This window comes from Rathayibacter sp. VKM Ac-2857 (assembly GCF_013205025.1).
GTDB lineage: Bacteria > Actinomycetota > Actinomycetes > Actinomycetales > Microbacteriaceae > Rathayibacter.
In genome coordinates this window covers 522,424-580,094 of the sequence record NZ_JABMLE010000004.1, presented here as the reverse complement: position 1 = coordinate 580,094, position 57,671 = coordinate 522,424, and the positions used below count along the sequence as shown (strand labels likewise).

Here is a 57,671-nt window from a genome sequence, read left to right as displayed (position 1 = left end):
GTGCTGGCCCCGCCTGCCGTCGCCGTGGGCACCGTCACGTCGGCGGCGGGCCGGGTCCCGGCTGCCGCGGTCGAGGTCGGTGCCGGTGTGGAGGTCGGTGCCGGGCTGGAGGTCGGTGCCGGCGTGGAGGTCGGGGCCGGGCTGGAGGTCGGTGCCGGCGTGGAGGTCGGCGTCACGATCGGCTGGGGGACGGGGACGACCGGGACGGGCACGACCGCCGGAATTTCGAGCGTGCCGAGGGTGTTCTTCGTGAAGGTCGTTCCGTCGGGTGTGGTGGCGGTGGCGGGCGACGCGACCCAGATGGAGTGGTTGAAGACGTCGCGCTCGGTGACGGTGCTCTCGAAGTCGACCGTGCCGGTCTCCCCGACGGGGAGCTCGGCGAGCTTCTCGCTGTCGGCGACCTGGACGTCGCGCAGGGCCACGTTGCCGGTGTTCGTGACCGCGGCGACCCACTTCACCTTCGTCCCGGCGACGACCGGCTCGCCCTCCTTCACCTGGAACGTTCCGGAGACCTTCACGTCCAGATCCGGCGCCTCCGCGGGGATCGGAGGCTTCTCGGGAATCGGCAGCTTGTACACGAACGGCTCGGAGACCGTGACGCGCGACCCGTTCGGAAGGGTTCCCCTCACCAGCTTCGACTCGGCCGGAACGAACCCGTCCTTGAGGTTCTGCGCGCTGACGACGGCCTCGGTCGTCGTGAGCAGGAACGACTCGCCGATCGCGAGCTTCTTGCGCCCGAGGACGTCCGTCAGATCCACCCCGCCGGTGTTCTTCACGTCGTAGGTAAACGCGACGCGAGTGCCTTCCTTGACGAGCTCACCGGGCTGCGTGTCGAACTTCCCGGTGATGGTCACCGTCACGGCCGGGGCCGCAGCGGTGGGCGCTGTGGTGGGGCCGGGGGCCGGCGCGCTGGTGCTAGGCGCAGGCGTCGGAGCGGGCTTCGGCAACTGCGCGCTCGGGATGGAGATATCGGTCTCGACGGACAATCGACTCTGCTCCTTCGACGGGGTCGTGGTCTCGAGCCAGATCTTCTGAGCCCAGACACCAGACTTCAGAGAATCCGGAGGGAGAGGCGCGGTCTCCGAGAAGCTCGTCCCCTTCCCGGGGGCAAGAGTGACAGGTTGAGTGCCAGGCCAGTCGACGAGGGACACGGTGATCGGTTCTGTGCCGGTATTGGTGACATCCAGGACGAAGTGAACCACTGAGTGGTCGTTCAAGATCTCGCCGAGGTGCGAACCGAAAAGCGCGCTCACGACCGTCTTCAGCGCTGATTTCACTTGCGGCGCGGGTCCTGCGTCGATCGATGTCGACGTGCTGCCGACCGCAGCGGCCGTGGCCGGTGCTTCCTCCGCCTGAGCTGCAGGCGCGGCGCAGCCGAGGAGGCCGACGGTGAGGACGACGGAGGCCGCGACGTCGAGTGGTCTGCTGCTCGATCGGCGCGGGCCGCGGGGTTGAGGTGAGGGTGTGTGCATCTGCGACTCCTGTAGGGGCTCGGCGGAGCAAGGTGGATGACCCGAGGAAGCTTCACAGGTCTCTGCGGTACTGAGGGGCTTCGCACGGTGATTGGCGCGGCGCGTCCGTCGCCGGGCGCGCAGAAGGGCCGCCGTCGTGCACGGCGGCCCTCCGAGGAGCGCGGGGCCGAGGCGGCGGACGACAGAGGCCACCCGCCGACTCGGCGCATCGTCACTCGGTGGCGGTGCGGCTCCTGCGGCGGCGGCCCAGGAAGACGCCGACGGCGCCGAGCAGGGCGAGGACACCGGCAGCGGGCAGCATCGCGGCGGCGTCGGAACCGGTGGAGGCGAGGTGACCGGCCGTGGACCGGGTCGCCCCCGAGGACGCCGAGGTGGCGACCTCACCGCGGCTGGACGATGTGGCGACCTCGGTCACCGACCGGGCTGCCGCTGCACTGGACGGCTGAGCGTCGGGTCCGGCTGGGGCGGGGGACACGGGTCCCGCCGACGCGGGGGTGTCGGGACCGGCCGGGGCAGGAGCGACCGCAGGGATGGCGAGGGTCCCGAGGGTCTGCTTCGAGTAGTCGTAGCCGTCCCTCGTGATCGCGGTGGCCGCGGCGGCGACGGAGATCGAGTGATCGAGCACGTCCCGCTCGCTGACGGTGCTCTCGAAGGAGACCTCGCCGCTCTTCCCGACCGGCAGCTCGGCGATCTTCTCGCTGTCGGCGACCTGGACGTCGCGGAGAGCGGTGTCCCCGGTGTTCGTGAGCGAGGCGACCCACTTCACCTTCGTGCCCGCCACGACGGGCTCACCCGCCTTCACCTGGAACGTGCCGGAGACCTTCACGTCCAGATCCGGCTTCTCCGTGGACACCGGAGCCTTGTCGGGAATCGGCAGCTTCGGCGCCGAGACGACGACTCGGGTTCCGCCCGGAACGGTCTCGCTCATGGACTCCGCGTCGGGCGCCACGAACCCGTCCTTGATGTTCTGCGCGGTCACGACGGCCTCGGTCGTGGTCAGCAGGAAGGACTCGCCGACCGCGAGCTTCTTCCGCCCGAGGACGTCCGTCAGATCGACCGTTCCCGTGTTCTTCACGTCGTACGAGAACTCGACCCGGGTGCCCTCCTTCACGAGCTCACCCGGCTGCGTGAGGAACTTCCCCGTGATGGTCACCGTCAGGGCCCGGCCGGCAACGGTCGGCACCGCAGTGGGACTGGGCGTCGGAGTGCTCGGCGTGGCGGGCTGCGACGGCGCCGGGGTCGGCGTGGAGGGCGGTGACGGGACAGGGGTCGGCTGAGCCGGCGGCGTCGCTCGAATGGCGATCGAGGCGCCGAGGTCGCCCTCGATGCGGATGCCTCGGGGGGTGTAGGCGTCTCCTGAGGTGTTGAAGGCCCAGTAGCCGCGCCGCAGATCCTTCTCGGAGACCAGAGCGGAGCCGGTGATGTCCCTCGATTCGCCGGCGGCCAGGGTCAGAGGGGGTTGGCCGGGGCCGGTGATCGCCTTGAGGACCACTTGCAGGGGGACGTCACCCGTGTTCTTGAGATGAACGGTGTAATCGGCCCTCGTGCCGGACCCTTCGGGTGCGAACACGGCGGTGACCGACCTCTCGAGGGAGGGGTGCTCCAGGCCCGGCAGCCCGGCCGGATACGGGACCGAGGCGCTGACCCCCGCGTCGATGCTGGCGCCGAGGGGGGTGGTGGCCTGTCCTTCGATGTCGAGCGGCACGAACCCGGTCGAGAACTCATACTCCGAAAACGAGTCTCGTCCCGCGACGTCCCTCGATTCACCGACGGCGATCGTGACCGGAGCGAAGTCTCCGCGGAGGGACACGATGAGCGGGACATCGCCGGTGTTCGTCAGCCGGATCGCGTAGTTGACCCTGACAGATCGATCCGGCTCCGCACCGGTGGGCACCTCGAAGTCGGCGACGATCGACCTCTCCAGCGCAGGGTGCTCGACGGCCGGAGTCGACGACGGCGACGGCGCGACCTGCGGCAGCGCGACAGGGATCGAGGTGCTTCCGGCGGCCGTCGGCGTCTCTTCGGAGGCCTGGGCGACGGGCGCGGCTGCGCCGAGCAGTCCGACGGTGAGGACGAGGGACGCCGCGACGTCGAGCGGTCTGCTGCTCGATCGGCGCTGTCCGTGGGATTGCGGTGGGCGTGTGTGCATCTGCGACTCCTGTAGGGGCTCGGCGGAGCAAGCGGGTGACCTGAGGAAGTGTCACACCCTTTTCTCAGTCGTGCAGTGCAGGAGGCGTGACTGGCGCGGGCCGTCGGGTCGCTCGGGCGCAGAACGAAGGGCCGCCGTGCGATCAGCACGGCGGCCCCTCCTCCTACGCGGACGCTACTGCAGCGTCACGGAGACAGGAGCGCTCTCGGTCACGTTGCCCGCCGCGTCCGTCGCCCGGGCGGTGAGCGCGAACGTGCCCTGCACGCCCGCGGTGTCGGAGGCGAGCGCCCAGGTGTCCTCGCCGGTCTGGACGCCGTCGCCGATGTCGATGCCCTCGACGGCGAACACGACTCCGCTCACGGCGACGTCGTCGGTCGCGGTGACGGTCGCGATCGCCGGGCCGCCGAGCACGTCGCCGGCCTCCGGTGCGGTGATCTCGACTTCGGGGGCGGTGGTGTCCTCCGCGGGGACCTCGGGCTCGCCGGGCTCATCGGGGGCGGACGGGGTCGTCGTCGGTGTCGGAGCGGGGGTGGTCGGCACCGGGGTGGCCGACGCGGTCGGCGCCGCGGTCGGCGTGGACGCCGGGCTGCCGCCGAGGGAGACGTCGTCCCAGATGCCGGCGAGATACGCGGTGGTGGGGCGGGGGCTCCGCGCGTCGAGGTCGGCGGCGGTCAGCGCGCCGAGGCTCTGGTCGACGGTGAAGCCGCCCGATCGCGCTGTCTTGCCGGGCAGGTTCGTGCGGGTGTTCGAGACGGCGTCCCAGGTGGGCTGCAGCGAGCCGACGAAGGTCGAGTCGGTCGCGTCGACGTTGCCGCCGCCGGAGCCCTGGATCGCGCTCAGGCTGCCGGGGCCGTTCTGCGCTCCGGCGGAACCGGCGCCGCCCCGGAGGAACGGGTAGCGCTGCGCCGCGACGCTGCCGCCGACGATGAAGGCGTCGTCGAAGGCGACGTTCCGGACTCCGCCGATGATGACGGCGCTGTTGTTGGAGGCGAACACGACGGTGTCGCGGACCGTGACCTGGCCGGTGATCCCGGAGCCCTCGATCTGCAGGGTGTCGGTGTGCGGGCGCGGCTCGCGGTTGCCGCCGTACTTCGCATCGACGTAGTAGGAGGGCGCGAGGTAGCCGCCCTCGACCAGCACGTCGGTCAGGAGGTCGGGCGCGTAGGCCTTGATCTGCGCGGAGTCGGCGTTCTTGACCGTCGAGTCGGGCTCGACGACCTCGATCAGCTCGACGTCCCGCACCGGGAGCCCCGCCGAGCCGGCGAGGCCGACCCAGTTGGCCGCGACGCGCAGCCACGCGAAGGAGGCGTGCGTCGCGCCCTTCACATCGAGCGAGTGGATGTCGAAGCGCATCAGCGTGATGCCGGTGACTCCGCGCAGGGCCCAGTCGCCGCCGGTCACCGAGCGGAAGCCGTCGCGCGCGGTGATCAGGACCTTGGACGCCCCGTTGTTGGTGTAGCCGTTGAGCGCCGAGAGGTCGGCGATGCGGCCGGGTGCCACGCGGAGGACGGCGCCGCCCGCGATCTGGCGCGCGGTGAGGGCGTCGAGCGCCGTGCGGATCGCCGGGCCGGAGGCGGCGACGTCGACCACGGTGGTGCCGCGGGGGAGTCCGGAGCGGATGTCGGGGGTGTCCGAGGGGTAGTGCGAGCCGTCGGGTCCGTAGGTCGCGGACGCGACGGCGGCGGAGGCGGCGGGTGCGTCCGAGACGACCGTCGCGGTGACGGCGATCCCGACGGCGGCCGTGATCGCGAGGAGGCGGGCGAGGACGGTCCTCGCTCGAGAGCGCGGGGACGACCTGGGGGGAGTGGCTCTGGCCATGAGGGTGTCTTCCGATCGGGTCGGGCAGCGGGGGAAGGGGTGCCCGGAGCGCGCGGCGGCGGGAGGGTCGACGCGCTGGAGGATCCGGGACCCGGGGGAGGGTTCTCGGAGGCCCGCGGCAGTGCGGTCCGGGCGGAGGGGGCGGGGAGAGCAGGGCGGGTGGAGCGCGGAAGGGGGGAGTGGGAGCCGCGGCGAAAGAGGATCGAGCACGGTGCTTCCCGGTGCAACCGTAGGCGATGCGTCCCTCTGACGGGGGTTCTGGCGCTGACGGAGCAAGGGAACGTACTATGCCGCGGCTCGGCGGGGTGCTCGCGGTCGCGGGGTCTCGATACGCCGCTGCGCGGCTACTCGACCAGCATGCAACGCCTAGCGCTGCTGGAAGCCGCGTGGCGGGGAGTCATGCTGGTCGGGTACTCCCGCAGGGACGTATCGAGACCCGGCGTCGTCAGCAGGGCGGGTCGGCAGACTCCTGTTCGGGCGGTGGTGGATCTCGATACGCCCGCTGCGCGGGCTACTCGATCAGCATGGATCGATTCCCAGCGACGGCTGGAGTCATGCTGGTCGGGTAGTCCCGCAGGGGCGTATCGAGACCCGGCGTCGACAGCAGGGCGGGTCGGCAGACTCCTGTTCGGGCGGTGGTGGATCTCGATGCGCCCGCTGCGCGGGCTACTCGATCAGCATGGATGGGCCGCGCTGCGGCGTATCGGCATGGGCGGGCCGCGCTGCGGCGGTCCGGCATGAAGCAGGCCGCTGCGGCGGTCCGGCGTGAGGCGGGCTGGGCTGCGGCGGGGACGCGGAAGGGCCGGCTCCTCATGTTCGAGGGGCCGGCCCGTTCTGGCGCGGGGGCTAGCGCAGGGTGACCGTCACGGGGGCGCTCGCGGCGACGTTGCCCGCTGCGTCCGTCGCGCGGGCGGTGAGCGGGAAGGTCCCGCGCATGCCCGCCGTGCTGGTGGTCAGCGACCAGGTGCTCGCTCCGGTCTTCGTGCCGTCACCGACCTTGAGGTTGCCGATGTAGAACGCCACGCCGGTGACGGCGGTGTCGTCGGTGGCGGAGACCGTCGCGGTCGTCGTCCCGCTGATCACGGCGCCGGCCTGCGGCGAGGTGATCGCGACCGTCGGCGCGGTGGTGTCGGCGACGGGGCCGCTGCCTCCGTCGTCGTCGTCGGGCGTCTGCGACGGGAGGTCAGGGGTCTTGGTCGGCGTGGGAGTGGGCGTGGCGGTGGGCTCCGGGGTGGCGGTCGGCTCGGGAGTCGCGGTCGGCTCCGGGGTCGCGGTCGGCGTCGGAGTCGCGGTGGGCGTCGCTGTGGGAGTGGCGGTCGGGGTCGGCGTGGGCTCGGGCGTCGAGGTCTCGACGTCGTCCCAGATGTCGACGAGGCGAGCCGTGGTCGGGCGGGGGCTCCGCTCGTCGAGCTCGTCGACGCTCATCGAGCTCAGCGTGGTGTCGAGGGTGAAGGCGCCGCGGGTCGCGGTCTTGCCCGCGATGTTCGTGACGGTGTCCGTGACGGTGTCCCACCTGGGCTGGAGGGAGCCGGCGAGGATCGAGTCGGAGGCGTCGATGTTGCCGCCGCCCGTGCCCTGGATGGCGCTGACGCTGCCCGCGCCGTTGATCGCGTCGGCGTAGCCGGCACCGCCGCGCAGGAACGGGTAGCGCTTCATCGCGAGCGGGCCGCCGACGATGAAGGAGTCCTCGAACGCCACGTTCCGCACGCCGCCGAGGATGACCGCGCTGTTGTTCGAGGTGAAGACGACGGTGTCGCGGAGGGTGATCTGCCCGGTGACGCCGCTGCCCTCGATCTGGAGGGTGTCCGTGTGCGGACGGGCCGGGTTCGAGCCGCCGTAGACGGCGTCGACGTAGTAGGACGGCGCCATGTAGCTGCCCTCGACCAGGACGTCGCCCATCACGTCCGGCGCGAACGCCTTGATCTGCGCCGAGTCCGCGCTCTTCACCGTCGAGTCGGGCTCGACGACCTCGATGAGCTCGACGTCGCGGACCGGGATGCCGGCCGACGCGGCGAGTCCGAGCCAGTTCTTCTTGATCCGGAGCCAGGCGAACGACGCGTGGGTCGCGCCCTTGACGTCCAGGGAGTCGATGTCGAAGCGCATCAGCGTGATGCCGGTGACCGAGCGCAGTGCCCAGTTGCCGCCCGTGACCGACTGGAAGCCGTCGCGCGCCGTGATCAGCACCTTCGTGCTGCCGGCGTTGCGGTAGCCGCTCAGCGCGGACAGGTCGCTGATGTGACCGGGGAGGACGCGGATGACGGCTCCGGCCGCGATCTGCGCGGGCTTGAGCGCGTCGAGCGCCTTCCGGATCGCGGGGCCGGACGCCGCGGCGTCGACCACGGTGTAGCCGGCGGTCCCGGAGCGGATGTCGGGGGTGTCGGAGGGGTAGTGCGTGCCGTCGGGACCGTGGCTGGCGCTGCTCTCGGCGGCCGACGCGGCCTGGGCGCCCGGGATCGACACTCCGGTCACGGCGATCGCCACGGCGGCGGCGACGGCCAGGATCCGGACCACGTCCTTCACCGGACGAATGCGGGGCGGTGCCGTTCTGGAGCGGGTGGTCCGGGCCATGTGGTGTCGTCCGATCGACTCGTGCTGTGCGGGGAGGGGTCGCCCGGAGCACGTCGACGAGGGAGCCTCGAAGCGGGCGGCGGATCGGCGCCGTCCCGGGAAGGGAGCGGCACCGAAGGACGCGTCGCTGCGTTCCGGGCAGGAGGGTGCGGCGATGCCGCGATGACCTCGCCGCCGCGCGAGAGCCAGGGAGCAGTCGTGCAACGGATGGTCGGGTAGGCGCTTCCCACTGCTCCCGAGGGGTGGTGGATCGCGTGCTCGCGGACCTCCGACGGACGATCCTCCGGAGCGGTAGCCGAGCCTGTGGAAGGTTTCAGGGACTTTCCAGCTTCGTCAGGATAGGGACAGGCGGGTCCGGGACGTACCACTCCCCTGGGGGCCAGATCGGCAGAGAAGAGTTCATCCGCCGTCTCGGTGCGCCCTGTGTCACCCGGGCGGGGACGTACCGCTACTCCAGGGCCCCCAGAACGATAGCGGCGGCGCGCGCGACCAGGGCGTCGTCGTCGTCCGTGTCGGGATCGTTGCGCGCGGTGAGGACGGACAGCACGATCGGAGCGCGACCCGGCGGTGTGACGACGGCGACGTCGTTGCGGAGGCCGCCGGCCCCGCCCGACTTGTCCGCGACGCTCCATCCCTCGGGGGCTCCGGCGCGGATCAGCGCGTCGCCGGTGGCGTTGCCGCTCATCCAGTCCAGGAGCAGCGCGCGGTCCTCCGGCGGCAGCACCTCGCCCAGGGTGAACGCCGTGAGATCGGCGGTGAAGGCGGCCGGGGTGGTGGTGTTCGCGGTGCCGCCCGCGGTGATCGTGTTGAGTCGCGGCTCGTCGTCGACCACGTCGGTGGTCGTGTCGCCGAGCTCCTCCAGGGCGCGGTCGAGCGCCGCCGGGCCGCCGAGGCGGTCGAGCACCAGGTTGAGCGCCGTGTTGTCGCTCTGCCGGACGGCTGCCTCGGCGAGCCGGGCGAGCGGCAGCCCGGTGGCGATGCTCTCGCTCGTGACGGGGGAGTAGCCGGCGGCCTCGACATCGGCAGCGGTCCAGGTGACGACCTCGTCCCGCTCGGCGGCAGGGACGGCGCGGAGGAACTCGGCGGCGGCGAGGGCCTTGATGCTGGACGCGTAGCCGAAGCGCTCGTCTCGCCGGTGCGCGACCTCGCGGCCGGTGTCGGTGTCGATCGCGCTGACGCCGATGCGGGCGTCGAACTCGGCCTCGAGCGCGGCGAGGTCGGCGGAGACGTCGATCGGGGCGGGCACGGTGGGTGCGGCGGACGACGGGGACCCAGAGGTCGACGGAGGTGGGGACGGGGTCGGCGCGCTGGGCGCCGAGCAGGCGGAGAGCGCGAGAGCGCCCGCGAGGACGAGGACGGCTCGGGCGGTGGCGCCGCGGTGGGCGCTCACAGGACCGAGTAGACGACGACGAAGGCGACGGCGGCGGCGGCCGTGACCGCGAGAGCCGCGAGGGCGACGGGGAGGCGCGGTCGCCTCCGGACCACGGCGAGGACGAGGAAGACCGCGCCGAGGACGATCTCGAGCCACCAGTAGACCGGGCTGGTCGTGTCGGCGACGTTCTGCAGGGCCCAGACGCCCTCGCCGATCAGGACGCCGGAGAGCGGGGCGACCGCGAGCACGCGCCACGGCGTGGAGCCGTGCCGCGTGAGCGCGGCGGCGGCGCCGAGGATCGGGCCGGCGGGGACGGCCAGCAGCCAGAACACGTCGCTGAAGGGCGGGGAGTAGCCGAAGCCGCGCGCGGCGGTGGCGAGGTCGTAGCCCTCGAGCAGGGCCCAGAACGTGAGGAGGCCGAGCACCGCCGCCGCCACGGGGCGGGCGCCGCCGAGGCGCACCAGGGCGAACACCAGCATCGACCAGCCACCGGAGGAGTTGGCGAAGGAGTTCACCGGGCCGGGCAGCGCCCCCTGGAGGACGCTCGTGAGCCCGCCCAGGAGGAGACCGCCGACGACGGCGACGAGGAGGGCGCGGAGCACGCTCGGACGGGAGGTGGCAGGAGGCATGAGTCGATTCTCGGAGGTCGTGGGGTCGGGAGGCATCGGGGAGGACCCTGATCGCGGTGCTGGGGGTCGGAGTGCTGGGGCGGGTGGGTCTCTTAGGAAAGATCACCGTGTCGGTGTGGGATGTTCATGGTGATCGAGTAGCCCGCGAGGCGGGCGTATCGAGATCCACCACCGTCAGAACCTGAGTCTGCAGACCCGCCCTGCTGGTGACGGCGGGTCTCGATACGCCCCTCCGGGGCTACTCGACCAGCATGACGCGGCGCAGCCGCGTCCTTCTCCCTCAGCGGTCGGCGGGGGTCACTCGGACACGAGGGCGGACCAGGGGACGTCGGCGGAGGTGCCGTCGGTGTAGCGGACGGTGATCTCGGGGTTCGGGATCTCCGGGCCGGAGAAGTCCGGGCCGGTCCAGGCGGCGATGTAGTAGCCGTTGCTCAGCGCGGCCGAGACGGTCTCGCCGTCGAACGTGTGGAAGACGACCGCCGCGACGCCCGCGCCGACCTGGCCGGTGATGGTGGCGATGCCGCCGGGGGCCGCGTCCGGGAAGTTGCCCGGGTTGGCGATCGTGACGGCGTCGGCGGCGACGGGCGCGGGGCTGCCGAAGGTCTCCCAGTTGTCGTCGGGGTCGCTGCCGTCGAAGGACGCGCCGAAGCGGATGTCGTCGCCGAGCCGGCCGAGGAGGAACTGCGCGGTACCGACGCTGGTCTGGGCGAGGATCGTGACTCCGCCGGGCGTGACGGAGCCGGCGAGCAGCGCGTTCGGGGCGCCGACGCTCGAGGTAGGGGCGGGTGTCGAGACGGGCGGCCCCGACGTGAGCACCGGCACGAGCACGGCCGCGCCGGCCAGGAGCAGGCCGGCCGGGATCGCCACCGCGAGGCGGCCGCGCAGTCCGAGCGACCGGGCGGGTCTGCGCTCGGGCTCGATGCGGTCGAGGACGGTGAGCAGGTTGTGCAGCCGGGCGTCCTCGCCGACGGGGTGGCCGGCGGCGGGGTCGATGCTGCGGAGCAGGTCGCGCTCGGGGAGGGCGCGCTCGGGGAGATCGTCGTTCACGAGGACTCCTGTTCGTGCGGTCGGGAACCGCGGGAGGGAGAGGCGAGGGAGGCGGGCGCGGCGAGCAGCGTCCGGAGCCGGCCGCGGGCGCGGGAGAGGCGCATCGCGGCGCTGGAGCGGCGGAGGCCCAGCGCCACCGCCGCCTGGGTGACCGAGAGGTCCTCCCAGGCGGTGAGGGCGAGGATCTCCTGGTCGGCTGGGGCGAGCTCGTTCCAGGCGCGCTGCAGATCCAGGCGCAGGGCGATCTCGCCGGTGGCGGAGTCGACGCGCGGGATCCGGCCGCCGCTGGAGCCGTCGGCGTCGCCGTCGAGCGGGACGTCGAGGGAGTGCTTGCGCTGGTGGCTGCGGCGGGCGTTGCCGAGCACCTTGCGGGCGACCCCGAAGAGCCACGGGCGAGGATCCTCGAGCTCGGCCGGGACCTTGCGCCAGGCGATCACGAAGACCTCGGCCGCGAGCTCGTCGGCGTCGTCCACGGCGCCCCGCCGCGCGAAGTAGCGGACGAGGTCGCCGTAGTGGGCGCGGTGCAGCTCGGCGAGGCGGGCGTGGGAGATCATCGCCTCGCCGAGCTGCAGGGTCCGGGCCGGTCGCCGGGGGCGGGCCGGCAGCCGCGGGCGGGCTGGGGAGACAGGATCAGCCCTTCGTGGCGTCGGCGAACGTGACGGTCGTGGTGCCGCCGTCGGCGAGATGCGCGGCGAAGGTCGGGTCGGGGGTGTTCCCGCCGTCGAAGTCGCCGCCCTCCCAGGCCGCGATCCAGTATCCGTCCTGGAGGGTCGCGGCGACCGTCGGGCCGTCGCCGGTGACGACGTCGATGCCGGTGACGTCGGAGCCGGCCTGCCCGGTGACGGTCGCGATGCCTCCGGGAGCGGCGTCAGGGAAGTTGCCGGGGTTCACGACGGTGAACGCGCCGGCGTCGACGGCGGCCGGTGCGCCGAAGGTCTCCCAGTTCAGGTCGGTGTCGCTGCCGTCGAAGGAGGCGGCGGAGCGGATCTCGTCGCCGAGCTGCCCGAGGACGAAGACGTCGTCGTCGAGCGTGGTCATGGCGAGGATCGTCGTGCCGTCGGTGGTGACGGAGCCGACGGAGACCGCGGACACGGCGGCCGGCGCCGGCTGCGGGGTGCTCGGGCTGGTGCAGCCGGTCGTCGCCAGGGCGAGACCGCCGGCGAGAGCGAGGGCGGCGAAGGAGACGGTGAGGCGGTGCTGGCGGGTCATGGTGTCGCTTCCGGTGGGTCAGGCCGCTCGGTGCGCGGGCTGGTAACGGGGACATGTCCGCGGGAGGGCGTGGTGTCACACCCGACGCCGAGATTCTTCTCCGGGGTTCGGTCTCCGGCGCTCAGTCGAGCACGGCGTACGCCTCGAGCTCGACCAGCACGTCGGGCTCGAAGAGGAAGTCCACGCCGATCGCGGACAGCGGCGGCAGCGGGTCCGGCAGGCCGAGCTCCTCGCGCACCTGCTCGATGCCGGCGACCCACTCCGCGAACATCTCCGGAGTCGAGCGGGTGAGGAAGAAGCGCAGCCGGACGACGTCGTCGAAGGTGGCGCCGACGCCGGCGAGACCGCGCGCGGTGTTGCGGAGGACCTGGGCGACCTGACCGGCGAGGTCGTCGGGGGCCAGGCGGTTCCCCGCGCCGTCGCGGGCGATCTGGCCGGCGACGTGCACGTGGCGACTGCCGGTGGCGACGGAGACGTGGTCGTAGTCGACGGGCTGGAACATGCCCTCGGGGGAGGAGGTGGTGACGGTCATGGGATCCTGCTCTCGGTGGGTGGTTCCCTCTGTCTACCTGGTGCACGAAGGGCACTTCAACGAGACTAGGTGGCATGGACGACACCGCCCCGACCCGCGCCGACCCCTCCGTGACCGAGCTGCTGCAGGTCGACGCTCCGCACCGCGAGCTCCTCGACGAGCTCCTCGACAAGTGGTCGCTGCAGGTGCTCGATCAGCTCTGTGAGCGACCGCTGCGCTTCAACGAGCTGCGGCGGGCGGTCCCCGCGGTCGGGCAGAAGTCGCTGACCGCGACGCTGCGCCGGCTCGAGCGCAACGGGATGATCACGCGCGTGGTGCTCGAGTCCCGGCCGATCGCGGTCGAGTACCGCATCTCGCCCATCGGCGACACCCTGAACGAGCTGGTCGACGCGCTGCTGCGCTGGACCGACCGGCAGCTGCCGGCGGTGCAGGCGGCGCGGGCGCGGTACGACGGGGCGGGGGCGGAGTGACGCGGGGGCGGGTCTCGGGACACCTGTCCGGTGGCGGTGGATCTCGATACGCGCCCTGCGGGCGCTACTCGATCAGCATGCAGCGCACACTGCGGGCGTTGCTCGATCAGCATGCAGCGCACACTGCGGGCGCTGCTCGATCAGCATGCAGCGCGTGCCGTCGGCGCTGCTCGATCAGCATGAGGTGCGCACCGACCGGGCGCTCCATGATCGCGAGAGCGTGAAGGCCACCCTTCGCAGGGAGCGGCTCTCTCATGCTGGTCGAGTAGCCGCGCAGCGGCGTATCGAGACCCGGTGTCCCTGGGGCTAGGCGAGGCCGCCGTTGACGAAGAGGGTCTGGCCGTTGACCCAGCGGCCGGGGCCGGCGAGGAAGGCGACGGTCTCGGCGATGTCGGCGGGCTGCCCGAGGCGCTCGAGCGGCACCGCGCCGGCGAGGTGCGCGACCTCCTCGTCGGACTTGCCGTCGAGGAAGAGGGGAGTGGCGGTGGGGCCCGGGGCCACGGCGTTCACCGTGATGTCCTTGCCCCGCAGCTCGCGGGCGAGGACGAGTGTGAGCGCCTCCACCGCCGCCTTCGACGCGACGTACGGGCCGTAGCCGGGGAAGGAGGTGCGGGTGACACTGGTGGAGAAGTTGATCAGCGCGCCGCCCGACCGCAGCCGGGCCGCAGCGAGCTGCGCGATCACGAACGGGCCGCGGATGTTGGTGCGGTGCATCCGGTCGAGGTCGGCGAGATCGAAGGTCGCCACGGGGCCGAGGATCATGACGCCGGCCGTGTTGACCACGACGTCGAGGCCGCCGAGCGCCTCCTCCGCCGCGGTGAAGGCGGCGGCCATCGCGGTCTCGTCGGCGACGTCTCCGCCGACGACGACGGCCTCGACGCCCTGCTCGCGGGCGCCCGCGGCGACCTGCTCCGCTCGGTCGCGGTTGCCGGAGTAGTGCACGGCCACCGACACGCCGTCGCGGGCGAGCCGCTCGACGACGGCGCGGCCGATGCCGCCGGAGCCGCCGGTGACGAGAGCGGTGCGGGGCAGGTTCTGCGGGGTCATCGGTTCTCTCCCTGAGTGGTGGCGGCGGTGGTGGCGGCGGTGTCGGTGGGGGTCAGCAGGTCCTGCATCCGGATCCGCTCGTAGAACTCGCGGCGCACCGCGTCGCCGAGCTCGAAGACGCGGGCGGCGCCGTCGTCGGCCGGGTCGATGACGACGCGGAAGGGGCGCTCGCCGCGGGGCAGGTCGACGACCCGCGCAATCTCGACGGCGACCTCCCGCGGGTCCGCGTCACTCGGCGAGAGCTCCGCGAGGCGGGCCGAGACGTCGTCCATCAGGCCCGGGTAGCGGTCCTCATAGGCGGACGCGACCTCGGCGCGGGAGGCGTGCCCGGCGTGCGCGAAGTGGTTCGTCCCCGTGGTGTACGAGCCGGGGACGACGATCACCGTGTCGATGCCGAAGCGCGCGACCTCGACCGCGTAGCCGACGGCGAGCGCGTCCTCCGCCGCCTTCGCCGCGAAGTACGGCCCGAGGTACGGGGGAGTACCGCCGCGCGAGCTGGACGAGCCGACCCAGACGAGCAGGCCCTCCTCCTGCGCGCGGAAGACGGGGAGCACCGCGTGGTTGAGCCGCTGGGTCGAGAGCACGTTGACGTCGTAGACCTCGGCGAGCTGCTCGACGGTGAACGCCTCGGTCGGCCCGAGGACCATGTGGCCGGCGTTGTGCACGACGACGTCGATCCGCCCGCTCTCCTCGATGATCCGCGCGATGGCGGCATCGACGGAGGACTGGTCGGAGACGTCGAGCTCGACCGGGCGCAGGTCGACGGCGTGCTCGGCGGCGAAGGCACGGGCGTCCTCCGCGGCGGGGGCGTTGCGGCCGTCCATCGCGCGCATCCCGGCGTAGACGCGGTGGCCGGCGAGGGCGAGCTCGCGGACGGTCATCGCTCCGAAGCCGCTGGAGGCGCCCGAGACGATCACGACTCTCGACATGGTGGTCCTTTCGTGGGGGAGAACGGGTCGGTTCCACTCTCGGCCGGAGGCGGCGGCGGCGGTGTCGCGATCCTGCGCAGGAGGAGCGTCATCCTGCGGACAGTTCACCCGCACATGCTGGTCGAGTGCCTCCGGCGGCGTATCGAGACCCACCATCGCCGTGACACTCGGGAGCGAATCTCCTCCCCAGATACCGATCGAACGGCGCTGTCCACCGATCGGTCCGGGATCGACTCGGGTGTCGGTGGTTCCTGCTTCAATACGCGTATGTCAGAAGATGAGGATGCAGCAGCACTCGCGGAGGTGCGCGACTGCTTCGACGACGCCGCGGCCGCCGAGCGCGCCGCCTCGCCGACGCGCCTTCGGGCCGCGGAACGGATGCACCGCGGCTACCGGGTCGCGCTCACCGTTCCGGAGGCGTTCGCTCGCGGCACCTCGCGGAGCGAGACCAGGGACCTGGTCGAGCGCTCGATCCGCGCCGAGCTCGCGGTGACGATCGGCGTGTCCGAGCGGGACGTCTCGCGCCGCCTCGAGACCGCGCAGATGCTGATGGAGCACCTGCCGCTGACCCGCGCCCTGCTCCGTGATGGTCGGCTCCTGTGGGAGGCAGGCGAGGCGATCTGCAGAACCGCGAGCAGCCTCCCGGAGGCCCGCCGCTCCGCGCTGGACGAGCGCGCCGCCGACCTCGCCCTCACGATGACGACGACGCAGCTGCGCCGCGCCCTGAGCCGCTGGCGCGAGGAGCTGCACGAGCAGCCCCTCGCTGAGCGCCACGTCCGCGCCAGCGAGGACCGCGCCGTCTGGGTCACGCCCGACATCGACGGCATGGCCACGCTCTGCCTCTCCGCACCTGCGCCCGCCGTCTCCGGCGCGTACGACCGGCTGCGCCGCATCGCCCGCACCCTCCGCGACGAGGGTGACCCCCGCACTCTTCAGCAGTTGAGCGCCGACGCGGCGATCGACCTGCTCTGCGACGGCGACGTCGCCGGCACGACTCCGAATCCCGAGCACCGGCCCGATCCGACCTTCGTCCCCGGGGTCCGCGCCGAGGTCCGGCTGACCCTCGCGGCGTCCACCGCCGTCGGTCTCGACGACGCGCCCGCGGACCTCGACGGCTACGGACCCGTCCCCGCCGACGTCGCGCGCGAGCTCCTCCGAACGGCTGCCTCGTTCACCCGGGTGCTCACCGATCCGGACACCGGCTCGGTCGTCTCCGTGGGCCGCACTCAGCGCCTTCCTCCGGCACGGATGCGTCTGCACCTGCAGCTGCGGGACCAGACCTGCCGGTTCCCCGGCTGCACCCGGACTGCGGCGACCAGCGAGGCCGACCACACGATCGAATGGCGCAACGGCGGCGAGACCTCCCTCGAGAACCTCGTCAGCCTCTGCACCTCCCACCACCACGTCCGGCACGGAGAGCAGTGGAGCTACAAGCGGGTCGACGACCACGACACGCTCGTCTGGACGAGCCCGACCGGGCGGCAGATCAGCAACCGGCCACCGCCGCTGCCCGGGCGGCCACCTGACCCGCCGCCGCGGCCCCGCTTCGAGGACGTACCCGTGCCGTTCTGACGACGGTGGATCCCGATACGCCCGCTGCGCGGGCTACTCGATCAGCATGCGGTGGGCGGCGTCCTGAGCGGGACCATGCCGGTCGAGTAGCGCGCAGCGCATACCGAGACCCGGCCGGGGCAGACGGTGGATCTCGATACGCCCACTGCGTGGGCTACTCGATCAGCATGAATCGCGCCCAGGACGCGTCGGTATGAGCCGGCACAAGCTGGTCGATCAGCGCGCAACATGCTGGTCGAGTAGCGCGCAGCGCGTATCGAGACCCGCCTGCTGCAGAGCGGTGGATCTCGACACGCCCACTGCGTGGGCTACTCGATCAGCATGGGGGGCGTGAGGCGTGTCGGCGTGCGCACACGTGCGGCGTGATCGCGGGTGGGTCCGATGCGCATCGGCGGCTACTCGACCAGTGCGGCCGCAGGCGACTCGCTCTGCACGGCGGCGGCGGCGATCGCCGACGGGTTCTCGCCGGTGCGGAGGGGGAGGAGGCGGTAGAGCAGGCGGTAGGGGCCCTTGTCGGCGGTGTTGCTGTACTTCGCCGGGCGCGTCTGCACGTCCCAGTTGCCGCCCTGGAGGCCCTCCTGGGCGGCGTCGACGCGGACCACCGTGCGCGTCGACGCGGGGACCTGGTGCCAGTGGCGGCGGTCGGCGAGCTCGTCCGGGCTGTTCGGCTGGGCGTTGAAGAACAGGCTGTCCTCCGCGACGACGAGCACGCCGGCGCCGGCGTCGTCTACGACGGCGGCCCAGCGGGTGTCCGCCTTGTTCGCGCTGTCCTGCGGCCGGCTGTAGCGGGTCGGCTGCTCGGCGACGGAGCCGCTCCACCGGCCGAAGAAGGCCGAGGCGCGGCGATCGGCGGTCGACTCGTGCGGGCCGCGGCCGTACCAGTGCAGGGTCGAGAGCTCCGGAGCGAGCGCGAAGGTCGTGCCGACGACCTGCGGGTTCGGCGTCCCGGCGACGGGGGAGAACGTCGAGAGGACGTCGACCTGACCCGTGCCGTGGATCGTGTAGACGATCGACTGCGGTGAGGTCGTCACCCGGTCGGCCGGGCGGAACGGCACCGCCGTGGTCACCGAGCCGTCGACCGTGATCCGCACGGCAGCCGGCAACTCCTCGACGTCGACGCGGTCGATCGCCCACTGCTCGCCGACCCCGCGCCACGGCAGCGACGGCTCGGGGTGGGTGAGCCGGATGTCCGGGATCGAGAGCTCGGGGTCGTTCGGGGTGCGCCAGTAGTTCGGCATCAGCGGGCCGGCCAGCCGCTCGCGACCGCCGTAGCGGAGCGAGGTGAGACGGCCGGTCGCGCGGTCGACGGTCGCGGAGAAGGCCGGCCCGCGCACGACGATCGTCGGTCCCTCCTCGGTCGCGGTGACCGGCGGCAGCGTCCGCGGGGCCGGCCGGGCCGACGCGGCGTCGACCGGGAGGTCGAACTGCGCGCGGGCGACGAGGTGGCCCTCCTCCGCCCAGCTCGTGCGCTCGGCGAGGACCAGCCGCACGTCGAGGCGGTACTCGGCAGCGACGCCCCGCGCCTCCGGGAGGCGGTACGGCAGTGTCACGCGAGCCTCCTCCTGCGGACCGACCGCCCACTCCGCGCCGGGCAGAAAACCCTGCTCGATCGGCTCGCCGTCCGCGGAGACCGACCAGTGCACGACGTAGCCGCCGAGCCCGGTGACGAGGTGCTCGTTCGAGACCAGGAGCGAGCCCGTGCGCAGATCGACCGCGGTGACGGTGACCGGCTGGTAGGCGAGCCTCGCCTCCTCGAGCTTCGGAGTCGGCGTGAGGTCGGCGAGGACGAGACCGCTCATGTGCGCGCTCTCCTGATTCGGCTCGTCGCCCCAGTCGCCGCCGTAGGCGAGGAACTCCTCCTCGGGCTGGTCTGGACGAGGCCAGTACAGGCCCTTGTCGGCCCAGTCCCAGAGGAACCCGCCCTGCAGCGCGCGCGGGTCCGCACGGGCGGCCGCCCAGTACTCCTCGAGGTAGCCGGAGGTGTTGCCCTGGCTGAACGCGTACTCGATCAGCACGTAGGGCCGCGGGTCGCGCTGCGAGCGCTCGACGAGCTTCTCGACCGGCGGGTAGAAGTCGCCGTCGAAGTCCGAGAGACCGGACGGGACGACCCAGGTCCCGGAGCCGACCGGATCCTGATAGCTCACGGGACGCGTGGGGTCGTGGTCCTTGGTCCACTCGTACATCGCCTGCAGATTCGAGCCCACGCCCGACTCGTTGCCGATCGACCAGGCGATCACGCTGGGGTGGTTCTTGTCCCGCTCGACCAGGCTGCGCATCCGCTGAAGGAGAGGAGCGCGCAGCTCGGGGCGGTCGCCGGGGAGGAAGGGCCGGCCGTCGTCGTCGATGCGGTTGATGTGCGTCTCGTTGTCCGCCTCGTCGAAGACGTACAGCCCGTACTCGTCGGCGAGGTCGTACCAGAGCGGGTCGTTCGGGTAGTGCGAGGTGCGGACGGCGGTGATGTTGCTCTGCTTCATCAGCCGGATGTCCGCGATCATGTCGGCGCGGCTCAGCGTGCGGCCGGTGCGGGGGTGCCACTCGTGCCGGTTGACGCCGCGGAGGGAGACCACTCGGCCGTTGACGAGCAGCACCCCGTCGACGATCTCGACGCGGCGGAAGCCGACGCGGACTGCGACGCGCTCGAGGACGGCGCCGGTCGCGTCGATCAGCTCGAGGACGAGGGTGGACAGCTCGGGGGTCTCGGCGGACCAGAGCCGAGGCGCCGAGACGGGGATGCTCGCCCCGTGCTGCGCGCGTCCGTCCGCGTCGACGGTGACCGTCTCGCTCCGCTCGCCGATCGCCGGAGCGCCCGGCCCCGCGCCGTCGAACAGCCGCGTGCGGAGCTCGAGACCGGTCGCGGACGCCTCGGTGCGCGCGTCGATCTCGACAGAGAACTCGACGGACCCGGCGGTGGACGCGTCGTTCAGCGGAGTGCGCACCGTGAGGTCGCGGATCATCGCCGTCCCTCGCGAGAGCAGCCGCACACTCCGGAAGATCCCGGAGAGCCGGACGTTGTCCTGGTTCTCGAGGTAGGAGCCCGTGCACCAGCGGTGCACCTCGACGGCGAGGACGTTCGTCCCGGCCCGCACGTGCTCGGTGACCTCGAACTCGCCGGTCGTGTAGCTGTCCTCGCGGTAGCCGAGGCGGTGCCCGTTGAGCCAGACGGAGTAGGCCGACTCCACGCCGTCGAACTGGAGGAACGTGCGGCGCTCGGCCCAGCCGTCGGGCAGCTCGAAGGCGGTGCGGTACTGACCGACCGGGTTGTAGAGCGTGGGGGCGTTCGGGTAGTCGCCGCGCGGGTCCGGCTGCTCGTGCCGCCCGTTCGCGCCCGTCCACGGCAGCACGAGGTTGGTGCCGATGGGGAAGTCGTAGCCGTGCAGCTGCCAGCTGGACGGGACGGGGAGGGTCGGCCACTCCGAGTCGTCCCAGTCCTCGGCGGCGAAGCCGTCCAGACGGGCGGCGGGGTCCGGCACCCAGTGGAAGCGCCAGTCGCCGTCGAGGCCGTGCGCGAACGGCGTGCCCTCGCGGTCGCCTCGCAGCGCGGCGTCGAGCGTGGCGAAGGGGGTGAGTGCGGCATGCGCCGGCTCCGTGCCCCACTCGAACACGTCGGGGTCGTTCCACTCCTGGGCGAGGGTCATGCGGGGCTCCTTGGGGTGCGTCGTTCGTGGTGCGTCGTGCAGGCGGCGTCGGGCGTGGGACGTCGTAGGTGGGACGTCGGGCGTGCAGCGGTGCCGGGGCGGACAGCGGAGTCCCCTCCCGCCGCCCGGGTCGCGGGCGAGGGGAGGGGACGCGGTCCGCTACTGGTCGTAGGCGTTCTGCCAGATCTCGGCGTAGCGGTCCGCGCCGAGGCTCGTCAGACCGTCGAGGTAGGACTGCCAGTCGGCGTCGCTGCCGGGGTCGCGGACGCCGGTGACGAACTCGGCGGTCGCGGTGGCGACGCTGCTCTCGATGTTCGCGGTGAGGGTCGAGAGCTCGCTCGCGTCCTCCGAGGGGACCCAGATGTTCCAGTAGGGGAACATCGCGTCGGACTCCTTGCCGGCGTACTGGTCGGTCGCCTCGAACAGGCGGCGCTCGAAGCCCTCCTCGGTGTAGATGTCGAGCGGCTGGACCTGGCTGGCGCGGAACTCGGCCGTGTCGAAGACCTGCGCCATCGGGCCCCAGTTGCCGTTGTAGTCGGCCTCGTTCGACTCGTCCATCTTGGTGTCGACGAGGGAGGGCTCCAGGCTCTGGTCGAGCGCGATCTCGCCCTCGGCCGGCGCGCGCCAGCCGATGTTCTCCTCGCCGAACTCGCCACGGACGTGGCCCTCGGGCGAGAACAGGTAGTCCATCATCTCGACGATGACCTTCTGCTCCTCCTCGTCGGCCGCCTTGGTGACGACGAAGGTCGCACCGGGGACGCTCGGCAGGAGGAAGGTGGCGTTCTGGCCGCCGGGGCCCGTCAGCGGGGGGAGCAGGTCGTACTGCGTGTCGCGCCCGTCCTCCTGGCCGATGGTGACGGCGAAGCCGGGGTGGATGGCGGTGAAGCCGCCGATGAGGACGCCCTGGGCCGCGTTGCCGGTCGCGGTCATCTGGTCGCCGCCCTGCGAGAAGGTGGCGGGGTCGATCAGGCCGGCGTCCCACAGCTTGTGCAGGAACTGCAGGCCCTCGCGCCAGCCGTCCTGCATGGTCTGCAGCTGCACGGCGTCGCCGTCGAGTCCGAGCGAGACGGGCTGCCCGTTCGCTCCGGAGCCGGTGTTGAAGGCGTTGTAGACGAACGCGTTCATGATGTACGGCACGAGCGACTGCTGGGTGCTGCCGGTGAGCGGGATCTCGTCCGCCTGGCCGTTGCCGTTCGGGTCCTGGGTCTTGAAGGCCTGCATCACCGCGAAGAACTCGTCGGGGGTGGTCGGGGCCGCGAGGCCGAGGGTGTCGAGCCAGTCGGTGTTGATCCAGAACTTGTAGGGGTAGGAGCAGTGGTAGCAGTCGTTCCACTGCGGCAGGCCCCAGATCTTGCCGTCCGGGGTCTCGGTGAGCTCCTTGAAGCCCGGCTCCGCGTCGAGGGCCGCCTTGATGTTCGGCCCGTTCGAGTCGATCAGGTCGTTGAGCTGCACGAGAAGCCCCTGGTCGCCGTAGCGCTGGAGCTCGGCCCGGCTGAACTGCGAGGCCCAGGGGACGAGCATGTAGGCCTCGGGCAGGTCGCCGCCGGCGAGCGAGATCTGCCGCGCCTCCGTCGCCTCGGAGGCGCCGTAGGAGGTCGTCTCGAACTGGATGTCGACGCCGAACTTGTCCTCCAGCACCTTGGTGAACGAGTTGGTGTTCAGGTCGATCTGCGCGCCCTGCTCGCCGAAGATCCGGATGACCTTGCGGTCGGCCTCCGGGCTCTCGCCGGTGCAGCCGGTGAGTCCGATGATCGCGGTGGTGAGGACGGCGCCGAAGAGGAGGCGCTTCCTCCGCCCGGCGTCGTTGCCGTGCTGTGTGCGAGAGAACAAGGTGTTTCCTTCCATGGGTGAGAAAGCCGCGCGGGGTCCACGCGACCGGGGAGGGAGCGAGCCCCGCGGGGGGCCGGCTCAGGGGCGCTCAGCCCTTGACGGCGCCGAGCATGATGCCCTTGTTGAAGTACCGGGCGACGAAGGGATAGAGGACCATCACCGGAACCGTCGAGATGACGATCAGGGAGTACTTGAGGAGATCCGCGAGCTGCTGGCGCTCGATCTGCGCGGCCGCATCCATGCCCGGAGTCGCCTGATTGAGGATCAGGACGTTCCGCAGCACCAGCTGCAGCGGATAGAGACTCGGATCGCGGAGGTAGAGCAGCGCGTCGAAGTAGGAGTTCCACTGGTAGATCGCGTACATCAGCGCGACCACCGCGAGCAGCGGCTTGGAGAGCGGGAGCACGATCGTCCAGAGGAAGCGGAGATCGCTCGCGCCGTCCAGCTGCGCCGCCTCGTAGAGCTCGTCCGGGATGGAGGAGCGGAAGAAGACGACCGCGATGATCACCTGCCAGACGCCGACCGCCTGGGGGAGGATCAGCGCCCAGCGGGTGTCGAGGAGGCCGAGCTGCTGCACCACCAGATAGGTGGGGATGATGCCGCCGGCGAAGAGCATCGTGAAGATGACGCCGAGGGTGATCCCGCCGCGCCCCCAGAAGTCCTTCCGTGAGAGCGGGTAGGCGATCGCGACGGTGAGCACGAGGCTGACGAAGGTGCCGGCGGCCGTGTAGAAGAGCGAGTTGGCGAAGCCCGCGAGGATCGTCGAGTCGCCGAGGGCGCGCTCGTAGCCCTCGAGGGTGAAGTCGATCGGCCAGAAGCTGACCCGGCCGGACGAGACGGCCAGTGGCGAGCTGAACGAGCTGGCCAGGATGTAGAGCAGCGGCAGGAGCACCGCCAGCAGGAACGTCGTGAGCAGGACGTAGACGGCGATCATGAAGACGCGGTCGACCAGCGGGTCCTTGATGCGGGTCGTGCGCTGGCGGCGGCGCGGGAGCTTCGCGAGCTCGCGGCCCTCGGCGGCGGTCGTCGTGGGTGTGTCGAGTGCGGTCACCAGAGCCCCTGTCCCGTGGTCCGCTTCGCGAGCGCGTTGACGCCCAGGAGCAGGACCAGGTTGATCATTCCGTTGAAGAGTCCGATGGCCGCGGCCTGACTGAAGTCGGCGTTGAGCAGTCCCACCTTGTAGACGTAGGTGGGGATGATCTCGGACTGCGAGAGGTTCAGCGAGTTCTGCAGCAGGAACGCCTTCTCGAAGCCGATCGCCATCACGTTGCCGACGCCGAGGATGAGGATGGTGATCGCCGTGGGCATGATGCCGGGGATGTCGACGTGCCAGATCTTCTGCAGCCGGCTCGCACCGTCGACCCGGGCCGCCTCGTAGAGCGAGGTGTCGATCGACGACAGAGCCGCCATGTAGAGGACGGCGGAATAGCCGGTGGTCTGCCAGACGTCGCTGAAGACGTAGATGTGCCGGAAGAAGTCCGGATCGCCGAGGAAGTCGATCGCCCCGAGACCGAAGAACGAGGTGACCTCGCTGACCGGGCCGAGCTTGGGTGAGAGGAACAGGATCGTCATCGAGATCACGACGACCGTGGAGATGAAATAGGGCGCGTAGGTGACCATCTGCACGGTGCGCTGGAAGAAGCGCAGCCGCACCTCGTTCAGTGCGAGTGCGAGCAGGATCGGGAACGGGAAGCCCGCGAGCACCACATAGGCCGAGAGCAGGAAGGTGTTCTTCAGCAGCGTCCAGAAGATCGGATTGGAGAAGAACCGCTCGAAGTGCTTGAGGCCCACCCACGGGCTGCCCCAGACGCCGTCGATGACGTTGTAGTCCTTGAACGCGATGATCGCGTTCGACATCGGCACGTACTTGAAGACGATGAAGTAGAGCAGCGGGGGCAGGATCAGCAGGTAGAGCTGCCAGTGCCGGCGGAAGCTGCGCCGCGCGGCGCGGAAGCCGCGGACGTTCGAGCGGCCACGGATCGTCACGGGTCCGCCGGGGACGGGCTCCTCCGGGCCGGGGGAGCCGGGCACGGTCGCGCCGGGGACGGTCGTCCCGGGCGCACCGGTCAGCGGCATCACCATGCCGCGCCGACCGGTGTCGGGAGAAGGGGCGGCAGGGTCGCCGCCAGGGCGCCGCCTGCCCCGTTTCGGGTGTGCATGGTCGAGACATCCAATCGCCGGTGATTCGGAACGAGGACGAGACTAAGCAGCCGATAACACCCCTGTCAATAAGAAAACGAAACGTTTCGTGTACTTCTCGAGCAAGTTCCCGCAAAGCCGGGCGACGCCATTCTTTCGAAAGTCCGAGAAGGCAGTATTGCGAAAGTCCGGGTCATTCTTTCGAAAGTGATCGGATCCGGAACTGCCAAAAGCCGCGCCCTCCGAGAACGGCGTTCTCGGCCGGATCCGCACGGATGCACCGCCGACGCCTCCTGCCGGTCGAGCAGCGCGCAGCGGGTATCGGGACCCACCGGCGTCAGAAGCCGGGTCTGCAGACCGGCCTGCTGGGGACGGCGGGTCTCGGTACGCCGCCGGAGGCGGCTCCTCGACCAGCATGCTGTCCGGCGGTCCGCGGTCGGCCGCATGCTGTCCGCAGGCGGCGGCTCCTCGACCAGCATGCTGTGCGGCGGGCCGCGGTCGGCCGCCCCCCCTGTCCGGGCTTCCTCAGTCGGCGGAGGCCAGGACGCGCACGTCCCACGGCCCGAGCGCCAGCTCGGTCCCGGCCGACAGCTCCTCGCCCGACAGGACGTCGGTCGCGGCGGCCGGCAGCGGGTACACCGACGGCTTCCACGACCAGTTGTGCACGAAGCGGATGCGCTCCCCGCGCCGGTTGGTCGCGCTCGTGACCGTCTGCGACTCCGCGGCGCGGCGCCAGCCGGACGCGGCGTCGCCGACGGCCCAGGTCATCAGGCTCCGCGCGAACTCGAGGTCGGGCACGGTCCCGACGGTCGTCACCCGTCCTGCGCCGTGCGACCGTGTCGTGACGGCGGCGAAGCGCCCGTAGTGCGGGTGGACGTAGCGCACCAGCACCTCGGCGTTGTCGGGCTGCAGGCCGTCCGCCCACAGGGTCGCCGTGGCGCCGGCCGGCAGCGGGAAGCCCGACTCCGCGACGACCGGCACGGGGACCGCCAGGTTCGCGAACTCGTCGTAGTGCACGCCCGCGGCCTCGTCGAGGAACGCCGGCTTGCGCTGCAGGCGGGCCCGCGCCTCCTCGTCCTCGTAGCCGGTGCGCACGCCGACGATCAGGTGCCCGCCCGCTGCGGCGTACGCCTCCAGCCACTGCAGCTGCGCGTCGTCGGCGATGGTGAACGCCGCGGCGACCAGCACGGGATGCCCGGCCGCGTAGGCGGCGGGCGTCGTCTCGGTCAGCTGCGAGGGGTGCACCGTGTTCGACTGCAGCCCCGCGTCGAAGGCGCCGCGCGCGAAGGCGTCGAAGGCGTTCTGGAAGGTGCGCGTCGACGCGACGGGCACGCCGCGGGCGGCGCCGGTGCCCTGGGTCGGGTCGCTGAAGGAGGGGTGCTCCTCGAGCGCCCACTTGCTCTCGTTCGAGAACAGGATCGCGACGTCGGAGTCGGGGGTCAGCTCGGTCACCCGATCGCCGGCGGCCGCGAAGTCGGCGCCCAGGGCGGCGATCTGCTCGTAGACGCGGCCCGGCTCCTGCGAGTGCGGCAGGACGCCGCCCCAGTAGGTCTCGGCGCCGTGGTGCAGCGTGTGCCAGTGCCAGTACTCGATCATCGTCGCGCCGCGCGAGACCAGGGCCCAGGCGGCCTGGCGCCACTGCCCGTCGAAGCCGGGCTCGTTCGACCACGGCATGCCGATCGCCTGCGCGTCCGTCTCGGTGACCAGGAACGGCGCCTGCTTCGAGCCGTACATCCTGTCGGCCGTGGCGTACAGCGCCCAGGTGCCCGAGGTGGTCCAGTGCTGGTCGAACGCGCGCGCGTCCGGCAGCTCGAGGCCGTCCTGCATCCGGTAGTAGGGATTGCCGGCGGCGATGTCGAGGGAGCGCACGAGCTCCTCGTCCTGGACCGTCCTGCGCTCGTAGGAGATGCAGGTCGTGACGAACTGGTCCTCGCGCCCCGACCGCGCGGTGATCTCGCGCACGATCTCGGCCTGCCAGCCGATGAAGTCGGTGGTCAGCGAGGCCTGGAAGCGGCGCCAGGCCAGGTCGTACTGCGGCTGCTGGTTGGCGTCCGGCGTCCAGAGATCGGCCCAGGTCGACAGGCGGTGCGACCAGTAGGTCAGCCCCCACTCGTCGTTCAGCGCCTCGACGGTGCCGTAGCGGGCGCGCAGGTGGTCGACGAAGCGCTGGAAGACCTGCCGGTTGTGGAAGATCTCGTTGCCCGGCTCGTTGTCGACCTGGAAGCCGATCACCGCGGGATGCGCGGCGTAGCGCTCGACGATCCTCCGGACGAGGCGCTCGGCGTGGAAGAGGAAGGCCGGGTGGGAGTAGTCGATCTCCTGCCGGGCACCCCAGCCCATCGGCCGACCGCTCGAGCGCTCGACGTTGATCTCGGGATACAGGCGCGCGAGCCACATCGGCGCCGCGTAGGTCGGCGTGCCCAGCACCACCGCGATGCCGTGCTCGTGCGCGGCGTCCAGCACCGGCTGCAGCCAGTCGAGCTCGAAGACGCCGTTCTCGGGCTCCCAGGTCGACCAGACCGACTCGCCGACGCGGATGACGGTGAAGCCCGCCGCCTTCATCAGCCGGAGGTCCTCGGCGAGGTCGCGACTGCCCAGCCGGGAGGTCGGCTGGTACTCGTGGTAGTACGCCGCGCCGAACAGGATGCGGTCGGTGAGGTGCTGCATGGGGGGCCTTTCGGACGTTCGGGAGAGGAGTGGCGGAGGAGGGCGATGGGGGCGTCAGCCCTTGACGGCGCCCGCGGTCAGCCCGTCGAGCAGCTGCTTGCGCAGCAGGAAGAACACCAGGATCGTCGGTACCGAGGCGAGCACCGCGCCGGCCAGGACGAGGTCGTAGGAGCGGTTCTCGGACGCGAACAGGATGTTCAGGCCCAGCGGGATCGTGTACTGCGACGAGTCCGAGAGCAGCACGAGCGGCCAGAGGAAGCTGTTGTAGCTCTGCAGGAAGCCCCAGACGCCGAGCGCGCCGAGGGAGGGGCGCAGCAGCGGCAGCACCACGCGCCAGAAGGTGCCGAACTCGCTGTTGCCGTCGATCCGGGCCGCCTCGATGATCTCGTCCGGGATGGACTGGACGATGAACTGCTGCATCATGAAGATCCCGAACGCGGGGGCGACCCACGGCACGATCAGCGCGAACCACGGGTTCGAGAGCCCCGCCTTCACGATCAGGATGAACAGCGGCACCAGGATCACGACGAACGGCACCGACAGCGAAGAGAACATGATCGTGAAGAGCACCTTCTTGCCGCGGAAGGCGAACTTCGCGAAGCCGTAGCCCGCCATCGCGCAGACGAAGACCGAGACCGCGGTCGCGAGCAGCGAGGTGCCGACGCTCATCCCGAACCAGGCCCAGAAGGGCTGCGTGGTCAGCAGGTTGACGTAGTTGTCGGTGGTCGCGGGGTTCGGGACGAGCGAAGGGGGAGTGGAGAAGATGTCGCCGCGGTCCTTGAACGAGCCGCTCAGCGCCCACAGCAGCGGGAACACGAAGACGAGCAGCAGGGCCGAGAGGGTGATGTAGAGCAGTCCGCGGCGGGCGCGCTCGCCGCCGCTCGCCCGGCGCTGCCTCCGCGGGATGCGGCGGTCCGGAGCGTCGGCGGTGACGATTCCCGTGGTGGCGGTCATGAGGTTCTCCCGATGGCGAGGGCGCGGTTGAGGATCTGGCTGACGGCGAAGACGAGCACGAAGAGCACGACTCCGGCCGCGGCGGCGTAGCCGAACTGCTGGCGTTCGAACGCGGCGCGGTAGATGAACATCGAGACGGAGAGGGTCGCCTCGCCCGGCCCGCCCCGCGTGAGCAGGTAGGGCTCGTCGAAGAGCTGGGCGGCGCTGATGAAGGAGGTGACGACGACGAACGCGGTCACCGGCCGGATCGCGGGGAGCGTCACGGTGCGGAACTTCGCGAGCACGCCGGCGCCGTCGAGCTCGGCCGCCTCGTACAGCTCCTTCGGCACGGCCTGCAGCGCGGCCAGGAAGAAGATCGTCAGGTAGCCGACCGTGCGCCAGAGCAGGACGAAGCCGATCGCGACCTTGGCGAGGGTCGGGTCGCCGAGCCAGTCGATGTCGCCGAACCCGAAGACCGCGCGGATCAGCGAGTTCAGGAGCCCGTAGCTGCGATCGAAGATCAGGCTGTAGATCAGCGCGATGACGATCGGCGAGAGCACCATCGGGATGAAGAAGGTGAGCCGGAACAGATCCCGCGCCTTGAGCCCGCGGGCGTTCAGGCCCTGCGCGATCATCAGCGAGCACGGCACGATCACGAACACCGCGATCAGCGTGTAGATCAGCGTGTTCACCAGCGCGACGCCGAAGCTCGTGTCGCCGAGCAGGTCGCCGTAGTTGGCCAGCCCGACGAACTCGGGAGAGCCGAGGCCGACCCACTCGGTGAGGCTGAGGTAGATCGCCGCGCCGACCGGGACGATCATGAACAGCGCGTAGAGCAGGTAGAACGGCGCGATGAAGAGGTACGGGGCCCTGCCGCCGGAGGTGTTCAGGCGCTTCCGCTTCGCGGCGCGCCGGGCCTCGAGCGGGGAGCCGCCGCGGCCGTCCTGGGCGGAGGCGGGCGCCCCGGCCGTGGTGAGAGTCGACATCATCGATCCTTAGCTGCGGGCCTGGCCGCGGAAGTCCTCGGCCGTGGCGCGGAGCGCCTGCGCCGGGGAGAGGGTGCCCTTGTAGGCCTGGAGGAGGTAGCCCGACAGCACGGTCGTGAGGATCTGCTGGTCCTGGCTCTGGAAGAGCGACGGGACCTCGTCGATGATCTCGCCGTAGACCTCGAAGAGCGCCTGGCCGCCGAAGTAGTCGTCGGTGATCGTCGCGAGCTCGGGGTCGTCGTAGACCGAGCGCAGCGTCGGCAGGTAGCCGAGATCGCGGTAGCGCTTCACCTGCTGGGCCGGGTCGAGGTAGGCGGCGAGGACGAGCTCGACGGCGGCGTCGCTGTTGGCCTTGCCGGTGACCGCCGCGAAGCCGGTGCCACCGCCGACGGCCGTGCGGCTGCCGCCGTTCTCGAACCGCGGCAGCGCCTTGACCCGCCAGAGGCCGGCCTGCTCGGGCACGTTGGGCTTGATGCCGTAGCTCGAGTACCAGGTGGGCATGTCGACGCCGAGGATCGAGCCCTGCTTGAGGCCGCTCTGCATGCTCGGGCCGTAGTAGTCGGCGACGGTCGTGAAGAAGCCGGAGGCGAGTCCGTCGACCGCGAACTGCAGTGCCTCCTCGGCCTCCGGGGTGGCGAGATCGAGGTTCCCGTCGCGGTCGAAGAGCTGCCCGCCGCGCTGCATCAGCAGCAGCTGGTAGCCCTGCACGACCTGCGGCAGATCGCTTCCGACGGAGAGGGCGCCGAACGAGACGCCCTCGCGGGCGCTGATCTCGCCGCCGACGCGGGCGAACTCCTCCCAGGTCTCGACGTCGGTGGGCACGCCGAGGCGCGCGAACTCGTCCTCGCGGTAGTAGTAGACGGCGAGCGGGGTGTCGGAGTCGAGCGCGTAGAGGGCGCCGTCCTTGCTGAACGCGTCGACGCGCGCGGCGATGAGGTCGTCGCGGTAGGGCGCGGTCGCCTCGGTGAGATCGACGAGCAGCTCGGGGGCGATCGAGCCGCGGAGCGTGCGCGCGAAGTTCGCGACCTCGATGCCGACGAGGTCCGGCGTGCCGGAGCCGGCGACGGCCTGCGCGATCAGCTTGGTGACGATGTCGGTCGCGCCGATCTTGGTGACGTCGAGCGAGTAGGCGAAGTCGGTGCGCGCGTCGGCGAGCGCGAGCGCCTCCGTGAAGAAGGCCACGTAGCCGTCGTCGTGGGTCCAGAACGAGAGGTCGACGGCTCCGGACTCGACGGCCGCCTGCGGGCCGGTCGCGGCGCAGGAGGCGAGCAGGGTGGCGAGGGCCGCCGAGCCGCCGGCGGCGGCGCCGAGACGGAGCAGCCCGCGGCGCGAGAGCGCGGGGGACAGTGGGTGCATGGAGGAGCTCCTTCGGAGAAGGGGGAGGGACGGGCCGGCGGGCGCGCCGGAGGGACCGCGCGGAGGCGGCTGGTGCCGACCGCGCGGACGGCGGCGGGGGAGGGACGGGTCGGGGGGTGGAAGAGCTAGGGGAGGGGGAGACGGGGGACGGGGGCCGGAGTCGCCGGCGCCAGAGCGGCGCGCTCGGGATTCGCGGGACCGGTGGAGGCGCGGACGATCAGCTGGGCGGGGACGGAGCGGTGGCGGTCGGTGGGCGCGTGGCCGTCGAGCGTGCGGATCATCCGGTGCATCGCGATGCGCGTGACCTCGGCGAAGTCCTGCTTGACCGTCGTGAGCGGCCGGTGCAGGTACTCCGAGATCGGGTCGTCGTCGAAGCCGACGACGCTGAGGTCCTCCGGGATGCGCAGGCCGGCGGCCTCGGCGGCGTGGATCGCGCCGACAGCCATCTGGTCGTTGGCGGCGAAGACGGCGGTCACGTCCCGGCGGTGCAGGATCGAGGCCATGGCCTCGGCGCCGGAGCGCGGGCTCCAGTCGCCACTGAGCACGGGCGGCTCGGCGACGTCGGCATCGGCGAGGGCGGCCCGCCAGCCGTCGATGCGGCGGCGGGTGGCCGACCAGGTGCCGGCGCCGGCGATGTGCCAGACCGTCTCGTGGCCGAGAGCGAGGAGGTGCTCGGTGGCGCTGCGGGCGGCGCCGGCCTCGTCGGTGCCCACGACGAGCTCCTCCGGGCGATGCTCCTCGCTCGGGTGGTCGAAGCTGAGCACGGTGACGTCGGCGGGGATGCTCAGGCGAGGGTGCCCGAAGTCGACCGGCTCCGAGAGGATGATGCCGTCGACGCCCTGGTCGACGAGCGTGTCGACGGCCTCCTGCAGCTCGGCGCCGCTGTTCTCGACCGTGCGCACCACGCTGAGGAAGTAGCCGGCGGCGCGGGAGGCCTGTTCGACGCCGTCCAGGATCGCGGAGGGCCCGTAGAGCGAGGTGCCCATCGTGACCATGCCGATCCGGCGGCTGCGCTGGGTGGCGAGCGCGCGGGCGGCGGCGTTCGGCCGGAAGCCGAGCGTGCGGATCGCGGCGGTGACCCGCTCGCCGATCGCGGGGGAGACGTGCGCCTCGCCGTTGACGACGCGGGAGACGGTCTTCTGACTGACACCGGCGGCACGGGCGACGTCGGCCATCGAGACGCGGCGACCGCGGTCGTCCGGCTGCGGCACGGCCTTCGATGCGTCCATGTCGCAGCTCCTTCGCTCGTCCTCTGCCGAGGAGTTGACAGCGCAGTCAACGGCGCCGTGCGATGAGTACAGCACGGATTGACTGCGCAGTCAATCGCGGCGGACCCTCGGACATTCGTTGAACGGCCCCAGTGGGGACGGCAGGTCTCGACACGCCCCCGCGGGGCTACTCGACCAGCATGCGAGGGGCGGGTCGTCTCATGCTGATCGAGTAGCCCGCGCAGCGGGCGTATCGAGATCCACCGGCGTCAGAACGCGGGTCTGCAGACCGGCCTGCTGGTGACGGCGGGTCTCGATACGCCGCCGCCGGCGGCTACTCGACCAGCATGCAAGGGGCATGTCGACATGCGGCCGCCGCGCTCGGGTTCATGCTGATCGAGTAGTCCGCGCAGCGGGCGTATCGAGATCCACCGGCGTCAGACGGCGGGTCGACGGGCCGATCTCGCGGGTCAGCCGCCGAGGGTCACGCGGAGGAGCTTCTCGCTGCTGTTGTTCGGGATGCTGTCCTTGTCGCCGGTGTTGGAGGTCGTCATCCAGAGGCCGCCGTGACCGTCGGGCTCGACGGTGCGCAGGCGGCCGTAGGTGCCGACGAAGGCCGAGGTCGGGGTGGCCAGCGCGTCGCCGACGATGGGGGCGCGGTAGAGCCGGGTGCCGCGGAGGCAGGCGATGTAGACGACGTCGCGGACGACCGTGAGGCCGGAGCAGGAGCCCGCGGAGGTCGGGTAGGTCTGCTTCGGGGCGAGGAAGCCGGCGGTGCCGCAGCTGCCGGACGTCCCCTCGCAGGCCGGCCAGCCGTAGTTGCCGCCGCGGACGATGAGGTTCGTCTCGTCCATGACGCTGTTGCCGAACTCCTGCTCCCACAGGCGGCCCTGCGAGTCGAAGGCGAGCCCCTGCGGGTTGCGGTGCCCGTAGCTCCAGACGGCGTTCCCGAAGGGGTTGTCCGAGGGGATCGAGCCGTCCGGGTTGATCCGCAGGATCTTGCCGCTCAAGGAGTTCAGGTTCTGCGCGGTGGCGGTGTTCTGGCCGTCGCCCGTGCTCACGTAGAGCTTGCCGTCGGGGCCGAAGCGCAGGCGTCCGCCGTTGTGGTACTTGTTCCGGAGGATCCCGGAGGCGAGGACCTGCACGGTGCTCGTGTCGAGACGGTCGCCGACGAGCTTCAGGCGGATCACCCGGTTGTCGGTGGGGGAGGTGTGCATCACGTACAGCCACTGGTCCGTGGCGAACGTCGGCGACACCGCGATCCCCAGGAGGCCGCCCTCGCCGTCCGTGCTCTGCACGTTCGGCACCGTCCCGAGGCTCGTCTTCACGCCCGTCGTGGGGTTCAGGCGGACGATGTCCTGCGCGTCGCGGCGGGAGTAGAGCACGGTCCCGTCGGGAACGGTCGTCAGCCCCCACGGGATGTCGGTGTCGGTGGCGGTCTGGGTCACGGTGCAGAACGCGGTGCTGCAGGCCCCGCCGGTGGTCACCGCGGCGGCAGCGCTCCGGGCGGAGGTGTTGCCCTGGGCGTCGACGGCGGCGACCGTGTAGGAGTAGGCGGTGTTCGCCGCCAGGCCGCTCTCGGTGAAGGTCGTGACCGGCGCCGTCGTGCCGCTGCCGGCGACCGTGCCGACCTGCGCGGAGCCGCGGAAGACGCTGTAGCTGCGCACTCCGACGTCGTCGGTGCTCGCGGTCCAGGTGAGGGTGACGGCGGTGCCGGACGCCCGCGCGGTGAGGCCGGTCGGGCGGGTGGGCGCCTGGGTGTCGGTGCTGCACTGCGGGATCGTGACGGCGACGGTCGCGCTCGCCTGCGAGACGTTCCCGGCGGCGTCGCGGGCGTTCACGTAGAGGCCCCACTGCGCACCCGGCACCACGTCGAGGCCCGTGGAGAGGACGTTCCCGGCGACCGACTTCATGAACTGTCCGTCGTGGTAGACGTCGTATCCCGCCACTCCGACGGCGTCCGTGGACGCGTTCCAGGTGAACGTGGCCGTGCGGCAGGCCAGGTTCGTCACCCGCGGGCTCGTCGGCGCGGACGGGGCGGTGGTGTCCGCGACGGCCGCGGTCGTCCGCCACTTCTGCCAGTCCCCGCCGGCGCAGGCCGCGATCTGCACGGACGAGCGGTTCGCCGTCTTCCGGTCCTTGACGCTCAGGCAGAGGCCCGAGGCGACGGCGCGGATCGTGCCGTCGCTCTCGATCCGCCAGCGCTGCCCGTCCCCGCCGACGCAGTCCGAGATCTGCACGTCGGCGCCGGCCGTCGTCGCGCGGTTGCGCACCTCCAGGCACTTCGTGCCGCCGTAGACGGTGATCTCGCCGGTCGTGGCGATCGTCCACTTCTGGTTGGCGCCGCTGTTGCAGTCGTAGAGCACGACGATCGTCCGATTCGCGGTCGACCCGTTCGGCACGTCGAGGCAGCGCTTCGAGGCGACCCCGGTGATCGGGCCGACGACGGGAGCCGCTGCGGCCGCCGCCTGCGCCGGAGCGGGCGCGGCCTGGGCGGGAGCGCCCGAGACGACGAGCGCGACGGCCAGCACGGCGACGGCGAGACTGCGGGGGACGGCGAGACTGCGGGGGACAGCGAGACGACGACCAGTGAAACGCATCAGCGGGTTCCTCTACGGGCGGAGCGACCGGGCGCCTGCACGACTCGCCCAGTGCCGACCCTGGCACTCGAGACGACCTGCGACAACCGGTCCCGGCTGTCATCTCGCGCCAGATCCCGCATCCCGCACCTCGGGTCGGTCACCCTGGCGGCTTCCGGCTGGTTGCGATCAGCGCGGCCCGGGATACAGCACCGCGGACTGCGCGTGGACGTGCGGCGCGTGGTCCGCCCTGACCCGACGGAGAATCGAAGGCGGAGGTGATTCCCGTGGTCGAGGTGATCAGGCGAGCGAACAGCCTGCAGCGTCGGATCGCAGCGGGACAGGCGGATCCGATCAGCGACCGCGAGCGCGAGCAGCTCGAGGAGCTGCGCCGGACGTTCATCCGCCGCTTCGGGGAAGAGCCGGACGATCGGCCCGCAGCCCGCGACCGCTAGGTGGTCTCGCCCTCGATGATGCGCAGGGCGAGGTGGAGGGCGGACGCCTCGATCGGCTCGCCTGTGACGGCCGAGAGGAAGCCCGCCACGCTGAGGTGAACGGCCTCGGAGGCGGGGTAGTCAATGGTGGTGAGGCGAGGCACCACGACCTGGGAGACCGGCGTGTTGTCCATGCCGATCACGGCGAGATCCTCGGGGATGCGACGCCCGCGGATCGTCGCGGCCGCGAGGAGAGCGACCGCGATGTCGTCGTTGTAGCAGGCGATCGCGATCGGGCCCTCCGCCAGGGAGTCCACGACGGCCAGCACCTCGTCGCGGTCCACGCCCAGCCTGAGGATCGCCGGCGCGGCCAGACCCTGGTCCTGGCACTCGTCGCGGACGCCCGACTCGCGCTCGTCCCCACTTCACGGTCCCGCTGTGGTTCGCGGAGGAGGGCGGCTGGACCGGCGACACCGCGCACGCCCGCTGGCGCAGCTACGTCGACACGATCCTTCCCGTCCTCACCGGCGTCGAGTGGATCATCACCTTCAACGAGCCGAACATGCTCTCGATGATGATCAAGGCGCAGCAGATGTTCGACACCGGCCGTGCCGGCGAGCAGGTCGGCCCTGCTGCGGAGGAAAGCGTCGATGCCGGCCGTGGGTGGAGTCTTCCGGACCCTGAGGCCGAGACCGGACACCGGTTGGCCGAGCTACACCGCGCCGTCCGTGACACGATCCGCGAGAGCACCGTAGCGAAAGTCGGCTGGAGCATCGCCTGCCAGGCCTTCACCGCGACGCCGGGCAACGAGGCGAAGCTGACCACCGTCCGCTACGTCTGGGAGGACCTCTACCTCGAAGTATCACTTCGTGGGGGTCCAGTCCTACTCCTCGCAGGCCGTCGACGAGAACGGACTCGTCCCTCACCCTCCGCACCCGGACAACACGATCACCGGCACCGCGTACCGCCCCGACGCGCTCGGTATGGCCGTCCGCCACGCCGCGGAGATGGCCGGCGTCCCGATCCTGGTGACCGAGAACGGCATCGCCACCGCCGACGACACCCGTCGCATCGCCTACACCGAAGGCGCCCTCGCCGGGCTCTCCGACGCCGTCGCGGACGGCATCGATGTCCGCGGCTACCTGCATTGGAGCATCCTCGACAACTACGAGTGGGGCCACTGGGGACCCACCTTCGGACTCATCGCCGTCGACCGGGAGACGTTCATCCGCACCCCCAAGCCGAGCCTCGCCTGGCTCGGACAATGCGCCGCCACACACCGGCGCGCGGTCTAGCTGGCGATCAGAGGAGAGCAACTCGACCCTCACTGCTTAGAACACGCTGCACGAGCGGCTCGACGGCGCCGTCGGCGGCCGGTTTCTCCTGGAGATGCTCGCCCAGGGCGGCTGGACGGGAAAGCACTGCGCCCCGCGCGGCAGCTGACTCTCCGAGCGATGGTCGAGCTGGGCGGAGGAGCCTTCCCGCAGGAGCTGGTCGAGACGCTTGCGAAGCAGGCCGGCGGCGGCGTCATCCCGCCGGAGGAGACCGAGGTGCCACAGGGCTCATCCGACGGTTTCGCGGGCAAGACCGTGATCGCGACCGGCGCCGGCTCGAGCATCGGACGCGCGACAGCCCGCCGCATCACGCGCGAGGGCGGCCGAGTGATCGCCGTCGACGTGGTGCCTACCGGGATCGAGGCTCTCGCCGCGGCATCCCCCGAGGGCCTCATGGTCACGGTCGCCGCCGACATCACCTCAGCCGAAGGAGTCGCATCGATCGTCGCCGTAGCGGGCGGAAGCATCGACGGGCCGGCGAACATCGCCGGCATCATGGACGGCATGACCCCACTGCACGAGGCGGACGACGCCCTGTGGCACCGCGTCTTCTCGGTCGACGTCGACGGGACGGTCGCGCTGAGCCGCGCGGTGCTGCCCGCGATGCTCGAGGCAAGGGTCGCGGCGCCATCGTGAACGTGGCGCCGGAGGCCGCGCTTCGAGGCAACGCTGCAGGCTTCGGCCAGAGCCTGCACTGGCGCTGCACGCGGACCCGCTGGTCGACCGACCGGCCGGCCGTCCACCCGTCAGCTCGGAACAGGGGTGTGCAGAGGGACGCGATGTCGACGCTACTGCGAGGCTCGTCTCGGGAGAGAAGCGTCGCCTCCTCCTCTGGACGATCGGGCGCGAACGCCCGCGCGAGAGGCGCTTCTCGCTCTGATGCGAGCCTGTCGTTCATCGGCGCTCCTGATGAGTCGGTCTGGCCGCGACTCTCGTGCGCGGAACCTCACACCTGGATCGTTCGACGTCGAACGGCGTCGAGAGTCTCGAAGACGGCGACGGCGTCCTCCAGAGTGTGCAGGGGATGCTCGAGGAGCCCGGCTGTGATGGCGCGGGTGACCTCGCGCAGCATGGGGACGTAGCCGTGGCCCTCCCGCTCGACCTCGTGGCGCCGGGCGGTCGGTCCGGTGGGGCCGTAGCCGTGGACGGTGAGCCCCGAGGCGAACCAGAAGCCGGGATCGATGCCGATCCAGCCGGTTCTGCCCGAGACGGAGGCGGTGCCGGCGAGGAACTCGACCATCGAGCTCGCCCCCTGGGCGAAGCGCCCGCCGCCGTACTCGAGGGTGAAGTGGGTGCTGAGGTCGATGCCGAGAGGGTCGATCACGCCGGTGGCGGTGACGCTCTCCGGCGCGCCCAGCATCAGGTGCGCGAGGGTGACGGGGTAGATCCCCTGGTCGAGAAGCGAGCTGCCGCCGCGCTGCCAGCGGCTGGAGCCGTCGCGCGGGAAGGGCGCGCCGAACGCCGCCTGCACGGCGCGCACCTCGCCGATCTCACCGGAGTCGACGATCTCGCGCACGAGCGCCATCAGCGGGGTGAACCGCATCCACATGGCCTCCATGAGGAAGACGCCCGCGCCGCGCGCGATCGCGGACAGCTCGCGGACCTCGGTCGCGTCGAGTCCGAGGGGCTTCTCGCAGAGAACGTGGCGTCCACGCTGCAGGGCCTCCTTCGCCAGCGCGAAGTGGGTGACGTGGGGAGTGCCGAGGTAGACGGCGTCGAGGTCCGCGTCGAGCATCGCCGAGTAGTCGGAGAACCGGAGCGGGATCGCAAACTCGTCGCCGAATCCCGCAGCATTCGCCGCGGTACGCGAAGCGACGGCGACGAGCTCCGCGCCGTCGACGAGGCCGAAGTCTCGCGCGATCTGCTGCGAGATCGGCCCCGTCCCGGCGATGCCCCAGCGGACGACGGCCGTCATCGCTTCCTCGTGGATCCCGGCACCGGCTCAGGCCGCCGGTGTTTCGAGGAGCCTGACCCGCACCGCGGTCACGCCGTGCGCGCCGAGGATCATCAGCCGCTCGTCGCCGTTGAGGATCCGTCCCTCGACCCACTCGCCGTTCTGGAGCCGCAGCTCGCGGAGGCCGTCGATCTCGACCTGCACGCCGTCGCGGCTGAAGTCGATCATGGTCTGCTGGCCGAGGGCGAGGTACTCGAGCGGCCCGGTCTGCAGGACGATCCCGAAGGCGCGCCCGTCCGCGGGGGAGGGGGCGTGCGCCGTGGGCAGGTTCTCGTCGGGGAGCGGCGCCGGCTCGGGGAGCCGGACTCCGACGTCGAGGAGCAGGTTCGCCAGCATGCTCGGCGCGCTGCGCGCCACGACGGTCATCCCCTCGATCTCCGTCGTGAGCGACTCCGTCCCGGCATCGAGGGCGAAGCCGATGATGCGGCCCGCACGCTGGGCCTCGAGGATCTGTGGGGCGAGGGCGAGCAACTGCCGGAAGGCGCCGTACAGCTGGCTGCCCTCGCGGACGTCGTCGACGCCGAACACGTGATAGCCGAGGGCGTCGAATCCGCCGATCGCACGGAAGGCGTCGCCGGTGAGGACGCGCGCCTCGGGGATGAAGAGCGGGTTGTCGGGGGCCGAGTACTCGCGCATCACCGGCTCGCTGTGCTGGACGTAGATGTCGGGGGAGACGAAGTCGAGCGCCGGTCCCGCGACCTTCCACACTCCTCGCATCCGCGCGGTCGGGCCGCCGCTGGGGTACTGGCCGGGGGCGTCCTGCCCCGGCTGCGGCCCGAGCCACGCGTTCGCGTAGGCGGGCAGCGCCTTGACCGTCTTGCCTGCCGCGGCGAGGGTGCCCAGGTAGCTGCCGTAGCCCCAGGACATGAAGACCTCGTCCGCCACGGGGTCGTCGTCGCCGAAGCGCTCCTGCCAGGAGGCTCCGTCGGAGCGGGAGCGCTCGAAGAGCGCGACGACGTCCTCGTGGAAGCCGGCGGGCTCGTTCGAGACGGCCTCGACGAGCGCGGCGGGGACAGGTGCGAGCCAGGCGCGCCGAGCGGGGTCGGAGAGGTCGCGGCTCGCTCCAAGCAGGCCCACCTCGTTCTCCACCTGCGTCATGATCACGGTGTGGACCTCGTCCACGCGGGCGAGGTGCTCCATCAGGGCTGTGTAGGCGACCTGGTCCGCACGACGGAGCTCGTCGGAGAACACCGAGAGGCCGGGTCGGGGCATGGATCCGTCGTAGGTGAGCGGGGCGCGCAGCGGCGACGGGCCGCGGTCGGCTCGTTCGAACCGCGTCGTGTCGGCGCGAACCCAGGTCGGGGCGTAGGTCGAGAGGGCGTTCTTGAAGGCGCCGAACCAGATCAGGACGAGTCGGACGCCCGCGGAGCGCGCACCCTCGAGCAGCGCGTCGACGACGCCGAAGTCGAACTCGCCCTCCATGGGCTCCACCTGGTCCCAGCCGACCGGGGCGACGATCGAGCTCACGCCGGACGCTCCGATCGTCGACCAGATCGGAGCCATGTGCCGCGGGTCGGACGGGCTGGAGTTGTGGAGCTCGCCGCCGAGGCAGAGGAACGGAGCGCCGTCGACGATCAGCTGCGTCGGACGCGCCGAACGGTCGAGGCGGGGGAGGTCGGACACGGGGGCTCCTGAGGTGAGGGGGGTCATCGGTTCAGCTCCTCGGCGATGCGGCGGGCTCCGCGCACGGCGAGGGCGACACCGGTGAGGGTGGGATTGCAGGCGGTGGCGGTCGGGATGACGCCGTTGCCGGCGACGAAGAGACCGGAGTGTCCCCAGACCTGGCCCGTCGGATCGCAGACGGACGTGCCGTCGTCGGTCTCGCCCATGCGGACGCTGCCCTGGTAGTGCAGCGAGGCGCCGGCCGGGAAGAGGCGCGGCTCGTCGCCGAGGGGGCGGCCGACGGCCAGAGCCGCGGCGAGGATCGACTCGCGCGCCCGCGCCAGTGTCTCGTGGTCCTTGCCGGTGAGCGTGTAGTGGATCCGGAGCGCGGGCATCCCGTACTCGTCGGTCTCGTCGTCCGAGAACGCGACCCGGTCGGAGGCCTGGAGATCCTTGGCGCAGAACCAGCCGAGCCCGACGATCGAGCCGGGGATCGTGTCGAAGTCCAGCGGAACGGGCGAGGCGTCGAGCTGCATGACCTGGCCGTGGAACGGGAACTCGTCGGTGAAGGGGATCCAGGACACTCCGCTCTGCGCGGTGATCGCGGTGTCCGCGCCGGAGGCGGTAGGGACCTCGGGCACGTCGGTGAGGATCGCGCCGTGCACCATCTGCGGCTGGTCGTTGAGGTAGCGGCCGAGCGCCTCGGGGCGGACGCCGGAGGCGTGTAGCACCTGGGGCGTGCGGAGGCTGTCCGCCGCTACGACCACGAAGCGGGCGGCGACGTCCTGCTCCGCTCCGCTGCGCCGGTCGCGCACGGTGACGCCGGACGCCGCTCCGTCCTCGGTGAGGACACGGGTCACGAGGGACTCGTCGAAGAGCGTGAAGCGCTCGTTCTCGCGGGTGGCGTCGCCGAAGACCACGTCCGAGCCGGACCAGATCAGCGACCCGTCCTCGGTGCGGCGCACGGCGAGCGGCATCGGCTGCACCCGGCGGTCGGGCGAGCGGCCGGCGTCGAGGGCGGCGGAGAGCCGGGCGCGCACGTCGCCGGCGAGAGGTGCGTCGCCGAGGGCGTCGGCGGTGACGGAGAGGAGTCGCTCGGCCTCGGTCAAGAGCTCGTCGAGATCGGGGAGGAACGCGATCCGCTCGCTGGCGCCGGGTCGCGGGCAGGCGCCGGTCCAGTGCGCGGCCATGCCGCCGACGTTGCTCGACATCGCGGCGGCGGGGAGGCCGTCCTCGCCGGGCTGCTGCCAGCCGTCGGCGAGGAGGAAGGTGCCGGCCCGCTGCATGCGCGCGGCGTCGGTCGCGTAGTCGTCCAGGGTGTCGGTCGACGTCTCGCCCTGGGGGCGCGGCCCCTCCGACCGGCGCTGCGCCCGCGCGCGCTCGTGCAGATCGGCGATGTTCTTCACGTGCGTCCCGGGCGGATCGCTGATCGTCGGTCCGACCTCGAACAGGGCGATCGAGGCCCCGGGGGAGCGCTCGCTCAGGATGCGGGCGTAGGCGGCGCCCGCCGGCCCGCTTCCGATGATCGCGACGTCCACCCTGTCCGGGTAGCCGCGGGAGTCGTTCGTCCTGTCCGTCATGTCGAGCCTTTCGGGAGCCGTGCCGACGAGCCGGTCGAGCCCCGTCGGTCGTCGACCAACTTATGTGCTTCACGCACCTAACCGCAAGAGCCGACCACGGTTCCCGACCTCGTCCGGTGTCCTGGCAGCCCTCTCGCGGCCCTCCGCCGGCGCAGCACTTATGCTCGGAGGGACCCTAGGAGGACGCGGTGACCGTGGACACGACGACGACGACGCCCGCGGAGCACGCCGCCTCCCTTCTCGGCGGCTTCGACGTCCCCGGCGGTTCGGTCGCTCCGGCCCTCGAGGCGGCTCCGCTCGCGGCGATCATCGAGCTCGTCCGGACCGGCCGGGCGGCGACGCGGCCGGAGCTCGTCGCGGCGAGCGGCCTGAGTCGCAAGATCGTGACCCAGCGCGTCGAGCAGGCTCTCGCGCTGGGACTGCTGGGCGAGGGAGGGCTGGCCCCGTCGGAGGGCGGCCGCCAGGCCCGGACGCTGCACTTCGCCGCCGACGCCGGGCACGTCTTCGCGGCCGTGATCGGCGCGTCCGAGTTCACGGTGGCCGTCTCCGATCTCTCCGGCACGCTGCTCGCGACCGGGCACGAGGACTGGAGTGTCGCGAACGGCCCGCAGGAGACTCTGGAGCGCGTGCGCCTGCAGTTCGAGCGGGTCGCCGCGAGCGCCGGGGTGTCGCGCCCGTGGGGGATCGCGATCGGAGTGCCCGGCCCGGTCGAGTACGGGTCCGGCCGCCTCGTCGCGCCGCCGATCATGCCCGGCTGGCACGACGTCAACGTGCGCGCGTGGTTCCGCGACCACTACGACGCCCCGGTCTGGGTCGACAACGACGTCAACCTGATGGCCCTGGGCGAGTGGGCCGCGGGGGCGCACCGGGACGGTCGCGACATGCTGTTCGTGAAGGTGGGCACGGGCGTCGGCGCCGGGATGATCATCCGCGGGCGCCTCATCCGCGGCGAGCGCGGCGGCGCGGGCGACATCGGCCACATCAAGGTGTCCGACGACCCCGCCGCGGTCTGCCGCTGCGGGCGGATCGGCTGCCTCGAGGCGGTCGCGAGCGGCTGGTCGCTCCTCCACGCCGCACAGGATCGCGCCCGGGAGAGCCCGCTCCTCGCGGAGGTCGTCGACCGGGGCGACGCTCTCGCTCTCGGGGACCTCGGGCGAGCCGCTCTCGAGGGCGATCCGCTCTCGATGGAGCTGCTGACGAGCGCGGGCCGCATCGTGGCCGGCGTGGTCGCGAATCTCGTCAACGTGCTGAACCCGGGGGTCGTCGCGATCGGCGGCGGCGTCCTGCGGGGCGGGGAGTACTTCGTCGATCTCGTGACCGACGCGGTCCGGTCCGGCTGCACCGATCTGGTCGCCGAGCGCCTCGTCATCCGCGCGGCGAGCCTGGATCAGCTGGAGGGCGTCACCGGGGCGGCGCTGCTGGCGATCGAGAACGTGCTCGCCCCCGCCGGCCTGACCCAGTGGGTCGGCGAGGGCGTGCCGTTCGGCCACGCGACGGCGCTGCAGCGCTACGCCGGGGCGTTCAACTGACGGTCGTCTCCTCGAGCTGCTCGACGGGGAACGGCTCGGCGAGCGGCTCATCGGATCCGACGTACGTGAAGGCGGTCAGCTCGGCCCTTCCGACGCCGACCTCGATGCCGATGATCCGCCCGGTCATGCCGCCCGCCACCTCCGTGGAGACGTAGCGGCCGTCGGCGCGCCCCGTCTCGGTGAAGACGCCGTCCACGACGACACCGCCGACCAGGTGGTCCGGGCCCCGTGCCTCGAAGAAGCCTCCTTCGACGGGGAAGGTGCGGATCTGCAGCTCGGCGCCGGTGACCGCTGCCCGCTCGTCGAGGACGACGCGGTGCCCGCCGACCACGAGCACGGTGCTCAGGCGATCGCCCTCGAGCTCGAGCCGGAACCGGTGCCGGCGGTCGATCCGCACGGAGAGGGCCGCCTCGCCGGTCGTGCTGAGAGCCGCGCGGGCGGAGAAGAAGAGGCGGTCCTGGCGGCGTCCGACGAACGTCTCCTGACTCCCGGAGCCGGTGAGGGTCCATCCGTGCTCGGACACCTCGACCACGTCGGTGGGGAACACCTCGTCGCCCACCCAGGTCGGCGGCAGCGCCTCACCCCGCACCAGGGTCTCCCGGCTCGGCCGCTCGGGCGGCTCGATCGGCGCTCCGACGACGGGCCAGCCGTCAATCCACTCCACCGCTGAGGCGAACGTCTCGCGGCCGAGGACGTGCCACTCCGGACTGCTCCCGCGAGGTCGGACGGCGAGGTAGACGAGCGCCCACACGCCGGGTGCGATCTCGACCAGGTCCGAGTGCCCGGTGCTCTGCACGGAGGAGGAGGTGCCGCGCTTGGTGAGGATCGGGTTCGCCGGATTCCCGGTGAAGGGCCCGGAGGGCGACGGGCCGCGGGCGATTGAGACGGAGTGCCCGCGCTCAGTGCCGCCCTCGGCGATGAGGAGGTACCAGTGCCCGTCGCGCTCGAGCAGGTGCGGCCCCTCCGGGAACTTCCCGCCGGTGCCCGACCAGAGCAGCCGCGGCTCGGTGAGGACCTCTCCCGTGGCGGGGTCGATCTCGACCTGCGCGATCCCGGTGCGACCCGCGTAGGTGACGTAGCAGGTTCCGTCCTCACCCCAGGCGATGTCGGGGTCGATGCCGTCGATACCCGGGATGCGGATCGCCTCGGACCAGGGGCCGGCGGCGTCCTCTGCGGTGACGAGCACCTGCCCCTGCTCGTCGGCGACGTTGGTCGTGATCATCCAGAAGCGTCCGTCGTGGTGGCGCAGGGTCGGCGCGAAGATCCCGCCGGAGGGGCCGGTCCCGGCGAGGGGGAGCTGGTCCGGCCGGTGGAGGGCGTGCCCGACCAGCGTCCACGTCCTGAAGTCGGTCGACGCGTGGATCGGCACGCCGGGCGCGTACTCGAAGGTCGAGTTCGCCAGATACGCGACGCCGTCCACGACGCAGACCGACGGGTCGGGGTGGAAGCCGGGGACGACGGGACGCTGGTCTGACGCGGTCATGCGGTGAGCCGATCCTCGATCGAGTGCAGCAGGGCGTGCTGGCGGCGGACCTGCTCGATGGACCGGTAGGGCAGGCGGTCGCCCTCGTACTCGCTGGAGAGGTAGCCCGACCACTCGTTGTCGATCAGGGTCTGCATGATCTCCTCCCACGGGATCTGCTGGTCGACGAGGTCCTCGTCGATGTCGAAGAACTTGGTCTGGATGAACGCGGTGTAGGGCAGCACCTCCGCGAGATCCGACATCGGGACGGCGAGGGGCTTCCGCCAGCCCTCGTCCACGGCCTCCTCGCTCAGACCGTCGTGCTTCGCGGTGGTGACGGTCCGCTGGAAGATGCCGGTGTCGAGCATGAGCCGGAAGTTCGGCGAGCCGGTGCGCTCGATGAACGCGAGGTACTCGTCGACCACCGGGTGCTTGATCGGGGTCGGCGCGTGGATCTCCGGGCAGATGATGAGCCCGAGCTCGTGGGCGAGGTCGAGGTTGCGCTCGACGACCTTTTCCCAGATCGGGTGCGGCGTGAGGTCCATCGCGATCACGCCGATCTTGGGCCGGATCGTGGTGAAGCCGAGCGTCGACGCGAGCCGGAGGTCGCCGGCGAGCATCCGTGCGCCCTGCTCGGCCGAGAGGTCGCGGTCGCGCCAGAGCCGCGAGTCGATCCACGAGCCGTAGTTCGTCGGCTCGAGGCGGTACGTCTCCAGGAGGCGCTGCCACTCGTCGATCCACGCGGTCCCGGGAGCCGGGTACCCGCTGATGTTGCCCTCGCCGAGGATCTCGATGCCGGTCGCGCCGAGGTCGGCGATCTCGGCGAAGGCGTCCTCGAGGGTGAGGACGGTGTTCATGTCACCGGTGTAGCTGTACAGGGACACCCCGTACTTCAGTGCAGCGCTCATGCGACGATCGTGACCTTCCGCTCGGAGTGGAACACCGACGGCTGGAACTCCGCCGGAATGTAGGGGGCGTGGATCGCGATGTCCACGGCGAGGTCGTGCACGCCGACGGGGAGTCCGCCGGGGTGGGGGACCGTGATGGTCGCGACCTCGTCCAGCTGCCAGCGGACCTCGGCGTCGGTCGCGCGGAGCTCCTGGATGCTGAACTCGCGGCCCTGGAGGGTCCAGCGCGGGACCTCGCGGTCCCAGGACAGGTCGCCGACGGTGACGTCGACACCGTCGATCAGGCTGCCCCAGACGCCCCGGTAGTTGGGCATCCGCAGCGTGAACTGGAAGCCGGTGACGGCACCGTCCTCCTCGACGTTCCGGACGCCCCGGGTCTGGATGAGCTCTCTCTCGAGCATGGTTCTTCTCCTGATCTGTGCAGGGGACCGCCCTGTGCGGGCGGTCCCGATGAAGTCTTCGAGGGGCCGTCAGGCCGTGAGCGGGACGTCCCCGGCCGCGGCCTTCTGCTCGTCGAGGAAGCGGCGGCGCTCCGAGCGGCGCTCGGCCTGCCGGGCGGGGTCCGGCACCGGCGCCGCCAGCAGCAGCGCCTGCGTGTAGGGGTGGACCGGACGGGAGGTGACCTGGTCGACGTCGCCGGACTCGACGATCTCGCCCCGGCGCATCACGGCCACGCGGTGGCTGATGCTGCGCACCACCGCGAGGTCGTGCGTGACGAAGAGGTAGGCGACGCCCGTGCGCTCCTGGATCTCGATGAAGAGGTCCAGGACCCGCGCCTGCGTCGAGAGGTCGAGCGCGCTGACGGGCTCGTCGCAGACGATGAGCTTGGGGTCGAGGCAGAGGGCCCGGGCGATGGCGATGCGCTGGCGCTGACCGCCGGAGAACTCCCGCGGGTAGCGGCCGGCCGCGTCGGCGGGCAGGTGCACCTGGTCGAGCAGTGCTGTGACGCGCGTCCCGGCGTCCTTCCTGGTGGAGCCGGAGACGAGGAGCGGCTCGGTGAGGATGTCGCTGACCGTCATCGCGGGGTTCAGCGACGTGTACGGGTCCTGGAACACCACCTGGAGGTCCCGGCTGAGACCCCGACGCGCGTTCCGGCCGATCCTCGTGATGTCCTTCCCGTCGAACCGGACGCTGCCCTCGGTGATCGGCGCGAGCCCGAGGACCGCACGGCCGAGCGTGCTCTTGCCCGATCCCGACTCGCCGACGAGGCCGACGGTCTCACCCGGGGCGATCGTCATGTCGATCCCGTGCAGGGCGCGGAAGGCGGAGCGGCGGCCCAGGCGGCCGGGGTACTCGACGACGAGGTCCTTCACCTCGAGGACGGGAGTGCCGGTGGCGCCCGGCGCGGGATTCTGCGTGGTCATGCCGGGGTTCCGTCCGTTCCGGTTGCGCGGGTCGTCGCGCCGATCGGGGTCCGCAGCGGGGCGTCCTCGAGCATCGCGGCGAGCAGCGTCTTGGTGTAGTCGTGCCGGGGAGCCGAGAAGAGGGTGTCGGCCGTCGCGGCCTCGATGATCTCGCCGGCCTGCATCACGGCGACCTTGTCGCACAGGTCGGCGACGACGCCGAAGTTGTGGGTGACGAGGAGGACGGCCATCCCGCGCTCGGCCTGGAGGCTGCGCAGCAGGTCGAGGACGTCGGCCTGCACGGTGACGTCGAGCGCGGTGGTGGGCTCGTCGGCGATGAGCAGATCGGGGTTGCAGGAGACGGCGCCGGCGATGAGGACGCGCTGCGCCATGCCTCCCGAGATCTCGTGCGGGTACGAGTGGAAGACGCGCTCGGGATCGCGGATGCCGACCCGGTCGAGCAGCTCCAGGGCGGAGGTGCGCGCGGCGCTGCTCGAGAGGCCGAGGTGGTGCCGCATCGGCTCGGTCAGCTGGAACCCGAGGCGGAACGACGGGTCGAGGTTGCTCATCGGCTCCTGCGGGATGTACCCGATGCGCTTCCCGCGGATGCTGTTCCGGGCCTGAGGCGACATCGAGAGCAGATCGAGGCCGTCGAAGGTCATCCGGTCCGCCGTCATCCGCGCCTGGCGGGGGAGCAGGCCGAGGATGGAGAAGGCGGTCTGCGACTTCCCCGATCCGGACTCGCCGACCAGGCCGAGGATCTCGCCGCGCTTCAGGGTCAGGGAGACGCCGCGGACGACCTCGGACTCGCCGCCCTCGGCGCGGGGGTAGGCGACCCGCAGTTCGGAGAGCTCCAGCAGGGAGTCGCTCGCACCGATGGCGGTGGGCACGGTGACCGGGGCGTAGGTCCGGATCGCCGCGGTCGGCGGGACGAGTGCCGCGGCCGAGCGCGAGCGCTTGGCGCGGACCGTGCCGACGTCGGACAGCGCGTCGCGCAGGCCGTTGCCGAGGATCGAGAACGCCATGACCGTCAGCACCAGCGCAGCGCTGGGCCACAGGAGCAGGATCGGTGCGTTGTAGACGTTCTGCGAGGCGTCGTTGAGCATCAGCCCCCAGCTCGCCCGGTCGCTGGAGCCGAGCCCGAGGAAGGCGATGCCGGCCTCGATGCCGATGCCCGCGCTCGCCAGCAGCGCCGCCTGGACGATGGTCGGCTTCACGACGACCGGGAGGATGTGGCGGCGGAGGATCCGGGAGTCGCGCAGCCCCGAGACCTTCGCGGCGTCGACGTACAGCTCCTCGCGGACCCCGCGGACGGAGGTGCGGACCAGCTGGTAGACCGCGGGGGCGATGAGGACCCCGAAGACGGCGAGGGCGAGGAAGGTGCTCCGGCCGACGCGGGCGAGGACGACCAGGAGCACGATGATCGCGGGTAGGGAGAGCAGGGCTCCGGCGATCCAGGAGGTGACGCCGTCGATCCAGCCGCGGTAGTAGCCGGCGGCCAGGCCGGTCGGCACGCCGATGGCGAGGGCGACGCCGACCACGATCAGGCCGCAGAGGATGCTGGTCCGCGCGCCGTAGAGCAGGCCGGCGAGGATGTCGCGTCCGGTGCCGTCGGCGCCGAGCGGGTGAGCCGCGGTGAAGGGCGGGGCGAGGACGTCCGCGAGGCGCGACTCGACCGGGTCGTACGACGTGAGCAGCGGCGCGCAGATGCCGAGGACGATGACGGCGAGGAGGAAGAGGACGGAGACGACGGCTCCGGGATCGCGCAGCAGGCGGGGGAGGAATCCGCGGCGGACGGGCCGCGGTGCGCGGCGCTGCCGGACCGGTCCGGTCGTGACGAGGCCTTCGGTCATGAGACACGCACCTTCGGGTTGAGCCAGCCCTGCGCCAGATCGACGAGGAGATTGACGAGGACGACGAGGACGACGGTCACGACCACGACTCCGAGCACGATCGGCAGGTCGCCACGGCCGGCCGCGATGTTCGCGGCTGTCCCGATGCCGGGGATGTTGAAGACCTTCTCGACGACGACCGAGCCGGAGATCGACACGATGAACATCAGCGAGAGGGTCGTGAGCGAGGGGGGAGCGGCGTTCCGCAGAGCGTGGCGGAAGAGGATGCTGCCGGAGGGCAGGCCCCGTCCCCGGAGGGTGCGGATGTAGTCGAGTCGGAGGACGTCGATCATCGAGCCCCGGACCTGGAGGGCGACGGCGGCGATGGAGCCGACGGCGAGGGCGACCACGGGGAGCACGATCGAGGCGGCCCAGCCCGAGGGACTGTTCGTGAACGAGGTGAACCCGGTGGCCGGGAGGACGCGCAGCTGGACCGCGAACAGGAAGGCGAGGATCAGCGCGACGAGGAAGTTCGGGATCGCCTGCACGAAGGTGGAGACGAGCTGCAGGCCGCGGTCGACGATCCCGCCGCGCACGGCGGCGGAGGCGCCGATCAGGGTGCCGATAAGGGCAGTGACGAGCACGGAGCCGAGGACGATCGAGAGCGTCGCGGGCAGCGCCTGCCCGAGGAGGACGGCGACCGGCTGGTTCGAGAACCAGGAGACGCCGAGGTCTCCGCGCAGGGCCGACAGCAGCCACTCGCCGTAGCGGGCGAGGACCGGCTGGTCGAGTCCGAGCTCGGCGCGCTTCGCGTCGACCTGGGCGGCCGTCGCGACGGGTCCGAGGACCTGGCGGGCGGGGTCCTGACCGGCGAGGTTCAGGAGGAAGAAGGTCGCCGAGGCGATCACGAAGAGCAGGACGAGTCCGGCGCCGACGCGGCGCAGCAGGAACATCAGCATGGGACGGCTCCAGGGTCGGAACGGAAGGGGGAGGGGGCCGGCGCCCGCGAGGGCGCCGGCCCGTCCGTCAGGACGCCGGGGCGTAGTTCCAGAGGGGGATGGAGGTCAGGTACCTCTGCGGCGTGATCGAGAGGCTCGACGAGGTCGCGTACACGTTGTTCTGCTGGGCGTAGGGGGCGTACCAGGCCTGCTCGACGATGTAGGAGTTGAGCTTCTGGAAGGTCGCGACCTGCTCGTCGCCAGTCTGCGTCTGAGCGGTCATGATCAGGTCGTTCACGGTGGCGTCGTCGGTCTTGAAGGTGTTCCAGACGGACTGCGAGGTCATGGAGAGCTGCGCGACGTCCCACGGGCGGAAGCTGTTCAGGTTGAAGATCGCGGCGGGGTACTTGGCCGAGAGCAGGTCCGAGATGAAGGTGGCGCCGTTGACGGGCTGGTACTGGGGGCGGATGCCGATGGCGGTCAGCGCCTCGGTGACGGCCGCCTGCTGCGTCGGGAAGACGACCGAGACGTCGGGCATCGGGAGGTCGAAGCCGTCCGCGTAGCCGGCCTCGGCGAGGAGCGCCTTCGCCTTGTCGACGTCGTAGGGGTAGGCGTCCTCGAGGGCGGGGTCGTACGCGGCGCTGTCGGCGCTGAACATCTGGTCCGTCGCCGTGGCCTCTCCGCCGAAGACCTGGTCGGCGAAGGCCGAGCGGTCGAACGCGTAGTTGATGGCCTGGCGCACCCGGACGTCCCCGAGCGCGGGGACCAGGGTCCCGGCGCGGTCGAAGAGGAAGAGGCCGCTCGTCGTGTAGGCCGGCGCGGAGGTGGTCTTCAGGCCCGCGGACTCGAGTCCGGCGACCTCCTTCGCGTCGACGGCGCCGGAGTCGAGCTGACCGGAGCGGAGGGAGTTGATCAGCGAGGTCGCGTCGTTGTAGACGGTCACCGTGACGGAGTCGTAGGGGTAGGCGTCCTTGTCCCAGTAGTCCTCGTTGCGGTCGTAGACGTAGGTCGTCCCCGCCTGGCTCTGGGCCTCGTCGTACTCGTAGGGGCCCGACCCGACCGGCACGGTGGCCAGCCCGGGGGTGTCGAGGACCGCCGGGCTGGCGAGCATGCCGGCGGTGCCGCCGAGGTTGCTCAGCAGCGACGGGTCCGGCGCGGTCAGGGTGATGGTGAGGTGCGTGGCGTCGACGACGTCGACGGAGGAGAGGAAGCGGAGCTGGCCGCCGGACTCTCCGGACTGGGCCCGAGCGGAGTCGAGGTTCTTCTTCACGGCGTCCGCGTCGAGGGCGGTCCCGTCGGTGAAGGTCACGTCGTCGCGAAGGGTGAGGCTGAGGACCGTGTTCGTGTCGTCGTAGCTCCACTCGGTCGCGATGTGCGCGCCGGGCTCGCCCTCGTCGTCGTTGCGGAAGAGCGAGTCGTAGACAGGCTCGAGGGCGATCGTCACCGGACCGGTCCCGAAGGCGCCGGGAGCGAAGGACTCCACGGAGGTGAGGGTGGACAGCCGGAGCGCGGCGGTCGAGCCGGAGCCGTTCCCGCCGCCCGCGTCGGCGGAGCAGGCGGACAGTGCCAGGGCGGCGATCGCGATCGTCGCGACGGCGATGGGCTTGCGCATGGTTCTCCTCGTCATTGAAGGGATGTTCTGCCCGTTCCCGCGGCACTGGGTGGCGGGTACCGCGTCGCTGTCGGGCTCAGACGGTCGGGATTCAGGGGGGCGGTGTCCGAGGACGTCCCGCGTGTGAGTCGATCTTTTACCGGGAACCGGTCTAAGTCAAGCGATTCGGTCCAACTTCTGTGCATTCGGCACAGAAGGGTCAGGCGGACAGCTCCGACCGCGCCGACACAGAGCTCAGGAGGCGGGGGAGCTGGTCCCGGGTGAAGAGCTCCTCGAGCGCGAGCTGGATCGCGCCGGTGACGCCGCCGGAGTTCTCGTCGAGGACGGGGAGCTCGACGAGGAGGTCCGCCGCCGCCGCCGGCAGGATCCGCGCCTCCAGCGCGCGACGCAGCGGCGCCAGGGCGAGATCGCCCGCGCGCGCGATCCCCCCGCCGATGATGAGCAGCTGAGGGGCGAAGAAGGCGACGACGGTCGCCATGCTGCTGCCGAGCAGGGCGGAGGTCCGCTCGAGGAGCTCGACGGCGGCCGGGTCGCCCCCCTCCGCCGCGGCGGTGACGTCGATCGGGCGCACCTCGCCGTTCGCGGCGAGGGCCCGGGCGAGCATCGGACTGCGCCCGCTCTCGGCGAGCAGGCGGCCGTCGCGGGCGATGGCCCAGCCGCTGGTGATCGCCTCGAGGCAGCCGACGCGGCCGCACCGGCAGATCACATGGCTCGCCTCGGCGACCGCCGTGTGGCCGATCGCCCCGGCGAGCCCGTGGGCCCCTCGGTAGAGCTGCCCGTCGACGATCAATGACGCGGCGCAGCCGACGCCGAACTCGAAGTAGATCGCGTTCTTCGCGGTCCTGGCGGCGGGATTGGACCGGGTCTCGGCCAGGGCCAGGAGGTTCACCCGGCTGTCGACCCAGACCGGGACGTCCCACTCGTCCTCGAGCACCGCGCGGACCGGGTGGTCCTCCCACCCGGGCAGCATCGGGACGCCCACGGTCGTGCCGGTGTCGAAGGCGACGGGACCGGCCATTCCGGCGGCGACCGCCAGCAGCTCGCCCGCCCAGTCGCGCTGCTGGAGCAGCTCGTTGGCCAGCGCCCGCACCCGGGTGAGGACCGCCTCCGGGCCGTCGGCAACGTCGATGGTCTCGTGGCGGGAGCCGAGGATGCTGCCCGTCAGGTCGGCCGCCGCGACGAAGAGGTCGTACGCCGTCACATCGATGCCGATCACGAAGCCGGCGTGCGGGTTCAGCTGCAGGCGCCGCGGCGCCCGCCCGCCGGTCGAGGGCGCGAGCCCGCCGGTGACGAGCAGCTGCGCCTCCTCGAGCTCGGTGACCCGCTCGGCCACCACGCTGCGGCCGAGGCCGACCCGATCGGTGAGCTCGCCCTGCGTCAGGGCGGGCTCGGAGCGGATCGTGGCGAGGACCGCCGCCAATCCCGTGAACCGCTCGGCAGCCATGCGGGTCCCTTCGACGATTCGACAGTGAAGACGATCCTTAGGCTATCGTCCTTTTGCGGTGACCGGACGAAGTCGCCCCTCAGCGCTGATGACAAGGAGATCACGATGGCCAGGGACTCTCAGAAGGCTCCGGACGGCGCGGTCTTCCGCGACCTCAACGGCAACGGAGTGATGGACCCCTACGAGGACGCGCGCCTCACTCCCGAGCAGCGCACCGACGATCTGCTGCCCCGGCTGTCGCTCGCCGAGAAGGCGGGCCTGCTCTTCCACACCGTGATCTCGGCGCTCCCGGCCGGTGACCACGATTCGATGGACCACTTCCTCGGCGGCACCCACCGCGAGGTCGTCGGCTCGCGGATGATCAATCACTTCAACCTCGGGCGGATCGACGACCCCGTGGAGACGGCCGCCTGGCAGAACGCGCTGCAGGAGCTGGCGGCCGAGGCTCCGCACGGCATCCCGATCACCTTCTCGAGCGACCCGCGCCACGGCTTCGCGGAGAACGAGGGGATGGCGTTTCGCGCGGGCGCGTTCTCGGAGTGGCCCGAGTTCCTCGGTCTCGCGGCCCTCGGCGACCCGGACCTGGTCCGCTCCTTCGCTGAGACGGTCCGCGAGGAGTACGTCGCCGTCGGCATCCGCGCCGCCCTGCACCCGCAGGTCGACCTGGCGACCGAGCCGCGCTGGGCCCGACAGCTGCAGACCTTCGGAGCCGACTCCCGCCTCGCCTCCGAGCTCGTCACGGCCTACCTGGCCGGGCTGCAGGGGGACGTCCTCGGCCCGGACAGCGTGGCGTGCACGACGAAGCACTTCCCCGGCGGCGGACCGCAGAAGGACGGCGAGGACCCGCACTTCCCCTACGGCCGCGAGCAGGTCTACCCCGGGGGCCGGTTCGAGGAGCACCTCGCGCCGTTCCGCGCCGCCATCGCCGCCGGCACGAGCGCGATCATGCCGTACTACGCGCTCCCCTCCAGTCTCGTCCTCGAGGGCGAGCAGGTCGAGGAGGTCGGCTTCTCCTACAACCGGCGGATCATCACCGGCCTGCTCCGCGAGGAGCTGGGCTACGACGGGGTGGTCCTCACCGACTGGGCACTCGTCACCGACATCGAGATCGGCGGCCTCGGCTGGCCCGCGAAGGCCTGGGGCGTGGAGCACCTCTCCCGGATGGAGCGGGTGCTCCGGATCCTCGAGGCGGGTGCCGACCAGTTCGGCGGCGAGGCGTCCCCCGAGCTCGTCGTCGAGCTGGTCGAGAGCGGCCGCGTCTCCGTGGACCGCCTCGACGCGTCCGTCCGTCGGCTTCTCCTGGTCAAGTTCCGGCTCGGCCTCTTCGACGACCCGTTCGTCGACGAGAGCCGTGTCGCCGACCGCGTCGGCGCGCCTGCGGCCGTCGCCGCGGGCCGTCGTGCGCAGTCCCGCTCCGTCGTCGTCCTCGAGAACGACGGAGTGCTGCCGCTGGCGCGGGGGCGGCGCCTGCACCTCGTCGGCGTCGATCCCGCCGTCGCCCGCGAGTACGGCGAGGTCGTCGACGACCCCGCCGACGCGGACCTCGCGATCGTGCGGCTCGCGGCACCGTTCGAGCCCCGGTCGCAGTACTTCCTGGAGGAGCAGACCCACCAGGGGTCGCTCGACTTCCCCGCCGAGGTCGTCGACCGGGTGCTCGGGCTCGCGGCCCGCCTGCCCGTCGTCCTCGACGTCCACCTCGACCGCGCGGCGATCCTGACGCCGTTCTCCGGCGCCGTCGCCGCCCTCACCGCGGGCTTCGGGGTCTCGGACCGCGCGCTGCTCGACGCTCTCGTCGGCGACGTCGCGGCGGAGGGCCGGCTCCCGGTCGAGCTGCCGCGGTCGATGGCGGCCGTCGAGGCGAGCCGGCCGGACGTGCCGTCCGACACGGTCGACCCTCTGTTCCGCCACGGGGCAGGACTCACCGTCGGCGGTTCGACCGCACGATGACCGACATCCGGCTGGTATTCTCACCGGTGGACCGGTGACGTCACCGGGCGGTCGCACTGCGATCCAGGCTGGAAACCTCCGTCGATGACACCGGAGACCAGCCCATGACCCTCGAACGACTCGACTTCCGCGCGCTCTCGGTGCTGACCTCGGTGGTGAGCGTGAATCTGCTCGGCATCCTCGACACGACGATCGTGACCGCCGCCATCCCCTCGGCGGCGGGGGAGCTCGGCCTGGACGACGTCGGGCGGCAGTGGGTGGTCACCGCCTACGCGCTCGCCTTCGGCGCGGCCCTCCTGATCGGCGGGCGGATCGCCGACTACTGGGGGCGCAAGCGCACCCTGGTCACGGGCGTCGCCCTCTTCTGCGCCGCCAGCGCCTGGGGAGGGGCCGCCCAGTCCGGACTCGAGTTCGTTCTCGCGCGCGCCACCCAGGGCGTGGGGGCGGCCCTGATGGCGCCGGCCGCCCTCTCGATCGTCACGCTGGCCTTTCCGACCGGGCGGGTCCGCGCGATCGCGTTCGGGATCCTCGGGGGAGTGGCCTCCAGCGGAGCCGCCCTCGGACTGATCCTGGGCGGGCTCCTCACCGAGACGGTCGGCTGGCGGTGGTGCCTGCTGATCAACGTGCCGGTCGGGGTGCTGGCGATCCTGCTCGCGCTCACCACTCTCGAGGAGAGCCGCGTCAGCGGACGCCGCAGCTACGACATCGCCGGAGCGCTCCTGATCGCCGCCGGGCTCTCGCTCACCGTCTTCGGGCTGACCGGACTCGGGGGAGGGCGACCGGAGCCCCTGACGGTCGCCGCCCTCGCCGCCGGCGTCCTCCTGCTCGCGGCGTTCGTGCTCGTGGAGAGGCGGGTCGACTCGCCGGTCCTGCCCCTCGGCATCCTGCTCGACCGGTCCCGCGGCGGCGCGCTGCTCATCCAGATCTGCGCCGGGACCGTCATGGCCGCGGTCTCGCTCTACGCGACGCTGCACCTCCAGCAGGTGCTCGAGGTCGGGCCGCTGCTGTCCGGACTGGCGATGCTGCCGCTCGCCCTGGGCATCGCGGCGGGCATCCCGGTCTTCGTCCGCGCCAGCACCCGCCTCGGCCTGCGCCTGACCCTCGTCGTCGCCTCGGCGGTCGCCGCTCCCGGGGTGCTCCTCCTCGCGACGATCACCGTCGGAGGCTCCTACTGGACGCAGCTGCTCCCCGGCCTCGCGCTGATGGGCGCCGGCATGTCGGGCGTGTTCATCGCCGCGCAGAACCTCGCCCTGCTCGGCGTCCGGCCCGACGAAGCGGGTGCCGCCAGCGCCGCGTCGCAGGCCGCGTCCCAGGTCGGCGGCGCGCTCGGCCTCGCGCTGATCACGAACCTGTTCCTCGCCGTCTCCGGTGCGGCCGGCACGGCGCCCGACCTGGTCCGCGGGTTCGCCGGCGTCTTCGTCGCCTGCGCCGGCGTCATGGCCGCCGCCGCGCTGATCGGGGTGCTCCTCATCCGCCGCGGCGACACCTCGCCGGCGCGCCCCCGCGACCCCCTGCTGGTCGAGTAGCGCGGCGCGCGCCCCAGGCACGGGAAGGAGCGCAACGCGCCCCATGCTGGTCGAGTAGCGCGCAGCGCGCCCCATGCTGGTCGAGTAGCGCGCAGCGCGCCCCATGCTGGTCGAGTAGCGCGCAGCGCGTATCGAGACCCACGTACCGACGACGGTGGATCTCGATACGCCCTCTCCGAGGGCTACTCGATCAGCAAGGGGAGGACGCCCTCGATCGGCAGGGGCCGGACGCACGGGAGCGCCGCACCCACCCTCCAGGCCGGTGCGGCGCTCCCGCGGTCTATGGGGCGGCGCGTCAGCCGCGACCCTGCACCTTGTAGGGGTTGAGCAGCGCGTCCTTGATCTCGTCGGGGACGCCCTCCTCCGTGGCGCTCGGGCCGTCGGCCGGAGGGAAGGACTCCGTCATCGACATCGGCATGGCGCTGTTGCGGTAGAAGTTGTTCGAGCCGAGCGAGGGCTTCCAGGTGTTCGGCGTCCAGTCCGGCACGTAGTTGCGGTAGCCGCCGGTGTTCATCTCGATGCGCAGCGTCGACGGGTCGCGGAAGTAGAGGAAGTTCTGCTCGCCGATGCCGTGGATCGAGGGGCCGTACTCCATCGGCACGCCGTTCTCCATCAGGATGTCGGCGGCCTGCAGCAGGTCCTCGCGCTGGTCGACCCAGAAGGCGTAGTGGTTGACGCGGCCGGGGCGCGAGGAGCCGTCGAGGACGACGCCGAGGTCGTGCGACTTCTCGTTGGTGGTGAGCACCGAGAAGACCGAGATCGGCGCCTCGTCGAGCACGGTGCGCGCCATGATCCGGAAGCCGAGCACGTCGTTGTACCACTTCGCGAAGCCGTCGACGTCGCGCGCGGCGATGGTGACGTGGTCGAGCTGACGCGGCGCGCCGAGGTGCCGGCTGCGGCGCGACGGGCGGTCCGGGTAGATCGAGCCGGCGTCGCCCTCGGCGTGGAAGTGCTCGACGTCCCAGTGCAGGGTCATCGAGTGGCCGTAGGGGCCGACGAAGCGGTAGGCGCGGCCGATGCCGGCGCCCTCGAACCACTCGCCCGCCGAGCCGGCCTCCTCGATGCGGCGCGCCGCCTCCTCGAGGGCCTCGGCGCTGGAGGTGCGCCACGCCATGGTCTCGAGCGAGGGCTCGTCGCCGGCGACGATCACCACGCTGTAGCGGTAGTAGTCGCCCCAGCAGCGCAGGTAGACGGCGTCGTCGGTGCGGTCGACGACGGTGAGGCCGACCTGCTCCTCGTAGAAGCGCACGCTGGCCTCGACGTCGGGGGCGGTGATCGTCACGAACGAGAGGTGGGAGAGCAGCTTGATCATCGTTGATCCTTTCCGGGGACTCGGGCGGCCTGAGCGAGCCGCGCTCCCCACTCTCGCCAGTGCCGCAGCATCCGGGAACCTGATCTTCCCTATCGTCAGCATCAGTGCGAGTGATGCCCGTGGGCATCCACCGCATGGATGCACGGCATCGTGGAATCGTTCTGGCGGATCCCTCCGTCCGAGGTCAGAGTGAGGGAGCGGTGACGACGCCGCTGGACCGGAAGGACCGTCACCGATGACGCTGCGACCCGAGGACGCCCTCGTCCGATTCGGACTGGTGCGCTACCGCCCGACCGACAGCACTGCCCCCGCCACCGCCGACCTCGGCGTCCTGTCCGAGGGCCGCGTGCACCGCGTCGACCTCGCGCAGCTCGGCGCCGCCGACGTCAACGACGTCTTCGCCCGCTGGGCCGAGCTCGAACAGGCGGTCCGCGCGATCCCCGCCCACTCCGAGGGCCTCGCCCTCGACGAGGTCGAGCTGCTCGCCCCGGTCGCGCCGCGCCAGCTGCTGCAGACCGGCGCCAACTACCGCACGCACGTGATCGGCCTGGTCGTCGGCCACCGCTCGCCGGACGACCCGCGCCCCGTCGAGCAGGTCCGTGAGGAGGCCGCCGCGATGATGGACGCCCGCGCCGCGCACGGCGAGCCCTACTTCTTCATCGGCCTGCCGCAGACCGTGGTCGCCGCCGACTCCGACCTGGTGCTGCCCGCCGCGAGCGAGCGCCACGACTGGGAGCTCGAGCTGGCCGTGATCATCGGCACCCCGG

At 71.6% G+C, this 57,671-nt stretch carries 44 protein-coding genes (2 of these 44 only partly in view); 9 read left to right on the top strand and 35 right to left on the bottom strand.

The features are described 5' to 3' along the window. The 10 genes from HQQ86_RS22215 to HQQ86_RS19540 form a co-directional block, all read right to left on the bottom strand. Positions 1-860: the 5' portion of an LPXTG cell wall anchor domain-containing protein gene (locus tag HQQ86_RS22215; RefSeq protein ID WP_173290200.1), read on the bottom strand. Its footprint begins 151 nt before the window's first position; only the first 860 of its 1,011 coding nucleotides appear in the window; the start codon lies at positions 858-860; the stop codon falls past the left edge of the window. 823 nt (positions 861-1,683) lie between these two features. Further along, complete coding sequence (locus tag HQQ86_RS19580; protein ID WP_173290198.1) at positions 1,684-3,621, bottom strand: LPXTG cell wall anchor domain-containing protein; 1,938 nt, start codon at positions 3,619-3,621, stop codon at positions 1,684-1,686. Positions 3,622-3,795: 174 nt separating this feature from the next. Beyond that, entirely contained in the window at positions 3,796-5,439 is a 1,644-nt protein-coding gene (locus HQQ86_RS19575; RefSeq protein WP_173290196.1) for an Ig-like domain-containing protein, read from the bottom strand. Positions 5,440-6,285: 846 nt separating this feature from the next. Then, on the bottom strand, positions 6,286-7,959 hold the full coding sequence (locus HQQ86_RS22210) for an Ig-like domain-containing protein (protein ID WP_173290194.1): 1,674 nt from the start codon (positions 7,957-7,959) through the stop codon (positions 6,286-6,288). A 496-nt stretch (positions 7,960-8,455) separates the two neighbouring features. Further along, positions 8,456-9,397, bottom strand: coding sequence for a class A beta-lactamase (gene bla, locus HQQ86_RS19565; protein ID WP_173290192.1), 942 nt, complete (start codon positions 9,395-9,397; stop codon positions 8,456-8,458). Then, the gene (locus HQQ86_RS21540) at positions 9,394-10,008 is read right to left on the bottom strand and encodes a DUF6518 family protein (RefSeq protein WP_173290190.1); all 615 of its coding nucleotides are present in this window, start codon (positions 10,006-10,008) and stop codon (positions 9,394-9,396) included. Before HQQ86_RS21540 ends, bla begins: the two co-directional genes overlap by 4 nt. A 297-nt stretch (positions 10,009-10,305) precedes the next feature. Continuing rightward, positions 10,306-11,055, bottom strand: a complete 750-nt coding sequence (locus HQQ86_RS19555) for a hypothetical protein (protein WP_173290188.1) — start codon at positions 11,053-11,055, stop codon at positions 10,306-10,308. Continuing rightward, positions 11,052-11,609 (bottom strand): RNA polymerase sigma factor, encoded by a 558-nt coding sequence (locus tag HQQ86_RS19550; protein WP_173290186.1) that lies wholly within the window; start codon positions 11,607-11,609, stop codon positions 11,052-11,054. The genes HQQ86_RS19555 and HQQ86_RS19550 overlap by 4 nt, the downstream gene beginning before the upstream one ends. Positions 11,610-11,685: 76 nt before the next feature. Next, the gene (locus HQQ86_RS19545; RefSeq protein ID WP_173290184.1) at positions 11,686-12,264 is read right to left on the bottom strand and encodes a hypothetical protein; all 579 of its coding nucleotides are present in this window, start codon (positions 12,262-12,264) and stop codon (positions 11,686-11,688) included. A gap of 121 nt (positions 12,265-12,385) precedes the next feature. Next, positions 12,386-12,796: a Rid family hydrolase gene (locus HQQ86_RS19540; protein WP_173290182.1), complete on the bottom strand. Its 411-nt coding sequence runs from the start codon at positions 12,794-12,796 to the stop codon at positions 12,386-12,388. A gap of 74 nt (positions 12,797-12,870) precedes the next feature. Between HQQ86_RS19540 and HQQ86_RS19535 the strand changes: the two genes are divergently transcribed. Then, the gene (locus tag HQQ86_RS19535; RefSeq protein WP_173290180.1) at positions 12,871-13,266 is read left to right on the top strand and encodes a helix-turn-helix domain-containing protein; all 396 of its coding nucleotides are present in this window, start codon (positions 12,871-12,873) and stop codon (positions 13,264-13,266) included. 306 nt (positions 13,267-13,572) lie between these two features. Here HQQ86_RS19535 and HQQ86_RS19530 read toward each other — a convergent pair whose 3' ends face one another. Continuing rightward, on the bottom strand, positions 13,573-14,313 hold the full coding sequence (locus HQQ86_RS19530) for an SDR family oxidoreductase (protein ID WP_173290178.1): 741 nt from the start codon (positions 14,311-14,313) through the stop codon (positions 13,573-13,575). Further along, entirely contained in the window at positions 14,310-15,242 is a 933-nt protein-coding gene (locus tag HQQ86_RS19525; RefSeq protein WP_173290176.1) for an SDR family NAD(P)-dependent oxidoreductase, read from the bottom strand. The genes HQQ86_RS19530 and HQQ86_RS19525 overlap by 4 nt, the downstream gene beginning before the upstream one ends. A gap of 267 nt (positions 15,243-15,509) precedes the next feature. Between HQQ86_RS19525 and HQQ86_RS19520 the strand changes: the two genes are divergently transcribed. Next, entirely contained in the window at positions 15,510-16,814 is a 1,305-nt protein-coding gene (locus tag HQQ86_RS19520) for an HNH endonuclease signature motif containing protein (protein WP_173290174.1), read from the top strand. 395 nt (positions 16,815-17,209) lie between these two features. On the opposite strand, the gene HQQ86_RS19515 is transcribed toward HQQ86_RS19520, so the two are convergent. From HQQ86_RS19515 to HQQ86_RS19470, 10 genes are all read right to left on the bottom strand, one after another. Beyond that, positions 17,210-20,449: a glycoside hydrolase family 2 TIM barrel-domain containing protein gene (locus HQQ86_RS19515; RefSeq protein WP_173290172.1), complete on the bottom strand. Its 3,240-nt coding sequence runs from the start codon at positions 20,447-20,449 to the stop codon at positions 17,210-17,212. A 159-nt stretch (positions 20,450-20,608) separates the two neighbouring features. Continuing rightward, entirely contained in the window at positions 20,609-22,279 is a 1,671-nt protein-coding gene (locus HQQ86_RS19510; protein WP_173290170.1) for an extracellular solute-binding protein, read from the bottom strand. 88 nt (positions 22,280-22,367) lie between these two features. Further along, positions 22,368-23,330 (bottom strand): carbohydrate ABC transporter permease, encoded by a 963-nt coding sequence (locus HQQ86_RS19505; RefSeq protein WP_367948744.1) that lies wholly within the window; start codon positions 23,328-23,330, stop codon positions 22,368-22,370. Next, positions 23,327-24,361: a sugar ABC transporter permease gene (locus tag HQQ86_RS19500; RefSeq protein WP_254072217.1), complete on the bottom strand. Its 1,035-nt coding sequence runs from the start codon at positions 24,359-24,361 to the stop codon at positions 23,327-23,329. The genes HQQ86_RS19505 and HQQ86_RS19500 overlap by 4 nt, the downstream gene beginning before the upstream one ends. Before the next feature lie 582 nt (positions 24,362-24,943). After that, positions 24,944-27,085, bottom strand: a complete 2,142-nt coding sequence (locus tag HQQ86_RS19495) for a beta-galactosidase (RefSeq protein WP_173290168.1) — start codon at positions 27,083-27,085, stop codon at positions 24,944-24,946. A 54-nt stretch (positions 27,086-27,139) separates the two neighbouring features. Continuing rightward, positions 27,140-28,039 carry a carbohydrate ABC transporter permease gene (locus HQQ86_RS19490; protein ID WP_173290166.1) on the bottom strand — a complete coding sequence of 300 codons (900 nt, stop codon included), beginning with the start codon at positions 28,037-28,039 and terminating at the stop codon, positions 27,140-27,142. Further along, the gene (locus HQQ86_RS19485) at positions 28,036-29,004 is read right to left on the bottom strand and encodes a carbohydrate ABC transporter permease (protein WP_173290164.1); all 969 of its coding nucleotides are present in this window, start codon (positions 29,002-29,004) and stop codon (positions 28,036-28,038) included. The genes HQQ86_RS19490 and HQQ86_RS19485 overlap by 4 nt, the downstream gene beginning before the upstream one ends. Before the next feature lie 9 nt (positions 29,005-29,013). Further along, positions 29,014-30,360, bottom strand: a complete 1,347-nt coding sequence (locus tag HQQ86_RS19480) for an ABC transporter substrate-binding protein (RefSeq protein WP_173290162.1) — start codon at positions 30,358-30,360, stop codon at positions 29,014-29,016. A gap of 125 nt (positions 30,361-30,485) precedes the next feature. Beyond that, entirely contained in the window at positions 30,486-31,589 is a 1,104-nt protein-coding gene (locus HQQ86_RS19475; protein WP_173290160.1) for a LacI family DNA-binding transcriptional regulator, read from the bottom strand. A gap of 449 nt (positions 31,590-32,038) precedes the next feature. Then, positions 32,039-34,168, bottom strand: coding sequence for a PQQ-dependent sugar dehydrogenase (locus HQQ86_RS19470; protein ID WP_173290158.1), 2,130 nt, complete (start codon positions 34,166-34,168; stop codon positions 32,039-32,041). Between the two features lie 266 nt (positions 34,169-34,434). On the opposite strand from HQQ86_RS19470, the gene HQQ86_RS19465 reads away from it, so the two are divergent. Beyond that, positions 34,435-34,602, top strand: coding sequence for a hypothetical protein (locus HQQ86_RS19465; protein WP_173290156.1), 168 nt, complete (start codon positions 34,435-34,437; stop codon positions 34,600-34,602). Here the strand turns inward: HQQ86_RS19465 and HQQ86_RS19460 are convergent. Continuing rightward, positions 34,599-34,955 (bottom strand): substrate-binding domain-containing protein, encoded by a 357-nt coding sequence (locus HQQ86_RS19460; RefSeq protein ID WP_173290462.1) that lies wholly within the window; start codon positions 34,953-34,955, stop codon positions 34,599-34,601. The genes HQQ86_RS19465 and HQQ86_RS19460 overlap by 4 nt on opposite strands. Before the next feature lie 495 nt (positions 34,956-35,450). Here HQQ86_RS19460 and HQQ86_RS21040 point away from each other — a divergent pair, with 495 nt between their 5' ends. Beyond that, positions 35,451-35,876: a family 1 glycosylhydrolase gene (locus HQQ86_RS21040; protein WP_216845655.1), complete on the top strand. Its 426-nt coding sequence runs from the start codon at positions 35,451-35,453 to the stop codon at positions 35,874-35,876. Between the two features lie 159 nt (positions 35,877-36,035). Beyond that, entirely contained in the window at positions 36,036-36,551 is a 516-nt protein-coding gene (locus HQQ86_RS19450) for an SDR family NAD(P)-dependent oxidoreductase (RefSeq protein WP_173290154.1), read from the top strand. 310 nt (positions 36,552-36,861) lie between these two features. Here HQQ86_RS19450 and HQQ86_RS19445 read toward each other — a convergent pair whose 3' ends face one another. The 3 genes from HQQ86_RS19445 to HQQ86_RS19435 are packed head-to-tail and all read right to left on the bottom strand — an operon-like array spanning position 36,862 to position 41,051. Beyond that, entirely contained in the window at positions 36,862-37,830 is a 969-nt protein-coding gene (locus HQQ86_RS19445) for a Gfo/Idh/MocA family protein (protein ID WP_173290152.1), read from the bottom strand. 27 nt (positions 37,831-37,857) lie between these two features. Next, entirely contained in the window at positions 37,858-39,519 is a 1,662-nt protein-coding gene (locus tag HQQ86_RS19440; RefSeq protein ID WP_173290150.1) for a DUF5597 domain-containing protein, read from the bottom strand. Continuing rightward, complete coding sequence (locus HQQ86_RS19435; protein ID WP_173290148.1) at positions 39,516-41,051, bottom strand: GMC oxidoreductase; 1,536 nt, start codon at positions 41,049-41,051, stop codon at positions 39,516-39,518. The genes HQQ86_RS19440 and HQQ86_RS19435 overlap by 4 nt, the downstream gene beginning before the upstream one ends. 188 nt (positions 41,052-41,239) lie before the next feature. Here HQQ86_RS19435 and HQQ86_RS19430 point away from each other — a divergent pair, with 188 nt between their 5' ends. After that, on the top strand, positions 41,240-42,580 hold the full coding sequence (locus HQQ86_RS19430) for an ROK family protein (RefSeq protein ID WP_173290146.1): 1,341 nt from the start codon (positions 41,240-41,242) through the stop codon (positions 42,578-42,580). On the opposite strand, the gene HQQ86_RS19425 is transcribed toward HQQ86_RS19430, so the two are convergent. From HQQ86_RS19425 to HQQ86_RS19395, 8 genes are all read right to left on the bottom strand, one after another. Further along, entirely contained in the window at positions 42,573-44,063 is a 1,491-nt protein-coding gene (locus HQQ86_RS19425; protein ID WP_173290144.1) for a glycoside hydrolase family 43 protein, read from the bottom strand. The genes HQQ86_RS19430 and HQQ86_RS19425 overlap by 8 nt on opposite strands. Continuing rightward, a complete protein-coding gene (locus HQQ86_RS19420) occupies positions 44,060-44,950 on the bottom strand; it encodes a sugar phosphate isomerase/epimerase (protein WP_254072216.1) in 891 nt (296 codons plus the stop codon). The genes HQQ86_RS19425 and HQQ86_RS19420 overlap by 4 nt, the downstream gene beginning before the upstream one ends. Next, positions 44,947-45,351: a DUF6379 domain-containing protein gene (locus HQQ86_RS21535; protein WP_254072215.1), complete on the bottom strand. Its 405-nt coding sequence runs from the start codon at positions 45,349-45,351 to the stop codon at positions 44,947-44,949. The genes HQQ86_RS19420 and HQQ86_RS21535 overlap by 4 nt, the downstream gene beginning before the upstream one ends. Before the next feature lie 69 nt (positions 45,352-45,420). Then, positions 45,421-46,314, bottom strand: a complete 894-nt coding sequence (locus HQQ86_RS19415; RefSeq protein WP_173290142.1) for an ATP-binding cassette domain-containing protein — start codon at positions 46,312-46,314, stop codon at positions 45,421-45,423. Then, entirely contained in the window at positions 46,311-48,146 is a 1,836-nt protein-coding gene (locus HQQ86_RS19410; RefSeq protein ID WP_173290140.1) for a dipeptide/oligopeptide/nickel ABC transporter permease/ATP-binding protein, read from the bottom strand. Before HQQ86_RS19410 ends, HQQ86_RS19415 begins: the two co-directional genes overlap by 4 nt. Next, entirely contained in the window at positions 48,143-49,084 is a 942-nt protein-coding gene (locus HQQ86_RS19405) for an ABC transporter permease (protein ID WP_173290138.1), read from the bottom strand. Before HQQ86_RS19405 ends, HQQ86_RS19410 begins: the two co-directional genes overlap by 4 nt. Before the next feature lie 67 nt (positions 49,085-49,151). Then, positions 49,152-50,675: an ABC transporter substrate-binding protein gene (locus HQQ86_RS19400; protein ID WP_173290136.1), complete on the bottom strand. Its 1,524-nt coding sequence runs from the start codon at positions 50,673-50,675 to the stop codon at positions 49,152-49,154. Between the two features lie 199 nt (positions 50,676-50,874). Further along, on the bottom strand, positions 50,875-52,119 hold the full coding sequence (locus HQQ86_RS19395; RefSeq protein WP_173290134.1) for an ROK family transcriptional regulator: 1,245 nt from the start codon (positions 52,117-52,119) through the stop codon (positions 50,875-50,877). A 105-nt stretch (positions 52,120-52,224) separates the two neighbouring features. Here HQQ86_RS19395 and HQQ86_RS19390 point away from each other — a divergent pair, with 105 nt between their 5' ends. Both HQQ86_RS19390 and HQQ86_RS19385 read left to right on the top strand, forming a co-directional pair. Then, entirely contained in the window at positions 52,225-54,066 is a 1,842-nt protein-coding gene (locus HQQ86_RS19390; protein WP_173290132.1) for a glycoside hydrolase family 3 protein, read from the top strand. A gap of 104 nt (positions 54,067-54,170) precedes the next feature. After that, positions 54,171-55,592: an MFS transporter gene (locus HQQ86_RS19385; RefSeq protein WP_173290130.1), complete on the top strand. Its 1,422-nt coding sequence runs from the start codon at positions 54,171-54,173 to the stop codon at positions 55,590-55,592. Between the two features lie 295 nt (positions 55,593-55,887). On the opposite strand, the gene HQQ86_RS19380 is transcribed toward HQQ86_RS19385, so the two are convergent. After that, positions 55,888-56,904, bottom strand: coding sequence for a VOC family protein (locus HQQ86_RS19380; RefSeq protein WP_173290128.1), 1,017 nt, complete (start codon positions 56,902-56,904; stop codon positions 55,888-55,890). 235 nt (positions 56,905-57,139) lie between these two features. On the opposite strand from HQQ86_RS19380, the gene HQQ86_RS19375 reads away from it, so the two are divergent. After that, positions 57,140-57,671: the 5' portion of a fumarylacetoacetate hydrolase family protein gene (locus HQQ86_RS19375; protein WP_173290126.1), read on the top strand. It continues 452 nt past the right edge of the window; only the first 532 of its 984 coding nucleotides appear in the window; it begins with the start codon at positions 57,140-57,142; its stop codon lies beyond the right edge, outside the window.

Coding starts and splice junctions, on each gene's coding strand:
- HQQ86_RS19580 (WP_173290198.1), bottom strand. CDS start 3,621: ATGCACACACGCCCACCGCAATCCCACGGACAGCGCCGATCGAGCAGC.
- HQQ86_RS19575 (WP_173290196.1), bottom strand. CDS start 5,439: ATGGCCAGAGCCACTCCCCCCAGGTCGTCCCCGCGCTCTCGAGCGAGG.
- HQQ86_RS21540 (WP_173290190.1), bottom strand. CDS start 10,008: ATGCCTCCTGCCACCTCCCGTCCGAGCGTGCTCCGCGCCCTCCTCGTC.
- HQQ86_RS19550 (WP_173290186.1), bottom strand. CDS start 11,609: ATGATCTCCCACGCCCGCCTCGCCGAGCTGCACCGCGCCCACTACGGC.
- HQQ86_RS19545 (WP_173290184.1), bottom strand. CDS start 12,264: ATGACCCGCCAGCACCGCCTCACCGTCTCCTTCGCCGCCCTCGCTCTC.
- HQQ86_RS19540 (WP_173290182.1), bottom strand. CDS start 12,796: ATGACCGTCACCACCTCCTCCCCCGAGGGCATGTTCCAGCCCGTCGAC.
- HQQ86_RS19535 (WP_173290180.1), top strand. CDS start 12,871: ATGGACGACACCGCCCCGACCCGCGCCGACCCCTCCGTGACCGAGCTG.
- HQQ86_RS19530 (WP_173290178.1), bottom strand. CDS start 14,313: ATGACCCCGCAGAACCTGCCCCGCACCGCTCTCGTCACCGGCGGCTCC.
- HQQ86_RS19525 (WP_173290176.1), bottom strand. CDS start 15,242: ATGTCGAGAGTCGTGATCGTCTCGGGCGCCTCCAGCGGCTTCGGAGCG.
- HQQ86_RS19520 (WP_173290174.1), top strand. CDS start 15,510: ATGTCAGAAGATGAGGATGCAGCAGCACTCGCGGAGGTGCGCGACTGC.
- HQQ86_RS19515 (WP_173290172.1), bottom strand. CDS start 20,449: ATGACCCTCGCCCAGGAGTGGAACGACCCCGACGTGTTCGAGTGGGGC.
- HQQ86_RS19500 (WP_254072217.1), bottom strand. CDS start 24,361: ATGGTGATGCCGCTGACCGGTGCGCCCGGGACGACCGTCCCCGGCGCG.
- HQQ86_RS19495 (WP_173290168.1), bottom strand. CDS start 27,085: ATGCAGCACCTCACCGACCGCATCCTGTTCGGCGCGGCGTACTACCAC.
- HQQ86_RS19490 (WP_173290166.1), bottom strand. CDS start 28,039: ATGACCGCCACCACGGGAATCGTCACCGCCGACGCTCCGGACCGCCGC.
- HQQ86_RS19485 (WP_173290164.1), bottom strand. CDS start 29,004: ATGTCGACTCTCACCACGGCCGGGGCGCCCGCCTCCGCCCAGGACGGC.
- HQQ86_RS19480 (WP_173290162.1), bottom strand. CDS start 30,360: ATGCACCCACTGTCCCCCGCGCTCTCGCGCCGCGGGCTGCTCCGTCTC.
- HQQ86_RS19475 (WP_173290160.1), bottom strand. CDS start 31,589: ATGGACGCATCGAAGGCCGTGCCGCAGCCGGACGACCGCGGTCGCCGC.
- HQQ86_RS19470 (WP_173290158.1), bottom strand. CDS start 34,168: ATGCGTTTCACTGGTCGTCGTCTCGCTGTCCCCCGCAGTCTCGCCGTC.
- HQQ86_RS19450 (WP_173290154.1), top strand. CDS start 36,036: ATGGTCGAGCTGGGCGGAGGAGCCTTCCCGCAGGAGCTGGTCGAGACG.
- HQQ86_RS19445 (WP_173290152.1), bottom strand. CDS start 37,830: ATGACGGCCGTCGTCCGCTGGGGCATCGCCGGGACGGGGCCGATCTCG.
- HQQ86_RS19440 (WP_173290150.1), bottom strand. CDS start 39,519: ATGACCCCCCTCACCTCAGGAGCCCCCGTGTCCGACCTCCCCCGCCTC.
- HQQ86_RS19435 (WP_173290148.1), bottom strand. CDS start 41,051: ATGACGGACAGGACGAACGACTCCCGCGGCTACCCGGACAGGGTGGAC.
- HQQ86_RS19425 (WP_173290144.1), bottom strand. CDS start 44,063: ATGACCGCGTCAGACCAGCGTCCCGTCGTCCCCGGCTTCCACCCCGAC.
- HQQ86_RS19420 (WP_254072216.1), bottom strand. CDS start 44,950: ATGAGCGCTGCACTGAAGTACGGGGTGTCCCTGTACAGCTACACCGGT.
- HQQ86_RS21535 (WP_254072215.1), bottom strand. CDS start 45,351: ATGCTCGAGAGAGAGCTCATCCAGACCCGGGGCGTCCGGAACGTCGAG.
- HQQ86_RS19415 (WP_173290142.1), bottom strand. CDS start 46,314: ATGACCACGCAGAATCCCGCGCCGGGCGCCACCGGCACTCCCGTCCTC.
- HQQ86_RS19410 (WP_173290140.1), bottom strand. CDS start 48,146: ATGACCGAAGGCCTCGTCACGACCGGACCGGTCCGGCAGCGCCGCGCA.
- HQQ86_RS19405 (WP_173290138.1), bottom strand. CDS start 49,084: ATGCTGATGTTCCTGCTGCGCCGCGTCGGCGCCGGACTCGTCCTGCTC.
- HQQ86_RS19400 (WP_173290136.1), bottom strand. CDS start 50,675: ATGCGCAAGCCCATCGCCGTCGCGACGATCGCGATCGCCGCCCTGGCA.
- HQQ86_RS19395 (WP_173290134.1), bottom strand. CDS start 52,119: ATGGCTGCCGAGCGGTTCACGGGATTGGCGGCGGTCCTCGCCACGATC.
- HQQ86_RS19390 (WP_173290132.1), top strand. CDS start 52,225: ATGGCCAGGGACTCTCAGAAGGCTCCGGACGGCGCGGTCTTCCGCGAC.
- HQQ86_RS19385 (WP_173290130.1), top strand. CDS start 54,171: ATGACCCTCGAACGACTCGACTTCCGCGCGCTCTCGGTGCTGACCTCG.
- HQQ86_RS19380 (WP_173290128.1), bottom strand. CDS start 56,904: ATGATCAAGCTGCTCTCCCACCTCTCGTTCGTGACGATCACCGCCCCC.